This is a genomic window from Actinoplanes lobatus, assembly GCF_014205215.1.
Lineage (GTDB): Bacteria > Actinomycetota > Actinomycetes > Mycobacteriales > Micromonosporaceae > Actinoplanes > Actinoplanes lobatus.
Genome location: NZ_JACHNC010000001.1, coordinates 4,843,192 through 4,899,530 on the forward strand (window position 1 = coordinate 4,843,192; position 56,339 = coordinate 4,899,530).

Below are 56,339 nucleotides of genomic sequence, written 5' to 3' on the forward strand. Positions count from 1 at the left end.
CCGCGGCCCGGGAACCGCGCGGCCTGGTTCTTCAGCGACGGGCGGGTGGCGTCCGAGGCCACGTACCGCTGGGTCTCGTAGTAGAGACCGAACGGGTGCCCGTCCGGGTCGGTGAAGTGGAAGACCGGCCCGTACCCCGGCTCGTCCTTGCTCCACCCCTCGCCGAGCCCGGCGGTCTCGATGTCGCGCACCCGCCGCTCCAGCGCCTCCGGGCTGCGGGCCCGCAACCAGGTGCGGCCGATCCCGGAGGCGCCCGCGCCGGTCACCTTCACGGTGAAGCTCTCGTAGTCGTCCCAGGCGTGCAGGTAGGCGCTGTTCCCGCGCCGCTCGACGACCTCCATCGCCATCGTGTCGGTGAAGAACCGGACCGTGTCGTCGAGGACCGGGGTCAGCAGCTCCACCGCGGAGACGTGGGCGATGTCGCGGATCTTCTCAGCCATGGATGATGGCCCCTTCCGTGTTGCGACGGGGATGGACCCGCCCCTCCATGATCAGGCGGGCGGTGCTGACGATCGCGGACCGGCCGGCTTCGGCGTCGATGACCACGTCGGAGAAACCGGTCGGATGCTCCAGCCGGATGGTGTCGCCGGCCTCGGTGTGCGCCACGCTGCCGGGCATCGCCACGGCGGTCCCGACGGTGACGGCGGCGAGCACCCCGATCGACGCGTGCACGCGATGCGGGATGAACATGCGCGTGCTCAGCGTGCCACCCTCGGTCGGCGGCGAGATCAGACACATCTTCGGTACGGTCGTCGCGCTCACGTCACCGAGGCCCATCATCTTGCCGGCGAGCAGGCGCAACTCCTCGACCCGGCGGCGCAGACGACCGTCCGCCTCCAGTTCGGCCGGAGTCTCCTCGCCGGTGACACCCAGTGACGCGGCGGCCATCAGGACCACCGGCATCCCGTTGTCGATCAGGGTCGCCGGGACGCCGTCCAGATCGTCGACGATCCGGCCGGTGGGCAGCAGCCCCGGGGCGACCGAGCCGGCCGTGTCCCGGAACTCCACCTCGATGCGGGCCGCCGTGCCGGGCACGCCGCTGAGCGCGGTGTCCCCGGCGTACTCGACCCGGCCGCCGGGAGTGGGGACCGAGACCACGGCCAGGGCGCCGGTGTTGACCATGCGGACGCGTACCGGGGTGACGTCGCCGGAGGCCGCCACCAGGCCGCGCTCGACGGCGAACGGGCCGACCCCGGCCAGGATGTTGCCGCACGGCTGCTCCGCGCTGACCCGCGGCTGATCCACCTGCACCTGGAGGAACAGGTAGTCGACGTCGGCCTCCGGATCGTCCGAGGCGCTGACCACGGCGACCTTGCTGGTCAGCGGGTGGCCGCCGCCGATGCCGTCGATCTGCCGCGGATCCGGTGAGCCCATCACCGACAGCAGCAGGGCGTCCCGCTCGGTCTCGTCCGCGGGCAGATCCTCCCGGAGGAAGTACGCCCCCTTGGACGTGCCCCCACGCATGATCACCACGGGGACGCTCATGACTGTTCCCCCACTCGGGAGCTCATGGCTCGTCCACGTACACGACGCCGAGCTCTTCCAGCAGCGGCCGCAGGTGGTACATGTCCAGGCCCAGCTCACCCGCGGCGAGCCGGGCCCGCTTGGCGTCCTCGTTCGCGGTACGCGCCCGCGCCGCCGCCAGGACCGCGGCCGCCCGCTCGTGCGGGATCACCACGACACCGTCGTCGTCGGCGACGATCGCGTCACCGGGACTGACGACCTGACCGCCCACCACGACCGGCACGTTCACCGACCCCGGGCTGGCCTTCACCGTGCCCTGCGTGCTGACCGCCCGCGACCACACCGGGAAACCCATCTCCCGCAGCTCGGCCACGTCGCGAACCCCGGCGTCCAGGACCACGCCGATCGCGCCCCGGGCCCGCAGCGAGGTGGCCAGCAGGTCGCCCAGCATCCCGTCGGTCGACGGCGAGGTGGTCGTGACGACCACGACGTCACCGGGCCGCACCTGCTCCACGGCCGCGTGGATCATCAGATTGTCGCCGGGATGGCAGGAGACGGTCACCGCGCTGCCGGCGATCCGGGCGCCCGCCTGGATCGGCCGCAGATCGGGGGAGACCGCGCCGCGCCGGCCGTCCGCCTCGTGCGCCGTGGACGCGCCGGCCTCCGCCAGGCCTTTCAAGACCTCTTCGGACACCCTTTTCCCGGTACGGACGACGACGTGCCGGGTCATCAGGACAACTCCTGGGTGACCTGCGGGTAGAGCCGCATGTAGGCCTCGGCGTAGGTGTCGTTCGGCAGCCCCAGGTTCGGCCCGGAGTTGCGCGACGCCTGGAGGCCGCGGCGGCTGCCCAGCTCGGTGTAGTAGGTGTGCAGGTGCTTCTGCGCGGCCAGAATCCGCATGGCCTCGCGCTTGGTCTCCCACACCGCGGTGATGTCGAGCAGCACGTTCGGGAGGAAACCGCACTGCTCCGGCTGGTGCGGCTCGAAGCTGAACACCGGCGGCGCCCCGATGACCTCGCCCGGTCCCTCGACGCCCGGCGCCTGCGCCAGGATCCGGGCCTTGAGCGCGATGGCGTGCGCGAACGCGTGGTCGCCGTTGTACGGGTCGGCCGCCGCGTGGGTCAGCACGACCGACGGCTGCACCTCCCGGTACAGGTCGATCAGCCCTTGGAGCAGCCGCGGCGTCTCGACGAGCGGGTAGTCGTCGGCGTCGAAGAACCGGATCTCCGCGCCCAGCACCTTCGCGGCCTGTTCGGCCTCGGCCCGGCGGTGGTCCTTGACCTGCTGCAACGTGTACCCCTTGCGCCAGAGCGAGGCCGACTCGCCGCGTTCGCCGAAGCTCATGCAGCCGATCACCACACGCTGACCGCGGGACGCCGCCAGGGCGATCGCCCCGCCGGCACGCCAGACGAAATCGCCGGGGTGGGCGGTGAGTACCAGGGTCGAATCGGTCATCGCGTCTTCCCATCCGATTACCAACAACATTGTCAACAATCCGCGCGGCAGAGCTGCCTCGGAGGCGCGGTTACTCGACCGAGCCTAGGCCAACGATCTCGGCGAAACAATTGTTGACAATCCTGTCGCCGGGTTGGAACACTCGCCGTCAATCAGTTCCGCCGGTCCTTGAGGAGGCGCGTGTGCCCGCAGCCCCGGTCGTCGCCGCCGTGCGGGACGCGGTGCGTGAGGGCATCCTCCAGGGCGAGTTCACCCCGGGGGAGCGCCTCGTGGAAACCGACCTGATGAGCCGCTTCGGCGCCACCCGGTTCGCGGTCCGCGCCGCACTGGCCGAACTCTGCGCCGAAGGACTGATCGAGGTGCCACCCCGCCGCGGCGCCCGGGTCCGCAAGGTCTCCACCCACGAGGCCGTCGAGGTCACCGAGATCCGCATGGTGGTGGACGGCCTCGTCGCGGCCCGCGCCGCCGAACGGATCACCGATCAGCAGGCCGCCGAACTGGCCGAGACCGTCGCCCTGCTGCGGCGGGCCGCCGAGACCGGCGCCCAGCGGCGCTACCGTGACCTGGAACAGCACCTGCACGACCTGATCCGCCGGATCGCCGCCCACCGCACCGCCGACACGGTCACCGAGACCCTGCGCGGCCGGCTCCTGCGGCACCAGTTCATCCTGTCCCTGCTACCCGCCCGCCCCGAGGTGTCCCTGGACCGGCACGAGCGCATCGTCACCGCGATCCTCGACCGCGACCCGGAGGCGGCCGAGGCCGCCATGCGGGCCCAGATCGCCGCCACGATCACGGCCCTACGGGCCATGCAGCACCTGGAGTCCCTCCCATGACGAAGACTGTTGACTCGGAGGTCCTTTCATGACGGGAACCGTCATCGCCGTCCTCGGCCTGGGTGAGGCGGGTGGTCTCATCGCGGCCGGCCTGGTCGCCGCGGGCGCCACCGTCCAGGGCTACGACCCGAAGGTCCCGCCCCCGGCCGGGGTGCGGGCCGCCGGCAGCGACGCCGAGGCGTGCGCCGGCGCGTCGATCGTGCTCAGCGTCAACAGCGCCGCCGACGCGGCGGACGCCCTACGCGACTCACTGCCGTCGCTGGCCCCCGGCACGATCTGGGCCGATCTCAACACCGCGACACCCGGCCTCAAGGAGACGCTCGCGGCGCTCGGCGGCCAGACGGTACGGGTGGTCGACGTCGCCCTGATGTCCCCGGTGCCCGGCCGTGGGCTGCACACCCCGATGACCGCCAGCGGCCCGGCCGCCGCCGAGTTCGCCACCGTGCTCGGCGAGTACGGCGCGACGGTCACCGTGCTGGACGGCCCGGTCGGTGCGGCCGCCACCCGCAAACTGCTGCGCAGCGTCTTCTACAAGGGCATGGCCGCCGCCGTCACCGAGGCCCTGACCGCCGCCCGGGCCGCCGGTCTGGAGGAGTGGCTGCGCGGCAACATCCGCGAGGAGCTGATCCGCAGCGACGCCGGCACCCTGGACCGCCTGATCGACGGCTCCGTCAAGCACGCGGTTCGCCGCCGCGAGGAGATGGCCGCCGCCACCGAGCTGCTCGAGGACCTGGGCGTGCCGCCCCGCATCGCCCCCGCCGCCCGCGACATCCTCGCCGACCTGGCCGAACACCGGCAACCCACCTGACCGCCCACCAGCGCCGCACCCTCGACCACCCGGCAGGGCAGGCCCGCCTGCCCCGCCCTGCCGGGCCGACCTCACTCGGCTTGTTGTGGGGCCTGCCATTGAGGCAGGCCCCACAACCGGCTGGACCACCCGCTCAAGCCCGGCGGGCGCGGCACGGTCCGTGCCACGCACGGGCGTCGCGGTGCGCCACGGGACGGCCGGAATGTGTCCGGGAGCGCTCCACCCCGTACCGGAAGGGGGGTTATTGATCTTGAACTAGGGTTGCCGCGGCCATCTCCAGGAGCGCGTCGGGGGTCGCCGGGCCCGAGGGGATCGGGGTCGGGTCGAGGCAGCGGTCGAGCAGGAGCTCGACCAGGGCGGCGCGGTGCACGATCTCGTCCGCGTCGATGGCGCCGGGGAGGATCCGGATCTCCACGGTGTCGCGCAGGGGAGGGGCGTCGGTCAGCACCTGCGTCAGATTCACATCATAAAATTTCGTGATCTGTCCGGTTTGGGCTGCCTGGCGTAGCTCGGCGGTCGTGGGCGCTCCGGCGACGACATCCACCAGCGGCTCCGGCAGCGGGGCCAGACGGCGGCAGGCCGGATTGGTGGCCAGCAGCGTCCGCAACGGCTCCCGCCAGTGCGCGAACAGCCGGATCAGATTGGCCAGCGCCGCCGGTGAGCGGAACGGGCCGCCGTCGACGTGCAGGTGCACGGCCGCCTCGTGCGGGACCGTGAAACCGAGCCCCCGGGCGGCCCCGAGCAGGAACGACAGCTCCGCGTGATGGTCCGCCGACAGCGGTGGGGTGATGATCTCGCAGGGGCGTTCCCGTTCGCCGCCGGCGGGGGAGGCCAGGGCGATCGTGGCGCCGGCCGCGTCGTTCAGGCGGTAGATGTCGCCGTGCCGTTCGACCGTGGTGCCCCACAGGTCGGCCGCCGGCTCCAGCACCCGGGGCAGGGTGGTCCCGGGATCGCAGCGGGCGGAGAGCAGGCGCAGCAGCCGGGTGTCGTCGGTCAGCACCCGGAACCAGCCGGGGAGGGCCGGCGCCCGGGGGTCGAGCCCGTGCGTCAGGGTGATGTCGTCGACCAGCGTGCACAGCGGCGAACCGTCCGGCCGGCGCACCTCGAAACCCTGGGTGAGGTGCAGGAACCGTCCCAGGCCGGGAACCAGGGACGGCTCGCTGTCGTGGTGCCACACCGGCCGGACACTGCCTCCGCAGCGTCCGGCCAGGTCCAGCGCGAGCGTGCGCCGGCTGACCCCGGGTGGGGCCATCAGCTCGATCTCGAAGCCGATGCGCCGGCGCAGCCCGGGAATCACGGCTTGATCGGGAGGGTCTCGCCGGCTTCCAGGCGACGGCCCGCTTCGACCTTCACGGCGTACGTGTCGTTGCTGTCCATCTTCCACAGCTTGGCCAGTTTCGCGGCGTCCTCGCCGTCGTAACCGGCCTCCCAGAAGATCGTCGCCAGCTTCGACTTACGGGCTTCCTCGAGCTGCTTCGGGTCCGGCTTGATCGGCAGGGTCTCGCCGGCCAGCAGCCGCTTGCCACCCTCGATCTTGGCCTGGTACGGGTCGTCGAGCTTCCACAGCTTGGCGAGCTTGACGGCGTCGTCCCAGTCGTAGCCCCCGTTGAAGAACGCCTCCGAGTTGCGACCGTCCTCGGTCTGCCCCGGAACGCCCTCGGTGTTCGGCTTCGGCTGGACCGGCAGGGTCTCCCCGGCCAGCAGTTTCCGCCCGGCGAGCAGCTTGATGTCGCCCGCCTGGGTGTCGGTCATGTTCCAGAGCTTGGCCAGCTCCAGAGCGTTGGTGTAACCGAACCCGGCCCCGAAGTAGGCGTCGAAGGCCTGGTCGTCGGTGTACGACGGCGCGGCACTCGGTGCGGCGACCTCGATGACAGGGCCGGACGGCGCCGCCTCGCCGGGCAGGAACCCCGGCATCTGGGTGATGCCCGCGATCAGGCCGGCGCTGAGCGCCACCCCGCCCGCGGCCTGCACCGAGCGGCGGCGCCACTTGTGCTTACGGGCCAGCTCTTCGACGCGGGCGTAGACCGCGGCGGGATCCGGCGTCTGGTTCTCGTGGGTGATGAAGGCTTCCCGCAGCCGGTCTCCGTGCTCGGTCACGACCTCTCCTCGGCAGGTACTCGCAAGTCCGACTCCTGGTCGAGCCGGAGGGTTCTCAGTGCCCTCGACGCGTGGCTGCGCACCGTGGCGGCCGTGCATCCGAGCAGGTCGGCGATCGCGTCGTCGTCCAGCTGCTCGTAGTAGCGCAGCACCAGCACGGCCCGTTGCTTGCGGCCGAGCGCGGCGAGCCGGTGCCACAGCGCGTCGGCCTCGACCACGCCGTCCGCGTGGTCGCGCACACCGCCGCGCGCGTCGTCCAGCTCGATCAGGCGCTCGCCGGCCGCGTGCACGTGCCGGACCGCCCAGCTGCGCCGCCAGGACAGGTACTCGTTGAGCACCATGCGCCGGACATACGCCTCCGGGGAGTCGGCGTCGCTGATGCGCCGCCATCGGGTCTGGGCCCGCGCCAGCACCTCCTGAACGACGTCCTGCGCGAGATCACGGTCGCCGGTGAGGACGACCGCGTAGCGCAGCAGGCTGGGCAGGCGGGCCAACGCGAACTGCTCGAAGGTCACACCCTCATCGACGCACCCCGGGGCCGATCTGTGCAGTCGAATCCCGAACTATTTTTCCGGCCCCGGTAGATAGGTAATCTGCTAAGCAGCTAGCCTGCCTACATGACCCCCCGGCCGTGGCTGCACGGTTTCCTCGATCTCTGCCTGCTCGCGATGCTGCGTGACCAGCCCGATTACGGGTACGGGCTGGCCCAGCGGCTGGCCGCGGCAGGCGTCGCCGACATTCCCGGCGGCACCCTCTACCCGGCGCTGCTGCGCCTGGAACAGCAGGGGCTGGCCTCACCGAGCTGGGCGCCGTCCGGCTCCGGGCCGCGCCGGAAGTACTACGCGATCACCCCGGCCGGGCTCGACACGCTCAACGCGCAGGCCGAGGAGTGGCGCGGCTTCCGCGACGGCGTCGACTCCCTGATCGGGGAGCGCGTTCGATGAGTGATTGGCCATCACGGTTCGAGGCGGAGCTGGTCCGGCTCGGCGTGCAACCGGAGCGGGCCCGGCAACTGGGCGCGGAGACCGCCGCCCAGGCCGGTGAGCACGCCGCCGACCCGGACCGGTTCTTCGGCCCGGCACACCTGTACGCCCGTCATCTCGTCACCGAGCTCCAGGCGCCGACCGCGGCGGTCCCCTCGCTGCCCGGGCCGGTGCTGCTGCGGCTGACCGGGGTGAGCAAGCGGTACCGCAGGCGCGAGGTCTTCTCCGGCGTCGACCTCACCGTCCGCGGTGGCGAGGTGGCCGCCGTCGTCGGCGCCAACGGCTGCGGCAAGTCCACCCTGCTGCGCATCTGCGCCGGGCTCACCCGCCCCACCGGCGGCGACGTCCGGCGGACCCGCCGGGTGGGTTTCGTCCCGCAGGACGGCGGCACCGCGGGCTGGCTCACGGCCGAGGAGCATTTCACCCTCTTCGGGGCCGCCGCCGGCATGGCGCCACGCAAGGCCCGGTCCACCGGTACGCATCTCGCGTCCCGCCTCGCCTGGCGTCCCGGCCGCCACCAGCCGGTGCAGGAGCTGTCCGGCGGCACCCGGCAGAAGCTGAACCTGGTCCTGGGCGAGCTGCACGGCCCGGACCTGCTGCTGCTCGACGAGCCGTACCAGGGGTTCGACCAGGGGTCGTACCTGGATTTCTGGCGTCAGGTGCGGGAGTGGCGCGACGCCGGCCGGGCCGTGGTCGTGGTCACCCACCTGCTGCACGAGCTGGCGAACGTCGATCACGTGCTGGACCTGGGCGCACACAGCGGAGGAGACCGATGACCGCGTTGACGGTGGCCGGGCTGTCGGCCCGCGAGGTGGGCCGGCGGCGGACCGCGCTGCTGCTGGTGATCTCCCTGCCGCTCTGGTTCTACCTGGTGCGGCGGGACCTGACCGGCCAGTCCACCCGCATGCTCACCCTCGGCATCGCCTGGGCCGTCTCCACCCTCACCCTCTTCGTGGTGAACTCGGCCCGCGGCGTCGACCCCCGGCTGCGCCTCTCCGGCGCCTCGGTGGCCGGCATCATCGGCGGCCGCCTGATCGCAATGAGCGGCTTCGGCCTGCTGCTGGCCGGCGGATACCTGGTCCTGGTCGGCATCGACCAGGACATCGACCGGTCCTGGGCGATCGCCCTCATGATGGGGATCACCGCCCTGATCGCGGCGCCGTTCGGCAGCCTGGTCGGCGCGCTGCTGCCCCGCGAGCTGGAGGGCGCCCTGGCCCTGCTCTCGGTCTGTGCCGTGCAGATGCTCGCCGACCCGGCCGGCACGATCGCGAAGTTCATGCCGTTCTGGTCGGCCCGGGAGATCGGCACCTACGCCGTCGACGGCGGTGGCGCCGACCTGCTGTGGCGTGGTCTCGCTCACGCGGCGGTGGTCTGGCTGCTCTGCTCCGGCCTCACTCTGGCGCTGTTCGCGCGCCGTCTCCGGCTGGCCCGCTACCCCGAACCGGCGCCGGAGCGAACATGATCCGGCCGGGTTGGTTCACATTCGGGTGCGGCCCGCCGATGGGAGGGCGTCCGAACTGCCGGTAACGGCGTCTTTCGTGAGGTGGCAGGTAGCAAATGAGTAACGGTGTAGCCGGTTCGATGTCCGTCCCCGCGGTGGAGGGCGCGCCGCCGATCGAGTTGCCGGAGATCGGCGGCACGGTCTTTCTCGCCATGGGTGAGGGCCTGAATCTCCGGTCGAAACTCCTGGCGATCGACGGCGGCGCGCTCCTGCTCAGCGCACCGCTGGAGACCACCGGCCTGACCGTGTTCGAGCCGGGCCGCGAGATCGAGATCTTCTGGGCCCCGCCGCGGACCCGGGTCGTGCTGCCCTGCCGCCTGACCGAGATCTCCGACTCGCCGCCGCGGTGGACGCTCGTGCCGGCCGGCGGCGCCCGCCACGACAACCGGCGCGAGTTCGTCCGGGGCGGGGCGGGCGCGGTGGTCCAGCTGGAGACCGGGGTCAACGGCCAGTCGGCCGAGGGCGCGCTGCTCGACATCAGCGAGGGCGGCCTGCGCTGCTGGATCGACCAGCCGACCACCCTGTCCCAGGGGGACCGGGTGGAGGCGACGGTGTGGTTGGGCGACGCCGAGGCCCGGCTGAGCGGTGTCGTCCACACGATCCGCCAGGCGCCGCACGGCGATCCGGGCGAGCACCTGATTCTCCGGTTCGGCGCCAAGGAGGACGTGGCCAAGGTGATCCGGCAGTACATCCTCGCCTGGGAGATCGGTGAGCGCCGCCTGGCCGGGGACTCCGGCTCCTGAGGGCCGCCGTCAGCGGCGGCGGCAAGTGACGCGAGACCGGCTGGGCGACCAACAGGGCCGCCGTCAGCGGCGGCGGCGGTAGTGGCGCAGGACCGACCGGGCGACCAGCAGGGCCACGACAGCGATCACCTGACCGCCGATGACGATCTTGTTGACGTCGACGGCGGGCCGCCAGTGGGCGTCGCCGTCGCGGATGACGTAGATGCCGGCCGGGCGGGCGGTGAAGCCGAACCCGCCGCCGGAGCCCTCGCCCTGCGGGGTGTCGCCGGCCTCGGGGTCGTCGCCCGGGGCCGTCCCGCTGCCGGTGCCCCCGCCGCCGCCCCCGCTGACGACGGCGACCGGGACGATGGTGACGCCGTCACGCTCGATCGGCGGGCCGAAGACCCGGCCGGCCGCGGCCGTCTCGGCACCGGCGCGGGCCCGTTCCAGGATCTCGCCGGCACTGAGTCTCGATGGCATGCGCTTCTCCTCCGGGTAGACGTTCTTCCCCCTGAAGCATCCACTCGGCCGGCGGCGCGCGCAGTCCCTGATCAGACTTCGGGAGCGGCGGTGCTGGCCCGGATCACCAGGCGGGTGGCGACCAGGTCGGTGCCCGGCCCGGTCGGCTCGTCGTGGATCTGGCGCAGCAGGGCGTCCACGCAGCGCCGTCCCACCTCGGCGAAGTCCTGGTGCACGGTGGTCAGCGGGGGCAGGTAGGAACCGGCGTCGGCGATGTCGTCGAACCCGACCACGCTGACCTCCTCCGGCACCCGGCGGCCGCGCTCGTGCAGGGCCCGGAGCACGCCGAGGGCCATCTGGTCGTTGGCCGCGAAGATGGCGGTGCAGGACGGGTCGCCGGCCAGCCGCAGCCCGGCCCGGTAACCGGAGTCGGCGGACCAGTCGCCGCGTTCGAGCGCGGGCACCGGCCGGCCGGCCTCCTCGAGGACCTGGCGCCAGGCCGAGGCGCGGCGTTCGGCGGAGAACGACCCGGCCGGCCCGGCCAGGTGCCAGACGGTGCGGTGTCCCAGGTCGAGCAGATGCCGGACGGCCTGCCGGGCGCCGTCGGCCTGGTCGGTGTCGACGACCGGGTAGCGGTCGCCGGCGTCGGAGTCGACGACCACCACGTGCGCGCCCGGCGGAAGGGTCACCGCGGCCGCGTCGAGAAGGTGCACCTCGATGATGAGAATGACGCCGTCGACCGCGAGCTCGCCCATTCTTGTGAACGCTCCCAGGACGTTGTCCTGGGTGGGCGCGCCGACCGGGATGAGCGTTATCGCGTACCCCTCGGCGGCCGCGTGGGTGGCGATCGCCTCCACCGTCCGGCTGTTGCCGATGGAGGACAGCCCGAACAGGATCACCCCGATCGTGTTGAACCGCCCGTAGCGCAGCGAGCGGGCCGCGCTGTTGGGCCGGTAGCCGAGCTCGCTCATCGCGGCGAGCACCTGCTCACGGGTGGTCTCCACGACACCGGGCGAGCCGTTGGCGACGCGCGAGACGGTCTGTGAGGAGACCCCGGCGAGGCGGGCCACGTCGGCCATGGACACGCGCTGTTTGCGACGGCCGCCGGGGACGTCCGAGGAGGCGCGCAGCCGTGGTGGTTCGATCTTGATCACTCCTTGACCGTGATTTGTGGCCCGTGCCACTATACGGCAGTCATGTTTACGTAAACATGACGCTGATGTTTACGTAAACATCCTCGGAAGGGGGCAGGTTTGACCCGGCGTTCATGGATCGGGTGGCAGTTCACCGCTCCGTTCCTCGCGCTCTTCACGCTGGTCTTCCTGGCGCCGATCGCGTACTCGGCGTACCTCAGCGTGTTCCGCACCCGGCTGGTCGGCGGCACCACCTTCGTCGGCCTGGAGAACTACACCAAGGCGCTCAGCGACCCGCAGTTCTGGGAGTCGATCACCCGGGTCGTGCTCTTCCTGCTGATCCAGGTGCCGATCATGCTCGGGCTGGCCCTGCTGGTGGCGCTCGCCATCGACAGCGGGCGGCTCTACGGCGCCGGGTTCTTCCGGGTCGCGATCTTCCTGCCGTACGCGGTGCCGTCGGTCGTCGCCACCCTGATGGCCGGCTTCCTCTACGGCATCCGGTTCGGCCTGGTCGGCAGCATCAACGAGGCGCTGGGCCTGAACCTGCCCGACCCGCTGGCGCCGGGCTGGATCCTCGCCACCATCGGCAACATCGTGACCTGGGAATACGTCGGCTACAACATGCTCATCCTGTACTCCGGCCTGAAGGTGATCGACGCCTCGCTCTACGAGGCGGCCGCGATCGACGGGGCCGGCGAGCTGCGGATCATCCGGGCGATCAAGCTGCCGGCGCTGCGCGGGCCGCTGGTCGTCGCCACGATCTTCTCGATCGTCGGCAGTTTCCAGCTCTTCAACGAGCCGCAGGTGCTGGACAGCCTGGCGCCGAACTCGATCACCACCTACTTCACCCCGAACATCTACGCCTACCAGCTGTCGTTCGCCGGGCAGCAGATCAACTACTCGGCCACTGTCGCGCTGCTGATGGGTGTGGCGACGATGGTCGTGGCCTACCTCTTCCAGCTTCGCGCCATGCGGGGGGAGGCCCGATGACCGCCACGCCCACCGTCCGGGCGGCGGCGCGCCGTCCGGGCCGCCCCCCGCTGAAACCCGCGGCCCGCAAGCCGCGCCGGCGCAGCGCCGTTCTCACCGTGGTCACCGGCGTGATGCTGGCGTACGCGATCCTGCCGCTGGCCTGGCTGTTCATCAGCGCCTCGAAGACCCAGGAGGACCTGCTCGCCACGTTCGGGCTCTGGTTCGGTGGGGAGTTCGCCCTCTTCGACAACATCGCCGACACGTTCACCTATCAGGACGGCATCTTCGGCCGCTGGGTGCTCAACACGGTGATCTACGTGGTGGTCGGCGCCGGGGGAGCGACCCTGCTGGCCGCGCTCGCCGGGTACGGCCTGGCCAAGTTCGACTTCCGCGGCCGCCGCGCGGTGTTCGCCGTGGTGCTCGGCGGGATCGCGGTCCCGCCCACCGCGCTGGCCGTGCCGACGTTCCTGCTGTTCGCGAAGATGGGGCTCACCGACACCCCGTGGGCGGTGATCATCCCGTCGCTGGTGTCGCCGTTCGGCCTCTACCTGATGTGGACCTACTCCACGGAGGCGGTGCCGAACGAGATCCTGGAGTCGGCCCGGTGCGACGGGGCCGGTGAGTTCCGGATCTTCTTCAAGCTCGCGCTGCCGCTGCTGGCGCCCGGTCTCGTCACGGTGCTGCTGTTCAACCTGGTGGCGGCCTGGAACAACTTCTTCATGCCGCTGATCATGCTGAAGAACGCCGACCTCTACCCGCTCACGCTGGGCCTCTACTCCTGGAACAGGCAGGCCAACACGGTCGGCGGCGACGTCGTCTTCGACCTCGTGATCACCGGCTCCCTGCTCACCATCATCCCCCTCACCGTCGCCTTCCTGATGCTCCAGCGCTACTGGCAGCAGGGCCTGGCCGCGGGGAGCGTAAAGCAATAGATCCCCCATCACCGAAGGGATTCATATGTCGATCACCCGACGGCGTGCGCTACTCGGCGCGGCCCTGTCGATAACCCTCATGGCCACCGGCTGCTCCGGTTCGGACGACACCGAGGACGGCGCCGCGGCCCCGACCACGGTCACCGAGGCGGACATCGCGGCCGCCCTGGAGGCGGGCGGCAACCTGACCGTCTGGGCGTGGGACACCACGATCACCAAGGTCGCCGCCGACTTCCAGACCAAATACCCCAAGGTCAAGATCAACCTCACCAACGCGGGTACGGGCAACGACCAGTACACCGCCCTCCAGAACGCGATCACGGCCGGCACCGGGATCCCCGACGTGGCGCAGATCGAGTACTACGCGCTGCCGCAGTTCGCGCTGGCCAAGTCGGTGGCGGACCTGAACACGTACGGGGCCGCGTCGCTGGACGGCACGTTCACCCCGGGCACCTGGAACGCGGTGCACGCCGGCGACAAGATCTACGGCTTCCCGATCGACTCCGGCCCGATGGCGCTCTTCTACAACAAGGAGGTCTTCGACAAGCACGGCATCGCCGTCCCGACGACCTGGGAGGAGTACGCGGCCGCCGCCGAGAAACTGCACAAGGCCGACCCGAAGGCGTACATCACCAGCGACAGCGGCGACGCCGGGTTCACCACCAGCCTGATCTGGCAGGCGGGCGGCAAGCCGTACACGGTCAGCGGCACCGACGTCGGGGTCAACTTCGCCGACCCGGGCAGCACGAAGTTCGCCACCCAGTGGCAGAAGCTGCTCGACGCCAAGCTGCTCTCACCGGTCGTCGGCTGGACCGACGAGTGGTACAAGGGCCTCGGCGACGGCACCATCGCCACCCTGGTCACCGGCGCCTGGATGCCGAGCAACCTGGAGAAGGGCGCGGCGGCCGCCAACGGCAAGTGGCGGGTCGCCCCGATGCCGCAGTGGGAGGCCGGCGGCAAGGCCACCGCGGAGAACGGCGGCAGCTCGCTGGCCATCCCGGAGAAGAGCGCCAACAAGACCCTCGCGTACGCGTTCCTGAAGTACGCGGCCGTCGACGAGGGCGCGCAGACCCGTATCGACGACGGCGCCTTCCCGGCGACCACCAAGCACCTCGCCGCGCCGGAGTTCAAGAACAAGGAGTTCCCGTACTTCGGTGGCCAGAAGGTCAACGAGGTGCTCGCCGAGTCCGCCGGGCAGGTCGTCACCGGATGGTCCTACCTGCCCTTCCAGGTCTACGCCAACAGCATCTACGGCGACACGGTGGGCAAGGCGTACCTCGGGCAGGGAACGCTCACGGACGGGCTGAAGGCATGGCAGGACGCTTCGGTCAAGTACGGCCAGGAACAGGGTTTCACGGTTAAATGACACAGAGCAACGAGACGACCCGGCGCTGGCTTCGCCGCGCCGGGTCGGCGCGTCTGGAATTCGGCGCCGACTACAACCCCGACCAGTGGCCCCGCGAGGTCTGGGACGACGACGTACGCGCGATGCGCGAGGCCGGCGTCACCATCGTCAGCCTCGCCATCTTCTCCTGGGCACGGCTGGAGCCCCGCGACGGCGAGTACGACTTCGCGTGGCTGGACGAGGTGATGGACCTGCTGCACGCCGGGGGCATCACCGTCGACCTGGCCACCGCCACCGCCTCGCCGCCGCCCTGGCTGACCCGTGAGCACCCGGAGATCCTGCCGGTCACCCGGACCGGGGAGATCCTCTGGCCGGGCGCCCGTCAGCACTGGCGGCCCACCTCGCCGGTCTTCCGGGAGCACGCGCTGCGCCTGGTGAGCGAGCTGGCCACCCGGTACGCCGACCATCCGGCGCTGGTCGCCTGGCACGTCAACAACGAGCTGGGCTGCCACAACGTGTACGACTACTCGGACGACGCGGCGCGCGCCTTCCGGGTCTGGCTGCGGGAGCGCTACGGCGATGTCGAAGCGCTCAACCACGCCTGGGGCACCGCCTTCTGGTCCCAGCGGTACGACGACTTCGAGGAGATCCTGCCGCCCCGCCTGGCCGCCTCGCACCCGAACCCGACCCAGCAGCTCGACTTCAAGCGGTTCTCCTCGGACGCCCTCAAGGACCATCTGCGGGCCGAGCGGGACCTGCTCCGGCGGATCACCCCGGAGGTGCCGGTCACCACGAACTTCATGGTGATGGGCGAGATGAAGCCGATGAACTACGCCGACTGGGCGGCCGAGGTCGACTTCGTCTCCAACGACCACTACGTGCTGCCCGGCCCGCAGGCCCGTGACGAGCTGTCCTTCTCGGCCAACCTGACCGGCAACATCGCCGGCGGCGAGCCGTGGTTCCTGATGGAGCACTCCACCAGCGCGGTCAACTGGCAGCCGGTCAACGTGGCGAAGAAGCCGGGCGAACTGGCCCGCGACTCGCTGACCCACGTGGCGCACGGCGCCGACGCGGTCTGCTTCTTCCAGTGGCGGCAGTCGCGGGCCGGCGCGGAGAAGTACCACTCGGCGATGCTGCCGCACGCCGGGACCGGCAGCGACCTCTTCCGGAGTGTGGTCCGGCTGGGGGAGCGGCTGCGTGAGCTGGCGCCCATCGCCGGCTCACGCCGCCGCCGCGCCGCGGTCGGCATCGTCTTCGACTGGGAGTCGTGGTGGACGGCCGAGCAGGACTCCCACCCGACCGACCGGCTGCGGTACCGGCAGGAGGCGCTGGACTGGTACACCGCGCTGCTGGATGCCGGGATCCGTGCCGACGTGGTGCCGGCCGGCGGGCCGCTGGAGGAGTACCGGCTGCTCATCGCCCCGGTCCTGCACGTGGTCCCGGCCGCCCTCGCGGACCGGCTGGACGGCTGGGTCGCCGCGGGCGGGCACCTGGTCACCACGTACTTCTCCGGGATCGTGGACGAGAACGACCACGTCTGGCTGGGCGGCTACCCGGGCGCGCTGCGTGACCTGCTCGGCATCCGGATCGAGGAGTTCGGGCCGCTGCTCGACGGCGAGAGCGTCACGCTGGACGACGGCGCCACCGGCACACTGTGGACCGACCGGATCGACGTGACCGGCCCGGACGTCGAGGTGCTGGCCCGTTACAAGACCGGCGAGCAGGCGGACCGGGCGGCGGTCACCCGGCGGCGGGTGGGTGCCGGCTCCGCGGCGTACGTCTCCACGCGCCTCGGCCCGGACGGGCTCGCCGGGCTGTTGCCGCGGCTGCTCGGCCCCGCCGGGGTGACCGGCGAGTTGCCGGCCGAGCTGGCCGGGCGGGTGGAGCTGGCGATCCGCGGCGACCACTGGTTCCTGATCAACCGCACCGACCAGCCGGTGGACCTGCGCGTCCTCCCCGGCGCCCCCGAGGTGCTGGAGGCGCGGGGAGTCGCGGTCTTCCGCAACTGAGCGGAGCCTGACCGCTCCCCGGCCGGATGGGCCGGCCGGGGAGCGGTCAGAGCGCGGCCCGCGGCACGAACGCGGTGGCCCGCTCCGCGGAGGTCTCCACGATCCGCAACCACTGGTCGTCGGAGACGACATAGTGCCCCGGATAATTGTTGGAACGCAACACGAGCGCGGCACCTGAGCGAATCGTCAGTGGACAGAAAGTGGCGTCCTGACGGAAAAGCTCACTGCCGTCGATCCGGTCCAGCCGGATTTCGAAGTTCCGGTGCCGCAAATAATATCCGGGAAAGTTAACAGATTCGAGCGAGACGCAGCCGCTGTTCGCGAGTCCGCTACGGATCCGGAAGTTGGCGTCGTCCCGTTCGCGGCTGCCGATCCGGTCCAGGCGGCCCCGGTAATTGCGGTGCCGGACACGCAGTGTGGTCTCGTCGGCCGCCGCCAGGCCGGCTGTCGAGCCCACGGAGAGTGACACCGGCGCGGGTTTCGTGGTGGTGGCCGTGCGGGTCGGCTTCTTGGTCGCGGTACGGGTCGACACCGCCGTGGTGGCCGGCGCCGTGGTGTGCCGGCCGGGCGGTGTCGCGGAGAGTGAACTCGCTGGTGGGGATGGCTGGACGCTGACCGGCACGTCGGACGCGCCGGGATCGAGCGGCCAGGCGGGCCAGTCCGGTGGCGCCGCGGCCGGGAAGGTGAACTCGGCGGCCACCGGTTCGGGACCGCGGGCGGCGTCCAGGGCGACGGCGACCGCGGCGGTGGCCGCGCAGGCGAGACAGAGGGCGGCGGCCAGAACGAGGCGGGGGCGCGTCGTCACGGAGCCGCGGAGTCGGGGGAAATGGTCACGGGGGCGGGCCCCGCCGGGTAGGGCGGGCTGGACGGTCGGCCGGATCGGCCCGGTGGGTGCCCCGCCGGGTGAATAGGGCGGAATCCAGCCGCCGACCCGCAGTCCGTCGCGGGTGTCGTCTTCCGGCATCAATTCGCTTCCTGGAGAACGCTCACATTGGCACTTAATGTTCCGTTAAGGATCTACACGGTCTATGTGTCGCGGGGCAAGAGGTAGTGCCCCATCAATTCTTTGGGAGCGGTCCCAGTTGATCCGTTCGGCCCGCGCGCCCGTATCCCCGGCTGGATCCATCCGTGCGCTTCGAGGAGAGAGCAGCGTGGACAGTCCCGTCGTGCCTACGACCGGCGACCCGGCCGAGCCGGTTGAGTTGCCCGATATATCGGAATATTGGCCGGATGCCCCGCACCGATCCGGGCCGGCCGCCGACCACTACGAACTGGACGGTGCCGAAGCCGTCCGGACCGACCCGGCCTGGAACTCGCTGGCCACCCACCGGCCCACCCTGGAGCTGACCAACATCGGCCCGCCGCCGCCCCGGCCGCTCTGGCGCCCGGTCCTGCCGCTGCTGGCCGGCATGCTGGTCATCGCCGGCACCTTCTGGGTGGTCTTCGGGCCGGACCGGGAGGCGGAGCGGTCACAGGCGCCGGTCCTCGTCAACCCGCCGGCCGCTGTCCCGGCCAGCCCGCCGGTGTCCATCGGGACGTCCCCGCCGGCCGCCGAGCAGACCACCGAGCCGCCCGTGCCCGCCCCGGGCGCCGCCACCTTCGAACTGGCCGAGGGGACCACCGAACTCGACGTGCGGATCGGTGACCCGGGTGAGGGCTGGTTCGCGGTGTCGACCCCGCAGGACAGCGGGATCACGGTACGGACCGTGGTCGAGGGCACGTCCGTACGGGTCTTCGTCGACGAGACCGGCCGCGACGGCTCCGCCCGGATCGACGTGGTGCTCAGCCCCGAGGTGGTCTGGTCGGTGCTGATGCGCGGCGGCGTACGGGTCGGCGACTTCGACCTCACCGGCGGCCGGGTGGGCCGGGTGGACCTGCTCGGCGGCGCCCGTCGGATCGAGCTCACGCTGCCCCGCCAGGACACGGTCGTACCGATCTCGATGGGTGGCGGCGTCCGGGACTGGAAGATCATCACGGACGGTAAGACCCGGGTCCGGGCGGTGCTCCAGCGGGGCGCCGGCGAGGTGGACCTCTACGGCGACCGGGACCGCGGCGTCGACAATCGCACCGTGTTCACCGTCGGTGACGGTGACGGCGGCATCGACCTGGTCGCGGCCGAGGGCGTCGGCACCCTGACGGTCGAGGCCGGGTGAGCGCGGGGCAGAATTTCGCTGTGACACGAGCAGAGGGCGACGCGGCGCCACCCGAGACCACCGTCTCCCTGGACTACTTCACCGGGCTCTACCTGGCGAAGGACGACCCGTGGGACATCGCCAGCAAGTGGCACGACCGGCGCAAGTTCGCGGTGACCATGGCGAGCCTGCCCCGCGAGCGGTACGAACGCTGCTACGAGCCGGGCGCCTCGGTCGGCACCCTCACCCGGATGCTGGCCGGCCGCTGCGGCGAGGTGCTGGCGGTGGACAGCGTCCCCGAGGCCGTCGAGCTGCTCCGGCAGAACACCGCCGACCTGCCGAACGTCCGGGCCGAACGCGCCGAGCTGCCGGCCGACCTGCCGGACGGCACGTTCGACCTGGCCGTCGTCGGGGACCTGCTCTACTACCTGTCCGCGGCCGACCTGACCGCCCTGCTCGACGGCCTGGTCCAGCGGCTGGAGCCGGGCGGCGACCTGGTGTCGGTGCACTTCCGGGACCGGGAGAACGGCGGCAACTACGACGGCTTCAACGCGCACGCCGCGCTGTTCGCCACCGCCGGCCTCACCCCGGTCGTGCACCACGAGGACGAGTGGTTCCTGCTCGACGTGCTGCGACGGTCCGACGACGGGTAGCGACATCCGGGCCCTCGACGGCAACTTCGTCGCTATGAGTGACAGAAATCGTCGAACCGACACGCCCTGTGATCCGTTCTCTCTGTCAGGCGGGACACGACGTCCCGCGTGATCGACAAGGCGGTGGCGATGCTGATCCTGTCCCTTCTCATCCTGGTCCTGGCCGCCGCCTGCGTGCTCGCGGTGCGTGGGGTGCGGGCGGACGCGTCAGCCGAGGCTGAGCCGCTGAGCATCCCGGAGGCGCTCTTCGCGCCGGAGAGCCTGGAGGGCGTGCTCTGCGCGCAGCTCCTGGACGGGGAGATCACCCGGCGGCAGTACCTGCGGTCGATGGCCGGCATCGCCGCGCGTGACGAGTACCGCCACCCCCTCGTGGTTCCCCGTTACGAGGACTGACGCCCGGCCGGGGTACAGCCCGGTGCCCGCTGACGCGGGTGCCGGGCTTTTTGCGTCCTTGACAGCCTCCCATCGATAGCAGCTAATGGAAACCCTGTTTCGGAGAGTGTTACGGCTGACCACTTGGAGGTCCCGTGTCCCTGTCCCCACGCCGCATCGTGGCGATGCTCGTCATGTCCGCCGGCATCCTGGCCGCCACCACCGCGCCGGCTCAGGCCGCGGCGGTCGAGGTCGACGGTGACATCACCGTCCCCTGCGGCAGTTCGACCCTCACTCAGGACGCCGACTGGTTCTTCCCCGAGACCACCAGCCCGAAGGCCCTGGTCCTCCTCCAGCACGGCTTCTCCCGCTCGAACAGCAACGTCGCCGCGCTGGCCCGGAAATACCAGGCCGCCGGATTCCTGGTCTTCACCCCGACCCTGCCGTCGACCAACTCCAGCGGCTGCACGGTCAGCAACCAGGGAGACAACACCGCCTTCCTGAACAGCGTCGCCGCCTGGATCGGTGAGGCCACCACCCCGGCCAAGGCGCTCGCCACCAGCTACGCGAAGGCGGCGACCACGGCCGGGCGCTCCGGCAGCACACTGCCCACGAAGTACGTGCTGGCCGGGCACTCGGCCGGCGGCGACGCGGTCACCTACATCGCCAACCGGCTGCGCACCACGTTCCCGGCCGCGTTCGCGAACCTGGCCTACCTGCAACTGCTCGACCCGGTGAAGTCGCCGTCCGGCACCAACATGGCGGACGCCCTGACCGGCCTGAACGGAACCTCGCTGCCGATCACGGCGATCTCCTCGCCGCCCTACCTCTCCAACAGCAACGCCAGCGGCACCGTGGAACTGCTCGCCCGGGTCGACCGGCCGTTCCTCGGGGTCCGGCTCACCACCGGCTCACACTGTGACGCCGAGGGCGCCACCACCAACTGGCTCTGCACCCTGACCGGCGGCAGTTCGAAGGCGCAGAACGTCACCGCCCTGCAGACCTTCGCGGTCAACTGGGCCTCGGACGCGGTGGCCGGCACCACCACCGCGACCTACTACCCGGGCGGCTCGTACTACCAGGGCCTGCTCACCAGCAACGTCATCCAGACGCTCAGCTGATCCGCTCCACCGGAGCCGGCGGCCCCACGGTCGCCGGCTCCGGCCCGCGAAAGCCCGGCCCTCGATCTCCGGCCGTACGGCCGGAGGATGTGGGCCGCCGTCCACTGTGCTTGGCTGGGCCGGTGAGTCTGGACGACGTCTTCGAGCCGGGCTGGTCGGCGGTGGACCTGTTCACCGACCGGGTGCCGGAGAGCGAGGCCTTCGCGGCCGCCACCCTCATCCACCTGGCCAACGTGCTGGAGGGCCGCGCCGTCCTGGAGCGCCCGGCCCGGGACAACGTGCTCACCTACTACGGCGTCGGCGGCATCGGCAAGACCGAGCTGTCGCAGCGCCTGGAGCGCTGGCTGCACGGTGAGGTCCCGGCCGGCACCGGCTGGCCCGAACCGCCCCGCCTCGACCACGCGGTCCGCACGGCACGCCTGGACTTCCACGGGTCGCAGACGGTCGACGCGATCGGGGCGGTGCTCGCCCTGCGCGGGGCGGTCGCCGGGCCCGGCCGCCCGTTCCCCGCGTTCGATCTGGGCCTCACCGTCTGGTGGTCGCACGCCCGGCCCGGCCAGCCGCTGCCGGAGTTCCGCAACCCGGCCCGGTTCGACGTCCGCGGCCAGCTCATCGACACAGTCGGCGACGCGGTCAAGGACGCCGGCAAGGACCTCGCGCTCGGCCAGCTCACCGTCCGGGCCGGGCTGGCCGTCTACGACGCGATCCGCACCAGGCGGCTGAACGACCGGGCCCTGCGCGACTGCCCACAGCTGGAGAGGGTGGCCGAGGCGGCCGCCCGCAACGCCGGCCAGGGCGTGGCCGCCGCCCTCGCCGGACTGCTCTCCTGGGACCTGGAACGCCTCGTCGCCCCGGAACGGTCGCTGATCGTCGCGTTCGCCGACGCCGCCGAGTACGTGCAGGGCGGCGACCGCACCCAGGAGGCGCTGCTCAACCGGATCGTCTATCTGACACCCGGTGTGTTGTGGGTGCTGACCAGCCGCGGCTCGCTCGACTGGGCCACACCGGACGTCCCCGGCCTGCCCCGGACCGGGCCGGACCGCTGGCCCGGACTGGTGCTGCCGGCCACCGGCGAGCCCCGCCAGCATCTGGTCGGCCGGCTCGCCGACGAGGACGTCACCCGGTTCCTGGAGCGTGCCTCCGGCAGCAGGGGCAACCCGGAGCTGGGCCGCGAGGCGGTCGGCCGGATCCGTGACGGCGCGCACGGCCTGCCGCTCTACCTCGACCTGTCGCTGTCCATCGCCCGGCAGAGCGGCACCGATCCGGACCACTTCGGCGGGTCCATGCCGGCCCTGGTCACCCGGATCCTCGCCGACCTGCCGGAGGCGGAGCGCGACATCGCCCGGACCGCGAGCCTGCTCCTGCAGTTCGACCCCGCGCTGCTGGCCGCCGGATCCGGGCGCAGCGAGGGCGACGCCGTCCGGTTCTGCCGTCGCACCCTCGTCAACCGGCAGGATCACCCGTGGTTCCCGTACCGGCTGCACGACGTCGTCCGGGAGGCGCTGATCGACGAATCGGTGGCCGAGCCGGGCGCCTGGACGGCCGCCGACCGCCGCGCCCGGGCCGGGACGCTGCTGGACGCGCTGCGGGCCCGGCACGACGAGACCCTCGACGACGTGGAACGCCGCCTCGCCGTCCTGGAGGAGGCGGCCCGGCTCTGCGCCGGCCACGATCTGCGCGCCGACTGGCTGCGCAGGTCGCTGCTCGAGATGCCCAGCATGCCCCGGACCGCCGAGCGGATGCCGCCGCTGGACGACCGCACCTGGATCGGCAACCTGGCCCGCTTCTTCGACGGCTACCGCCACGACCGCGGCCGGACGGAACGGGTCGCCTACTTCCGGGACCTGCTCGGCGAGCCGCTACCACCCGACATCGCCCGCGCCACCCGGATGTTCCTGTGCTACGGGCTGCGCGACCTGGCCCGCGCCGACGAAGCCCTGACCGAACTGCGGGCCATGCACCGGCAGGAGCCGGACTCGTCGCTGATCCGCTACCAGATCTGCCGGACGCTGCTGTCCGCGCGCCGCTTCGACGAACTCGACATGCAGTTGCGCCGCTGGCCGCCGGCCGAGGAGACCGAGGCCCGGCGGCTGCGCAGCGACCTCGCCTGGGAGCGCGGCGACCTCGACGAAGCGATCGTCGGACCCCGGCTGCGGGCCGGGCATCTGCGCCGGCTGGGCCGGCACCGGGTCGCGCAGGAGAACGAGATCGCCGCCCTGTGGCGGCGGGCGGTCGCCGGGCAGGCCACGCCCGCCGACTGCGACGAGCAGGCGGAGACCGCCGACCGGTACGGGATGCCGCTGCGGCTCACCACCGCGCTGGCCTCGAAAGCGGTGCTGCTGCTCGGCGACGACCACGCGGTGACCGCTCTGGCCGCCGACATCGAGCGGCTCCGGCCGGCCACCGAATCGGTCGGCTGGCGGGAATGGACCGTCGCCGCCCTGCTCGCACTGCGCCGTGACGACCGCGCCACCCTGGAACGGGTCGCCCTCGCGGCCGTGCCCACCGGGGGCAGCCGGGGCGCGTACTGGGTGGTGCTCGACCGGGCATTCCGGTACGCCGGGCTGCCGTCGATCTTCCCCGGGGACCGGGAGCAGCCGCTCGGCGAACCGTGGCGGAAGGCGATCGCCGCGATCGTCCACCCCTGACGGATGTCATGGGGGGACCGTGACGGACGGCGGGGGAGCGGATGCGGTCCGCGGTCGAGGATCGGGGCATGACACTCACCGCAACCGATATCACGGCCGCCGGCACGGGGCGGACGGCCGTGGATCTGGACGGCGTGGTCAAACGTTTCGGCCCGGTCACCGCCGTGGACGGAATAGACCTGCGCATCCGCCCCGGAGAGGTGGTCGCCCTGCTCGGCCCGAACGGCGCCGGCAAGACGACCACCGTGGACATGCTGCTCGGACTGTCCCAGCCCACCGAGGGGACGGTCCGGGTCTACGGGCGCTCCCCGCGGGAGGCCGTCGAACTGGGCCTGGTCTCCGCGGTCATGCAGACCGGCGGCCTGCTCAAGGACTTCACCGTCGAGGAGACGGTCCGCCTCACCGCCGTCCTGTTCGGCCGTTCCCGGTCGGAGGTGACCGCCGTGCTGGAGCGGGCCGGGATCGCCGACATCGCGGACCGCCTGGTCGGGAAGTGCTCGGGCGGCCAGCAGCAGCGGCTCCGGTTCGCCATGGCGCTGCTGCCCGACCCGCGGCTGCTCATCCTCGACGAGCCGACCACCGGAATGGACGTCGGCGGGCGGCGCGACTTCTGGGACGCCATCCGGGAGGACGCCGAGGGCGGCCGGACGGTCATCTTCGCCACCCACTACCTGGAGGAGGCGGACGCCTACGCCGACCGGATCGTGCTGGTGCGCCGCGGCCGGATCGTCGCCGACGGCACCGCGGCCGAGGTGAAGGCGCTGGCCGCGGGGCGTACCGTCCGGGCCACCCTGCCCGGCGCCGAGCAGGACGGCCTGGACGCGATGCCCGGCGTGGAGAGCGCGGAGATCCGGGGCGACACCGTCTACCTGCGCGGGCGTGACAGCGACGAGATCGCCCGGCACCTGCTCACCAATACCGCGGCCCGGGACCTGGAGATCACCTCCCGGAACCTGGAGGACGCCTTCCTCACCCTCACCGCCGACCAGGAGGACCCGGCATGACCACGGCGATCGAACGGCGCCGGCCCGCGCTCGGCGGCTTCACCCCCGGCATGATCGGCCTGGAGCTGCGCCGGCTGCTGCGCAACAAGCGCACGGTGGTGTTCACCGTGGTCATGCCGCCGGTGTTCTTCCTGATCTTCGGCACCGGGTCGGAGTACAAGACCGAGCCGGCCGGCGTCGGCAACGTCACCGCGTACGTGATGGTCAGCATGGCGGTGTACGGGGCGATGCTGGCCACCACCTCGGGCGGCGCGATGGTGGCGATCGAGCGGGCCGCCGGATGGAGCCGGCAACTGCGGCTGACCCCGCTGCGCCCGCTCGCGTACGTCGCCGTGAAGATGGTCATCGCCATGCTCATCGGGGCGGTGCCGGTCGTCGTGGTGTTCGCGATCGGTGCTTTCTCCGGGGCCGAGATGCCCGCGGCGGCCTGGCTCGGCTGCGGCCTGCTGGCCTGGGTGAGCGCGCTGGTGTTCGCCGCGTTCGGCCTGTTCATGGGCTACCTGCTGCCCAGTGAGAACGTGATGCAGCTGCTCGGCCCGCTGCTGGCCGTGCTGTCCTTCGCGGGCGGCCTGTTCGTGCCGCTCGACCAGCTGGGCGACGTCTTCGGCACGATCGCGAAGTTCACCCCGGTGTACGGCGTCGGCGAACTGGCCCGGTACCCGCTCACCCGGTCCGGCGACCTGGTGCCCGCGATCGTCAACGTGGTGCTCTGGACCGGCCTGTTCGCGGCCGGTGCGATGTGGCGGTTCCGCCGCGACACCGCCCGGGTCTGACCCCGCCGGTACGGTGTCCGGCATGGCCCTGCCGACCTCCGTCGCACCCGGCCGTGGGGTTCCCTACGGCTGGGTGTTCTCCGGCATCTGGCTGTTCTACCTCGGGGAGAACCTGACCGCCCTGGCCGGGCGGCCGGACGGGGTGTGGCGTGACGTCGGCCTGGTGGCGGTGGCCCTGTTCGCGGTCACCTACGTGGTCGCGGCGCGACTGCTGATGCGCCGCAACGGGCCGCGTGTCGTGCTCACCTGGACCCTCCTGCTGACCATGGTCGCGCTCACGCTGCTCCAGGCGCCGGCGGCCGGCCGGCACTCGCTGACCTGCGCCGTCTACATCGCCGGGATCGCGATGACGGGCCTGCCGTGGCGGCAGGGCGCCGCGGTGGCCGTGGTGGTGACCGCCGCGGTCGAGTCCTCGATCCGGTTGGCGCCGGGCTGGCAGACCATCGGCCACGGGTACGCGCTGGCCGTGATCCTGGCCGCGGCCGCCGCCGGGGGCATCCGGCTCGCCCTGGAACGGCAGGCCCGGCTGCTCCAGGCGCAGCACGAGCTGGCCCAGCTCGCGGTCGCCGACGAGCGGGCCCGGATCGCCGACAACCTGCACGACCTGCTCGGCCATTCGCTGACCGTGGTGGCGGTCAAGGCCGAGCTGGCCCAGCGGCTGCTCGACGTCGACCTGGACCGGGCCCGGACCGAGTTGCGCGACCTGGAGTCGCTGGCCCGGGACGCGCTGGCCGACGTGCGCGCCACCGCGCTGGGCGTGCGCGGCATCTCGCTGCCCGGTGAGATCGCCGCCGCCCGGGCCGCGCTGGCCGCCGCCGACGTGCAGGCCGACCTGCCGACCACCGCGGACGAGGTGCCGACGCTGAACCGGGAGCTGTTCGCCTGGACCATCCGGGAGGCGGTCACCAACATCGTCCGGCACAGCGGGGCCCGGCACGCCGCGGTGCGGCTGCGACCGGACAGTGTGGAGATCGTCGACGACGGCCGGGGCCACGGGGACGGCCCGGCCGCCGGACAGGGCCTGCCCGGGCTGCGCCGGCGGGCCGCCGAGCTGGGCGCGCACCTGACCGCCGGGCGGCGGCAGGACGGACCGGGATTCCGGGTACGAGTGGAGGTCCCCTCATGATCAGACTGCTGCTCGCCGACGACCAGGCGCTGGTCCGCGGGGCGATGGCCGCCCTGCTCGACCTGGAACCCGACCTGACCGTGGTGGCCGAGGTGGGCCGCGGCGACGAGGTCGTCGGCGCGGCCCGGGCGCACGCCGCCGACGTGGCCCTGCTCGACGTGCAGATGCCCGGCCTGGACGGGATCTCCGCGGCCCGGCTGCTGGCCGAGGCGGTGCCGGACTGCCGGGTGCTGATGGTCACCACCTTCGGCCGGGCCGGCTACCTGCGTCAGGCGATGGCCGCCGGCGCCGGTGGTTTCGTCGTCAAGGACACCCCGGCCCGGCAGCTCGCCGACGCGGTCCGCCGCGTCCACCAGGGCCTGCGCGTGGTCGACCCGGCGCTGGCCGCGCAGAGCCTGGCCTACGGCGACTCGCCGCTGACCGAACGGGAGACCGATGTGCTGCGCGCCGCCCGGGACGGCGGCACGGTGGCCGACATCGCCGGTGAGCTGCGGCTCTCCGACGGCACGGTCCGCAACCACCTGTCCGCGGCGATCGGCAAGACCGGCGCCCGCACCCGGGCCGAGGCGGTGCGGCTGGCGCTCGACAACGGCTGGTTGATCTGAGCCCGGGTGGCAGCCCCGCCCGGAACGGGCGGCACCGGCCCGGCCGGCACCCGGGCCGCCGTGCGCCACGGGACGAGGTGTCCTATTCGGAACGCTCCGCCGCGTACCAGATCAGGGTTTGCAGGGTTTCGGGAAGGGTGACCACGTCGGCGTATTTGGCGTCGAGGTCGAAGAGGTTGTGGTCGTGCGGGCCGCCGTCGCGGTCGGCGCAGGCGTCGCGGACGACGATCGGCCGGAAGCCGTGCTGGAGCGCGTCGAGCGCCGAGGCGCGGACGCAGCCGGAGGTGGAGTAACCGCCGATGACCACGGTGTCGATCGAGTGCGAGGCCAGCCAGGCGGCCAGCGACGTGCCGGCGAAGGCGCTCGCGTAGTGCTTGACCACCACCTGCTCGCCGGGCGCCGGGCGCAGCGGCGGCGCGAAGTCACCCAGCGGGTTGCCGTCGGCGAAGACCTTGAGCGCCGGGACCTTGGCGGCGAACAGCGGCGCCTCCGCGCACGACTCGTCGGCGAAGTGGACCCGGGTCCAGAGGACCGGGATATCGGCGGCGCGGGCGGCGTCGGCCAGCTCGGCCATCGCCTCGGCGGCCGCCTGGCCGGTGGTGAGGAAGAGCGGCGAATCCGGGTCGGTGTACGCCAGCGCCGGGTCCACGAGCAGCACCGCGGGCCGGGCGCCCCAGCCCAGTCGCCGCGCGAACCCGGCCCTCGCGTAGTCCTCGCCGAGCTCGGCCATCAGACGATCCCGCGGGTTCTCAGGTCGGCCAGCTCGTCGCCGGTGAGGCCGAGCAGGCCCTGGTAGACCTCCTCGTTGTGGGAGCCGAGCGCCGGACCGGCCCATTTCACCCCGCCGGGGGTGCCGGACAGCTTCGGCGCCACGTTCTGCATCGGGAGCTTGCCGAACTCGGGGTGGTCCACCTCGATGACCGCCTGCCGGGCCTGGACGTGCGGGTCGGCGATGATGTCCTCGGCCGTGTAGATGCCGCCGGCCGGGACGCCGGCCTCGTGCAGCAGCGACAGCAGTTTCGCCGACGGGATGGTCCGGGTCCAGGCGGAGATGATGTCGTCGAGTTCGGCCTGGTTCTCGCCGCGGGCGCCGTGCGTCGCGTACCGGGCGTCGGCCGGCAGGTCGGGGCGCTCCATGACGTCGGCCAGCCGGCGGAACACGGTGTCCTGGTTGGCGGCGATCAGCACGTCGGAGCCGTCGGCGCTGGGGTAGACGTTGCTGGGAGCGACGTTCGGCAGGATCGGGCCGGTGCGCTCGCGGCGGTAGCCGGCCACGCTCCACTCCGGGATCAGCGACTCCATCATGGCGAGCACCGCCTCGTAGATCGCCGAGTCGACGACCTGGCCGCGGCCGGTGCGCTCGCGGGCGTGCAGGGCGGCCAGCGTGCCGAACGCTGCGTAGGTGGCGGCCAGCGAGTCGCCGATCGAGATGCCGGAGCGGGACGGGGACCGGTCGGCCTCGCCGGTCACATACCGCAGCCCGCCCATCGCCTCGCCGATCGAGCCGAACCCGGCGCGCGGCGAATACGGTCCGGTCTGTCCGTAACCGGTCACCCGGACCAGGATGAGCCGGGGGTTGATCCTCGACAGCTCCTCGTAGGAGAGGCCCCAGCGCTCCAGGGTGCCCGGCCGGAAGTTCTCCAGCAGGACGTCGGCCTTCTCGACCAGGCGCCGGACCAGGCTCTGGCCCTCTTCGGTGCGCAGGTTGCAGGTGACCGACTTCTTGTTGCGGGCCACCACCGGCCACCACAGGGACTGGCCGTGCGGCTTCTCCCGGCCCCACTGGCGCATCGGATCGCCCTTGCCCGGGTCCTCCAGCTTGATCACCTCGGCCCCGAAGTCGCCGAGGAGCTGCCCGCAGAACGGGCCGGCGAGCAGGGTTCCGGTTTCCAATACGCGAATGTCAGACAGTGGCGCGGTCACGCCGTCACCCTATACTTGCGAAACGACGTTTCGCTAGATGAAACAGGGGGTGTCGGACGTGGAGATCGTCGAGGTCGGGCCGCGGGACGGGCTGCAGAACGAGAAGCGGGTGCTGCCGGCTTCCGTCAAGGTCGGCTACGTGTCGCGGGCCATCGCGGCGGGGTTGCGGCGGATCGAGGTGGCCGCCTTCGCCCGCCCGGACCGGGTGCCGCAGATGGCCGACGCCGAGGAGGTCCTGCGGTCGGTGCCCCGCCGGCCCGACGTCCGGTATGTCGCGCTGGTCCTCAACGGCCGCGGGCTCGACCGGGCACTCGCCTTGGAGGCCGCGCGGCCTGACGAGATCAACTATGTAGTTGTCGCGAGTGATGAGTTTTCCCGCCGCAACCAGGGGATGTCTACGGCCGCTTCGCTTTCGGCGTTCCGTGAAGTTGCTTCGCGGGCGCGTGACGCCGGATTTTTCGTGACTTTGACGGTGGCCGCGGCGTTCGGATGCCCCTTTACCGGGTCGGTGCCCGTTTCCCGGGTGCGCGACATCGTGGCCGATGCGGGTCCGCTGGATGAGATCTGCCTGGCCGACACCATCGGCGTGGGCGTGCCGGGGCAGGTCACCGAGCTGGCGGCCGCGGTGCGTGAGGTCGCTCCGGGCGCGCCGCTGCGCGCTCACTTCCACAACACCAGGAACACGGGGTACGCCAACGCGATCGCCGCGGTGGCGAGTGGATTCGTGGCGCTGGACGCCAGTCTCGGTGGGATCGGCGGGTGCCCGTTCGCGCCGGCCGCCACCGGGAACATCGCCACCGAGGATCTGGCCTACCTGCTGAACCGGTCGGCGCTGAAGACCGGGGTGGACGTGACCGCGGCCGCTGCCGCCGGGACCTGGATCGGGTCGGAGCTCGGGCTCGCCCCGGTTCCCGCGCAACTCGGCCGGGCCGGCGACTTCCCTCTTGCGCCATGAATGGAAACGGTGTTTCCATTCTCGCATGCTGCGGCCGGGTGGTGCTGATCTGACGATCGCCGGCGGCGTGCGCGAGTTCGGCCGGGCCACCCCGGACGTGATCGCGGTACGCGACGGTGACCGGGAACTCAAGTACGGGGCGCTCGACGAGCGCTCCTCACGAATCGCGTGTGCGCTGCTCGCCCACGGGCTGTCGTACGGCGACCGGGTGGCGCTGCTCTGCGGCAACCGCCTCGAATATCCGGAGATCGCGGCCGGCATCGCCAAGGCCGGCCTGGTGCTGGTCCCGGTCAACCCACGGCTCACCGCGCCGGAGGTGGACTTCATCCTCGGCCACTCCGGGTCGCGGGCGCTGATCGTGGACCCGGCGCTGGCCGGGGCGGTGCCGGACGGCTTCCCGGGGCGGGTCGTGCACATCGGGCCGGAGTACGAGGCGTGGCTCGGCGACGCCCGTGCCGTCGACCCGTGGATCGCGGTGGACGAGCGGGACCCGTTCTGCATCGCCTACACGGCCGGCACCACCGGCGACCCGAAGGGCGTGCTCGTCTCGCACCGGTCCCGGGCGCTGACCTTCTACGCCACCGCGCTGGAGTGGGGGATCGGGCCGGGGCGGCGGACCATCGCGGTCGCCCCGATGTACCACGGCGCCGGGTTCGCCTTCGCCTACGCGGCCGTCTACTGCGGGGCGACGGTCAGCATGCTGCGCTCGTTCCAGCCGGACGGGCTGCTCGACATGATCCAGCGGGACGGCGCCCAGTCGGTGTTCCTGGTCCCGACCCACGCGCAACTGATCCGCTCCTTTTTTGAGAAGGTCCCGGCCGCACCGACGCTGGACACCCTCTACTTCAACGCGGCGGCCCTGCCGAAGGTGCTCAAGGAGTGGGTGTTCGAGGCGTTCCCCGGGGTCGGTGTCCACGAGTTGTACGGCTCCACCGAGGCCGGCGTGATCACCAACCTGCGGCCGCCGGACGCGCGCCGCAAGGCCGGGACCGTCGGGCATCCGTGGTTCGGCACCCAGGTCCGGATCGTCGACTCCGCGGGAAACCCGGTCGGGCCCGGTCAGCCCGGCGAGTTGTACAGCCGCTCGCCGTACCTGATGAACGGCTACCACGAGAACCCGGCCGCGACCGCCGCCTGCACCACCGAGGACGGCTTCCTCACCTCCGGCGACATCGTGATCCGCGACGAGGAGGGCTTCATCTCCATCGTGGACCGGGTCAAGGACGTGATCATCACGGGCGGCGTGAACGTCTACCCGCGCGACGTCGAGGAGGTCCTGCTCACCCACCCGGCGGTGGCCGAGTGCGCGGTCGTCGGCGAACCGGACGAGCGGTGGGGTGAGCGGGTCGTCGCCTACTACGTCGGCCGGTCGCCCGTCGACGACGGCGACCTGGAGGGCTTCCTGCGGTCGCGGCTGGCCGGATTCAAGGTCCCCAAACAGTACCGAACCGTCGCGGCGCTGCCCCGCAACGCCGCCGGCAAGATCCTGAAACGCGAGCTGAGGAGTACGCCGTGAGGGCACATGTGGAGCTGATCCACGAGGACGACTACATCTTCCACGCCGGCGAACTGCCGTACGGCGAGGGGAAGATCCTCGAGCGCCGTCTGTCCACCGACGAGGAGGACGGCTCGTCGTCGCTGTCGCTGCACGCCACCGCGGACTGGGGTCGCAGTGCCGGGATCGTGCACGCCGACACCGAGTTCTACGTGGTCGAGGGTTCCATGCTCTACGGCGGTCAGGAACTGGGCGCCGGCGGTTACGTCCAGGTCCCCAAGGGCACCGCGATGGACTGGCTGAAGATCCGGGAGGGTTCCCGGGTGCTGCACTGGCGTGAGTACGGCGACTGCGGCTTCGACCCGTTCACCAATCTCGGTGAGGCCTCGGCGGCGGCGTCGCCGGAGTCCGGCGAGGGCGTGACCGTCATGGACGCCGAGAAGATGGAGTGGACCGAGGCGCAGTCGGTCGGCCCGCTCACCCCGCTCTACATCAAGCTGCTGCACCGCGACCCCAAGACCGGCTTCTACACCCGGCTCATCCGCGCGCCGAAGGGCTGGACCGACCACCGGCTCGCCCACCACCCGTGCTACGAGGAGTTCTACACCCTGGCCGGGAAGATGGCGTACAACTTCGGCGACATCGACGAGGGCACCTACTGCTTCCGCCCGGCCCGGGTCAAGCACGGCCACTTCGTCGCGGAGACCGAGATCGACTGGATCCTGCGGTCCGACGGTGAGCTGACCAACTGGTACACCACCGACGAGTGGGTCAAGTACGGCGGCCACGCGGAGAACTACGACGAGCACGACGGCCACGTCCACCCGATCCTGTCGTCGCTGCCGGTGCGGTCCCGTTCCCGCGGCGAGTGGTCCGGCGACGGCATGTGAGGTAGCTCCCCGGCTGGGCGCCGGCCCAGCCGGTTCAAAAAGGTTACTCGCGGGTAATATCTCGGCATGAGAGATCGTGTCACCGTTGCGCTGACCGAGGTGCTCGACGGCCGGTGGGCGCACATCCGCCGGGCGGTCCGGGAACGGCTCGGGCCCGAATTCGTCACGGTTCCCGGCGAGACCGGCGACCAGGCCCGGGAACGGGTCAGCCGGCTGATCCGCGAACTGCCCACCGACGTGGGCGTGGCCTCCGCCTTCCCGGTCGAGTACGGCGGCTCCGGCGACCCGGGCGGTTCCACCGTCGCCGCCGAGATGCTCGCCCAGGTCGACCTGTCGCTCATGGTCAAGGCCGGGGTGCAGTGGGGGCTCTTCGGTGGGGCGGTCGTCGCGCTCGGCACCGCCCGGCACCACGACGCCCACCTGCGCGACATCATCTCGGCCGATCTCATGGGCTGCTTCGCGATGACCGAGACCGGTCACGGGTCCGATGTGCAGCAGCTGCGCACGACCTGTACCTACGACGTTTCCTCTGGAAATTTCGTGCTTCATACCCCGCATGAGGCCGCCCGCAAGGACTACATCGGCAACGCGGCCCGCGACGGGCGGATGGCCGTGGTCTTCGCCCAGCTGATCACCGGCGGCCGGTCCTACGGTGTGCACGCCTGGCTCGTGCCGATCCGCGACGAGCACGGCAACCCGATGCCCGGCGTCACCCTCGGCGACGCCGGGCCCAAGGCCGGGCTGCTCGGCGTCGACAACGGGCGGATCTCCTTCGACCACGTCACCGTCCCGCGGGACATGCTGCTCGACCGGTACGGGCAGGTCGCCGCCGACGGCACCTACACCAGCTCGATCGAGAACGACACCCGGCGCTTCTTCACCATGCTCGGCACCCTGGTCCGCGGCCGGGTCACCGTCGGCGCCGCCGCCTCCGCGGCCACCCGCAGCGCGCTGACCATCGCGGTCCGGTACGGCGAGACCCGCCGCCAGTTCACCAGCCCCGGCGCCGACCGGGAGATCGCCCTCAACGACTACCTGGCCCACCAGCGCAAACTCCTGCCGGCGCTGGCACGCTCGTACGCGTACGCCTTCGCCCAGGAGGAACTCGCGGTCACCATGGCCGAGGTCTTCTCCCTCGCCGAGCCCGACGAGCACCGGCAGCGGGAACTCGAATCCCGGGCGGCCGGGCTCAAGGCCGCACAGACGTGGCACGCCACCAGGACCATCCAGATGTGCCGGGAGGCGTGCGGCGGCGCCGGCTACCTCGCCGAGAACCGGCTGCCCGGGCTCAAGGCCGACACCGACGTGTTCACCACCTTCGAGGGCGACAACACCGTCCTGCTCCAGCTGGTCGCGAAAGGCCTGCTCACCGGCTATCGCGACGCCTTCGGCTCGCTCGACGGCTGGGGGCGCGCCACGTTCGTCGCCGAACAGGTGCGGGAGATGATGCTTGAGCGTACGGCGGCGCGCTCGCTCATCCAGCGGCTCGTCAGCGCGGTCCCCGGCCGCGACGAGGAGGTCGCCGTCACCGACCGGGGCTGGCATCTGGCCCTCTTCGAGGACCGGGAGAAGCACCTGCTGGACTCCGCGATCCGCCGGCTCCGCAAGGGCGCCGCCACCAAGAAGGACCGGCCGTTCGACATCTTCAACGACGTACAGGACCACATCCTGTCGGTGGCGGGCGCCCACATCGACCGGATCACCCTGGAGGCGTTCGTCGCCGCCATCGAGCGGACCACCGACGAATCCGCCCGCGAGCTGCTCGGCAAGGTCTGCGACCTGTACGCGCTGACCACCATCGAGGAGCACAAGGCCTGGCTCATGGAACACGGCCGCCTCACCCCGGCCCGCTCCCGGGCGGTCACCGCGGTCACCAACGACCTGCTGCGCGAGCTGCGGCCGCACATGCGCACGCTGGTGGACGCGTTCGCCGTACCGGAGGAGTGGCTGAACGCCGCCATCCTCCGCGAGGAGCCGGCCCGCCAGGACGCCATGTCCAAGGAGGACGACGCCCTCCGCGCCGGCTGACCGTCGCGTGCGGTGACCTGCTACACACGAAACGTGAGGAGCGCGCGTTTCGGGACGGCGGTGACCTGCCTACTGGCGGTCATGGCCATGGCGGCCGCGCCCGGCACTCTCATCCCGGTGGCCGGGACGGGAGAGACCGGCTTCGGCGGTGACGGGGGACAGGCGACGGCGGCGCGGTTCGCGGCGCCGTCCGGGGTCGCGGTGAGCGGCGACGGCATCCTCTACATCGCGGACACCGGCAACCACCGGGTCCGGGCGGTGGCGCCGGGCGGCCTGGTCAGTACCGTCGCCGGCGACGGCGGCGCCGAGGCACACCGCGGTCCCGTGCCACCCGGGACCGCCGGGACGTCGATCGCGCTCGGCACGCCGACGGCGCTCGCGGCCGGACCCGACGGAACCGTCTACATCGCCGACAACGCGGCCGCCCGGGTGTACGCGCTGGGCCGGGACCGCACGATCACGATCCGGGCCGACCTGGGCGGCCGCGACATCAGCGCCCTGGCCGCGACCGCCGACGGCGGCCTGTACGTCGCCGACCGCCGAGGCGACGAGATCCTGTTCTGCGCCGCCGACGGCACGGTCCGCCCGGTGCTCGGACCCTCGGACCGGATCCGCGCCCCGGTCGGCCTGGCCGTCGATGTCCTCGACGACCTGTGGATCGCCGCCGACCGGCTGTACCGGCTCCGGAGCGGCACGCTGTACGTGGTGACCGAGTCCTCACCCGGCCGGTGGGAGGATGCCGAAGCGGTCCTGTCGCCATCGGCCGGCGAACCCCCGTCGGCGGTCGCGGCCCGCGGCGGCTTCGTCTACGCCGGCTTCGGCGGCCGGGTGCTCCGGCTCGGCCCCACCCGCCTGGCCGAAACCCTGCCCGGCCCACCCGGTGACGGCCCGGCGCCACTCGCCGTGGCCCCGGACCGCACCCTCTACCTGGCCGACACCGCCGGTGCCCGCGTCCTCGCCGTCGAGTCCCCCGAGCCGCCCGCCGACCAGGACGAACCGACGCCGGTGTGGGTCTGGCCCTTCCTGCTCCTGACCGGAATGGCCATGATGGCGGTCATCGTCGGCGCGATCCGCCACCGCGACGCCCCACCGCTCTGACCGGCCGTCGGCCGCCGCTGACACTCGCATTCAGGAGAGGAGGGCCAGGCCGGGGAAGTTCTCGAAGTGCCGCCGGTTGAGCGTGAGTAGCGGCGCGTTGTGGTAGATGGCGGTTGTGCAGACCCACAGGTCATTGGTTTCGCTGCTCTGGCCGAGTGGATGTGCCGCCTGTTGCGCCTGGCTCTTGAGCCGTCCCCACAGGCGGGCCAGATCATCGTGGTACGGCGCGACGACGTATCGGCGGATCGCCTCGTCGAGCTGATCGACGCGGCGCTGCCCCCAGCCCTTCTTGGCCGCCCCGAAGTGCACCTCGGCGACCGTGGTGAAGCTGATCACCGGAACCGCGCCGGTCAGGTGGGAGGAGAGCGCGGTTGCCCTGGCGGTGTTCTGCCACAGGTGAGAGAACGCGTCCGTATCGACGATCACGTACTTCATTCGTCATCCGTTCGGGCGGAGCGGATCGCGGTGAGGAACTCGTCGAAATCCTCGATCGGAGGGCCGCTCAACTCGTCGGCCGAGGTGAGCGGGCGGATCCCCTGTTCACGTGCCAGAGAGTCCAGAGAACGGGGGCGAGCACTGTCCAGCACCTCCAGCCTCGCCAGATGGAGCACATGAACAGAGGTGCCGTTGGGATCGAACTCGCCGGTTCCCTCGGCCATGACCATCTGATCCATGGCGTCCAGCACCGAGTCCCGAAGATTCCGGGTGAAGTCGCAGAGGACGCTCCCTGCGTAGGTGTCGATGCGGCAGCGGAGCCCGGCGGGGGAGAAGTCACCCATGTGCAAGCGGCCGACGACGGTCACCGCCTGCTGAACCGACTCCGTCTGGATCGACCGGACCGCTTGCTGGAGCGTTTCGTCGATGGTGAAACGTACGGTGCCACTCCGGCGAAACTCGATGCGGGTCACATTGCTTGCGCTGATGCCGCCGGTCAGATCACGGATGCCGTTCACCACCTGCGGTGTGAAATGCGGTGGAAGGGTCAGCGGGTCGCGTTGAAGACTGTTGACCCCCGCCTCCAGCGCGTCCAGTGAGCTGCCCAGCAGATCATCGAGGGCGAGTTGCCCGGTCCTTGCGACGTGGAGGACGGCGGATCCTTCGTGGAAGCCGACGAAGTCCAGCCGGACGGCGTCGACGATCTCCCTCGGCCGGCGACCGGGTCTGGTGGTATTGCCGCTGATGCTCAGCGCGATCCGTTCGAGGGAGGCCTGCAATCCTCCGGCCAGGCGGGCCAGCTCGGACAACGGGAGGCGCCCGCCTTCCGTCACCGGTCCGGTGGCTTTGATGACCAGGTCGCCGTCATCATCGGAACGATGCTCGGTCCAGCTCATCACGCCACCTCCACTCCTGCCGGTGGAGACCATCATGCCTGAACAGGCCGGTTCGAGCTGTCCGGAAACGGTCTCGCGCCCCGGAAGCGGGGCCCGTGGCGGGCCCCGCCGTGGGGTCAGCGGGCTACGAAGGCGCCGCGGGGAGTGCCCAGGACCTCGCCGTCGCGGTAGGCGATGCGGCCCCGGAGGACGGTGGCCACCGGCCAGCCGCGGACCTTGCGGCCCTCGAAGGGGCAGTGGTCCTGGCCGGAGAGCAGCAGGCCGGTGGTGACCTCCTGTTCCAGGTCGGGGTCGATGATCGCCAGGTCGGCGTCGAAGCCGGGGAGCAGGTTGCCCTTGCGGCCGTCCAGGCCGTACGCGCGGGCCGGGTTCGCGGAGACCAGTTCGGCGACGCGGGCCGGGGAGAGGCCGCGCTTGTGCATGCCCTCGCTGATCAGGATGGGGTAGAGCAGTGCGGTGCCGCCGAAGCCGGGCAGTGCCGGCCACAGTTCGTCGCCCTTCTCCTCCTCGAGGCAGCAGGCGTGGTCGGAGGCGACCCAGCCGACGGTGCCGTCCAGGACGCCGGCCCACAGGGCCTCGGTGTCGTTCTTCGAACGGATCGGGGGGTTGACCTTGCCGCCGAGGCCGCCCTGCGCGTCGAGCTCCTCGTGGGTGAGGCACAGGTGGTGCAGGGTCACCTCGAAGCGCATGTCGACCTCGGGCATCGCCGCCCGGGCCTCGCGTGCGGCGGCCAGGGCCTCGCCGGAGGACAGGTGCAGGAGGTTGATGGCACAGTCGGTGGCCCGGGCCAGGGTGGTGGCCTCGCCGATCGCCACCCGTTCGGTCAGCGGCGGGCGGGCGTCCGAGTAGGCCTTCAGCGTCTGGGGGTCGCCGTTCGCTCGTACCCTCTCGATGAAGAGCCGCATGAGTTCGGCCTGCTCGCAGTGCAGTGACAGCGAGACGCGTCGATCAGTTGAAGAGTTGGCCGCGGCCACCGCCTCCATGAGCTGGTAGAGGTGGCCGAGGTCGTACTCGTCGCTCATCGTGAAGGACTTGGCGTCGCGCGAGTTCGCCGACAGATTGAAGCCCTTGTAGAACATGTAGTACTTGAACGAGCTGACGCCGCTGCCGTCGACCAGCGAGGACACCTCGCCGACCTGGGCGGTGTCCATCGGCGCCAGGTGGAAGCCGTAGTCGGTCCAGGCGTGGCCGGCGACCGCGTCGAGCACCTCGGGGAAGATGTCGGCGTAGGCGCCGGTCCGGTTCAGGTAGTGCTGCCCGGTCCGGAAGTAGGACAGCACCGTGGTCGCGCCGCCGACCAGCGAGGACCGGGTCTCCTCGGCCGCGTCGACCGCGAGCGGACGGTAGATGCCCAGGTGGAAGTGGGCGTCGACGGCGCCGGGGAAGACCAGTTTTCCGGTCGCGTCCAGGACCTCGTCGGCGTCCTCGGCCGGGATCGAGTCGGCGATCGCGGCGACCTTGCCGTCCCTGGTGGCCAGGTCGGCCCGGATCGTTCCCAGGTAGGGCACGACCAGGGTGCCTCCGCGTACCAGCAGTTCGTAACGGCTCATCCGGCCCAACCTCCCACAGGTGTTTCGCACACAGTAACGAGGTTTCCCTTAATGGAACAGAGCGGTTAGGGTGTGGCATGCACAGCCCTCTCGAAGGGGTCCGCGTCGTCGACGCGTCCACCCTGTTCGCCGGACCTCTGGCCGCGACGATCCTCGGCGACTACGGCGCCGACGTGACCAAGATCGAGCATCCGGTCAAGGGCGACCCGGCCCGGGGGCACGGGCCGGCGAAGGACGGGGTGCCGCTCTGGTGGACCATGCTGGGCCGCAACAAGCGGACGGTCACCCTCAATCTGGGTAACGAAAAAGGCGCTGAGGTAGCAAAAAATCTCTTTAAAGACGCTGATGTCCTGATCGAGAACTTCCGTCCAGGGACCCTGGAGCGCTGGGGCCTGGGTCCTGATGTCCTGCACGAGATCAACCCAAAGTTGGTCATCGCGCGCGTCACCACGTACGGACAATTCGGACCGTACTCGCACCGGCCGGGGTTCGGCACGCTGGCCGAGGCCATGAGCGGGTTCGCGGCCATCACCGGTGAGCCGGACGGCCCGCCCACCCTGCCGCCCTTCGGTCTCGCCGACGGCATCGCCGCGCTGACCACCGCCCAGGCGATCATGACCGCCCTGTACCACCGCGACGCGCGGGGAGGCACGGGCCAGGTCATCGACCTGGCCATCGTCGAGCCGATGCTCACCGTCCTCGGCATGCAGGCGATGGTGTACGACCAGCTGGGCCAGGTGCAACAGCGGACCGGCAACCGATCGGTCAACAATGCGCCGCGCAACACCTACCGGACCGCCGACGGCCGCTGGGTCGCCGTCTCCACGAGCGCGCAGGCCATCGCCGAGCGGGTGATGCGCCTGGTCGGCCGTCCCGAGCTGATCGACGAGCCGTGGTTCGCCACCGGCGTCGGCCGGGCCGCGCACGCCGACGTGCTGGACGAGGCGCTGAGCGGGTGGATCGGGGCCCGCGACCTGGCGACGGTCACCGGGGCGTTCGAACGGGCGCAGGCCGCGATCGCCCCGGTCTACGACATCGCGGACGTCTTCGCCGACCCGCAGTTCATCGCGCGCGACTCGGTGACGACCGCGCACGATCCGACGCTCGGGCCGGTGCGCATGCCCGGCCCGCTGTACCGCCTCTCGCGGACGCCCGGCTCGATCCGCTGGACCGGCCGGCCGCGCGGCGCGGACACCGACGACGTGCTCGCCGGCCTCGGCTACGACGAGGGGGAACGGGCGAAGCTGAGGGCCGAAGGAGTCATCTAGTGAAAGTTTTCGACCTTGCGCAGCCGATGCGGAAGGGGATGCCACAGTCGCCGAACCATCCGGCCTACACCCATTCCCTGGTGCGCCGGCACGGTGACATGGTGCGGGCCGGCGGCGGGTCGGCCGCCAACGACATCCTGGTCATGGGTACGCACGTCGGCACGCACGTGGACGCGCTGGCGCACGTCTCGCAGGACGGGCTGCTGCACGGCGGTGTGGTCGCGGCCGACGTGCAGTCCGACGCCGGTTTCGCACGGCTCGGCATCGACGAGTTCCCGCCGTTCGTCGGCCGCGGTGTCCTCCTGGACGTGGCGCGGGTGCACGGCGTCGAGGTGCTGCCGCCCGGCTACGAGGTGACGGCCGAGGACCTCTCGGCCGCCTGCGGCGACCTCACCGTCAACCCGGGCGACGCGGTCCTCATCGGCACCGGCTGGTCACGCCATTTTCAGGACGGGCAAACCTTTCTCGGTACGCGTGACGGCGTGCCCGGCCCGGGAGTGGACGCCGCGCGCTGGCTGGCCGAGCGGGAGATCGCGGTGACCGGGGCGGAGACGATCGCCTACGAGCACATCGCCCCCGGCGCCGGGCACGCCAGCCTGCCGGTGCACCGGATCCTGCTGGTCGAGGCCGGCATCAACATCGTGGAGACGATGCTGCTCAGTGAACTGGCCGACGCCGGGGTGGCCGAGTTCCAGTTCATCCTGGCCCCGCTCAAGCTGGTCGGCGCCACGGGTTCGCCGGTGCGGCCGCTGGCGGTGGTCCCAGCATGACTGACTGCACCGAGCGGCACTTGGCCGCGCTGACGACGGCGTCGCAGGCGAGGGCCGGGAAGGCATGCCAATGAATCTGCCACTCGCACAGGAACTGGGGGAGTTCGCGGCCAAGGTGGACCCGCCCGAGCGGGTGCGCGCGGACGTGCCGACGCGGATCCTCGATGTGCTCGGGAACAGTCTGGCCGCGTACGCCGAAAAGGACGCGGACGCAGGCCCCGCCGCACTCCGCGCGATGCGACGCTGGGGTGGCGTGCCCGAATCGACCGTCCTCGGCTCCGGGGACCGGCTGCCCGCGCCCTCCGCGGCGTTCGTGAACGGGGTGCTCGCCCACTCGCTCGACTTCGACGACACACACCTGCCGTCGGTGCTGCACCCGAGCGCATCGGTGGTCCCGGCAGCCCTGGCCGCGGCCGAGGCGGGCGCGCCCGGCGACCTGATCGCCGCGATCGCCGCCGGCATCGAGGTGACCAACCGGCTCGGCATGGCCGGATGCGATCCGGAGACCGGCGCGAACCTGTACTTCGAACGCGGCCAGCACGCCACCTCGATCTGCGGGACGATCGGCGCCGCGGTGGCCGTGGCCCGCCTGTACGAACTGGACGCCGGGAAGATCGCCGATGCCATCGGGATCGCCGTGTCGATGGGCGCCGGGGTGCTGGAGGCGAACCGTACCGGCGGCTCGGTGAAACGCTCGCACTGCGGCTGGGCGGCGCACGGCGGCGTGGTCGCGGCGACGCTGGCCACCGAGGGGCTGACCGGCCCGCCGACCGTGCTGGAGGGACGCTTCGGGTTCTTCACGGCACACACCGGCCGGTTCACGCCGGAGGCCGTCACGGACGGGCTGGGCGAGCGCTGGGAATTGCTGCGGACGGTGTTCAAGCCGTACCCGTCGAATCATTTCACCCACGCCGGGATCGACTGCGCGCTGGCGTTGCGCGCGGCCGGACTGGATCCGGACGACGTGGAGAGCGCCGAGCTGGGGGTGGCCGAGCCGGTGCTGCGGACCATCGCCGAGCCGGCCGCCGAGAAGGCGCGGCCGCGCAGCGGATACCACGCCAAGTTCTCCGGGCCGTACACCCTCGCGGTGGCCCTGACCGGGGGCGGCGGGCTGGGCGTGGGCCTGGACGACTTCGCGGCGCTGGACCCGCGGCGGTTGGAGCTGGCGTCCCGGGTGCGGATGTACGCCGACGAGGCCGCCACGGCCGCGTTCCCGCGCGCGTTCGCCGGCGTGCTGCGGGTGCGCACCCGCTCCGGGGCGGTGATGGAGCACCGGGTGGACAGCTCACGCGGCGGGCCCGGGCACCCGCTGAGCGCCGCCGAGGTGACCGCGAAGTTCACCGGCAACGCCCGGCGTGCGATATCGGTCGATGCGGTGGCGGCGCTGTCCGATGCGGTCTGGCGGCTCGGGTCCGGTGGGCCGGTTTCCGACGTGTTTCCGGTCTGACGCGTTCGCCCGCGAACTTCGGAAACGGCGTATCGCAGGGCGGGATAGAGCTGGTCGGTGGGTTGACATGAGTGTTGCGGACTGCGTTCATTGATCCCACGCAGAAAGAAAACGCCGTTTCCCTCAGGGAAACGGGAAGGAGACTGGATGCGTACCGCGCGCTAGAGCGCCACCGCCGGAGACGGAGGCGGCGCACCCACTGTCAGAGAGGGGACGCGGCACCACCATGAAACCCACCGCAACAAAGGCCCTGATCGCGGCTCTGGCCCTGGCCGGCGTCGTCGCCGTCCAGGCGCCGGCATCCGCGTACGGGCCGACCGCGAGTTCCCTTGGGTGCCGGATCTATTTCAGCGACGCCGGCACCGGCTCCTCCCCGAGCACGTGGGCGGACACGTTCACCCTGACCCAGACTCCGGCGTCGCCGAAGCCCGGCCAGACCGTGACCGTGTCGTTCACCGCGGCGGAGGGGTCCACCAACGGCCCGGTTCCGCTCACCGCCGGCTCCGTGCCGGTGGCCGTCACGGTCGGGATCTCCGGATCCCAGACCGGAACGGTCACGCTGAACCAGGCCAGTTACCCGGCCGGCGCCGTCGCCGCCTACGCCAAGCTCGGTGGCTTCACCGCCACCGGCGCCTTCACCGCCGGCGCGGCGGGTTCCCTCGACCTCACCGTCCAGCAGGTCAAGTTCGCCAACACCACGGCGTCCACCTACTGCTCGGCGGAGGGCGACCGGGACCACAAGGCGAGCCCGGTGGCCACCACGATCGTCCAGCCGGTCACCGTCTTCGACGGCGGGGCGACCATCACCTCGATCACCGGGCAGACCGGCACGGCCGCCGCCCGCTCCGGCAACACCATCAACTACTCGGTCACCGGCCTGGCCGCGAACGCGACGCTCACCGCGTCGCTCAAGGACAGCGCCGGCGGCGGTACGGGTGAGGGCAGCGGCACCGGCAGCACCGGGGCCACCGGCGCCGGCACCGGCACGCTGGCCGTCCCGGCGAACGCCACCGCGGGCGACCGCACCGTGGCGATCACCGACGGCACCAACACCGTCCTCGTATCCATCACGATCCTCGGCACGCCGGCGATCACCATCACGCCCCCGGGCGGCGGCGCCGGCACCGTCGTCACCGTCAAGGGCACCGGCTTCAACCCGGCCAGCACGGTCACGGTCGGCGGCTACAAGGCGCTCGCGGGCGCACCGCCGCCCCCGGCCACCTCCGACGCGGCGGTCACCACCACCGCGACGGCGACCGGCGGCATCACCGCCACGTTCACCGTCAACGACCCCGCGACCGCCTGGATCGGCGCATCGTCGGGTCAGCTGTTCGCCCTGGCCGCATGGACCGCCTCGGCGGACTCCTGCACCGCGGCGACCGGCAACGTCGACGGGGAGTGCGACCTCACCTACGAGCTCTCGCAGACCGTGAACGGCGGCGCGCTCGCGATGTCACGGGGCACCGGCTCCAGCACCATCGCGTTCGACGGCATCACCCTGAACGGGACCGCGCAGACCGCCAAGGGCACCCTCCCGGCGATCAACGTGACCGACTACCGCGGCAGCACCCTCGGGTGGGACCTGACGGCAGAGGTCACCGACTTCAAGGGTGTGCCCGGCGGCACCATCCCGGCGAGCGCCCTCACCTGGACGCCCGCCTGCGTGGCCCACCCCGGCGCCACCAACGCCGTCACGGCCGAGGCCGGCACCGCGGGTCAGGCGGTCAACGCCGCCACCCTCTGCAAGGGGCCGGTCAACACCACGACCGGCACCGGCGGCTCGTTCGACGCCTCGGCCGCACTGGCCCTGGCGGTGCCCGTGAACCAGCTCGCGGGCACCTACACGGCGACGCTCACGATCACCCTGAGCTGACCCGGACCCCCGGGTGGGGGCGGCCGCCACCGCCCCCACCCACCCCTTTCTCCGACTTTCCGGCCGCCATGCCGTTGGAGGGACAATCATGCGGATCACCCGGATCGCCGCGGCGGCTCTGGCGCTGGCCGCCCTCACGGCCGTCCCGGCCACCCCGGCCCTGGCCACCGGCAACGGCGAGTGGGCGGTGACACCCACCCCGGCCAAGAACGCCGGGCCCACCCCGCGCCTCTACTTCTTCCTGGACGCGGCCGCCGGCCAGACCGTCAAGGAATCGGTACGCGTCACCAACCTCGGCAAGGACCCGAAGGCGTTCGAGATCTACGGCGCCGACGCCTACAACACCGTCAAGGACGGCGGGTTCGCGCTGCGCACCAAGGACCGGCAGCAGACCGACCTCGGCGCCTGGGTGACCTCCGGCGCCGGGAAGGTGACCATCCCCGGCGGCGCCAGCGCGGACATCCCGTTCACCATCGCCGTCCCGCAGAGCGCCACCCCCGGCGACCACGTCGGCGGCGTCGTGGCCCTGGAGGCCGAGCCGAGCGCCGTCACCCAGGCCGGCGGCGCCACCGTGAAGATCCAGCGCGCCGTCGCGGCCCGCGTCTACCTGCGGGTGGCCGGCACCATCGTGCCCGGCCTCGGGGTGCCCAGCCTGCGGATGGACATCGGATCGCCGCTGCTGCCGGTGCCGGTGAAGGGCGACCTGGAGTACGCCGTCACGAACGTCGGCAACGTGCACCTCATGCCGCAGGCCACGGTCCGGGTGACCGGCCTGTTCGGGCATCCGGTGAAGGTGAGCGGGTCCACGCCGTCCAGCGACATGGTCCCCGGCTCCGAAGGCCGGTTCGCCATGACCGCCGACGGCATCTGGCCGTTCGACATCGTCACCACCTCGGTCGTGGTCAAAGCCGACGGCGGTGTCTACGCCCGCCGCACCGACCGGGCCTTCGTCTACTCGTACAGCGGCGCCATGATCCTCGCCGTCGGAATCGGATCGCTCATCTGGGCCACCCGCCGCCGCATCCGCAGCCGTGAGGTCCGGCCCCGTGGGCTGGTGGCGTCTCGATGAGACGGTTCCTCACGTCCCTGCTCGTCCTGCTGGCGCTCGTCATGCCGGCGGCCGAGGCCCGGGCCAGCGGGCTCGTGGCCCGGCTCTCGGTCACCGAGGCGTCGCCCGGCGAGAAGATCCGGGTCACCGGCGAGGGCTGGGAACCGTCCCAGCTGCTCCAGTTCGTCACCTGCGGCGAAGGCGGCGTGACCGGCTCGGCCGCCTGCGACACCCGCGCCTCGATGGCCACCCCGGTACGCCCGGACGGCACCTTCATCGTCGACCTGCTCGTCGGCGAACCCCCCAAAGCCTGCCCCTGCGTCATCCACGTCGCCGCCGTACAGGGCGACGCCGACGCCACCGTCAACCTGCCGCTCACCATCACCGGCCACGCCAGCGGGCAGATCCCGCGCACCGCCGACCCGGTCCGGGACCTGGTCGTCCAGGACGCCCGGCTGACCGGCGGCACGGCGGCCGCCTGGTTCGGCGCCCCCGACCGGCTGCTGCTCGTCTACACGATCCGCAACCCGAGCACGTCGACACTGGTCAACGCCACGGCACAGGTACGCCTCGGCGGAGGCGGCGACGACAACGTCTTCCACCAGGCGCAGATCACCGACCTGGGGCCGGGCCAGAGCCGTACCCTCACCGTGCCGGTCGAGCTGCCCCTCGCCGCGTTCGGCCGCTACGTCGTGACGGTCGACGTCAGCGGACTCGCCCAGGCCCGGCTCACGCACCAGGCGTACCCCTGGGGTCTGTTCGCGATCAACGCGGCCGGCCTGCTGCTGATCGCCTGGGGCGTGCTGCGCCGGGCCCGCCGGCGCGGCACCGAACTGGCCTGGGCCGACCCGTCACAGACCATGCTGCCGTCCGTCGTCCGCCTCGGCAGCCTCGGCGCCTACCTGGTCTTCGACGACGCGCCCGGCGCCCGGCGGCTGCGCCGGATGGCCGGCGCCCAGCTCAGCCTGGAGACACTGCGCGCCCTGGTCGGCCAGGAACGCCCGGCCGGCGGCGGCGACTCCGTGCTCGACCTGGACGCGCTCGATCACGTGATGGCCCGGCGCTACCCCCGGGATCTCACCCTCTTCGAGGAGGACGAGGAATGACATCGCCATCGCCGCGCCGCCCGGTCGACTGGCCGCTGCTGGCCCGCGCCGGCGCCGTGCTGGTGGCCGCGGTGCTCGCCTACACGAGCTGCGGCACCCTGATGCCGGGCGCGGACTCGGCCGGCGGGGCGTCGGCGGACGGCACCGGACCGGGCGTCACCGACGACACGGTGAAGGTCGTGTTCATCGGCACCGACCTCACCAAGACCGCCTCCATGACCGGCTTCAAGAACGCCGACGTCGGCAAGCCGTCCGAGCAGGTCAAGGCCATCGAGGCGTACGTCAACGCGCACGGTGGCGTGGCCGGGCGCAAACTGGAGGCCGTCTACCGCGAGTACGAGGCCAGCAAGGACTCCCCGGCCGCCGAGACCACCCTGTGCAGCCAGATCACCCAGGACGACAAGGCGTTCGCGGTGATCCTCACCGGACAGCTCCAGTCCAACGCCCGGCCCTGCTACGCGCAGCGGCGCACCCTGATGCTGGACGCCACCCTGATCGCCGACGACCGGGCCACGTTCACCCAGCTCGACCCCTACCTGTGGACCGCCTCCTACCCGGAGTACGACGCCTTCGCCACGTCGTTCCTGTCCGTTCTGGTCCAGCAGAAATTCTTCGACGGCCGCAAGGAGGCCGGTCTGGTCGCGGCCGACACGCCGGCCAACAAATCGGTGTACGACAAACTGGTCGTCCCGTTGCTCTCCAAATCGGGCGTCACGGTCGCCGTCAACTGGATCGACACCACCAGCCTCGGCACGCTGAACAGCGGACTGTCCCAGGCGGCCGTCAACTTCCGCGGCAAGAAGATCGACCGGGTGTTCTTCCTCGGCGGGGCCCGGCTCGCGCCGTTCTTCATGACCAGCGCCAAAGCACAGAGCTTCACCGCCCGGTACGGCATCTCCACCTTCGACAGCCCGATCTTCATGGTGAACAACCCGGGAACCGTGCCGCCGGAGTCACTGGCCGGGATGGTCGGCATCGGGTTCGCCCCGGCCAACGACGTACCGGACTCCCAGCTCGCCTTCCCGGACACCGACGCCGAGAAGAAGTGCCTGGACATCTACCAGCAGGCCGGGATCACCTTCGCCAAACGGGAGAACGCCCGGGTCGCCTTCACCTACTGCGACGCCGCGCTGCTGCTCCAGGGCGCCGCCGCCAACCTCGGGCCCAACCTCAACGCCGCCGCCTGGGGCACGGCCGCCCGGGCACTGGGACCAGCGTTCAGCACCGCCGGCGGCTTCGGCGGCGAACTCGGCCCCGACGGGTACGCCGCCGGCACCGGATACCGGATCCTCAAGTACGACACCGGCTGCGGCTGCTTCACCTACGACGGGCCGGTGACCCCCCTTGGCCAGTGACATCGTCCTCCAGACGACCGGGCTCTCCGGGGGCTACGGCTCGATCCAGGTGCTGTTCGGCATCGACCTGACCGTCCGGCGCGGCGAGACCGTGGCACTGTGCGGGCCCAACGGCGTCGGCAAGTCCACCCTCGTCCGGATGATCTCCGGGCTCAGCCGGCCCAGCGCCGGCACCGTCCTCCTCAACGGGCTCGACGTCACCGGCGTGCCCGGTGCCAAACGGCCCCGGCTCGGTATGTCCACCGTCATCGGCCAGCAGGCGTTCGGCTCCCTCTCGGTGCGCGACAACCTGCGCATGCACACCTACCCGGTGAACCGGGGCGACGAGAAACCCACCACCTCGGTCGACGGGGCGCTCGCCGTCTTCCCCCGGCTGCGGGCCCGCGCCGACCAGCCCGCCTCCACCCTGTCCGGCGGGGAACGGCAGATGCTGGTGCTCGCCAAGACGCTCATCCAGCGGCCCGACGTGCTGCTGATCGACGAGTTCTCCCTCGGCCTCGCCCCGGTCGTGGTGGGCGGCCTGCTCGAACTCATCCGGCGGCTGGCCACGGCCGGGGTCGGCACACTGCTCATCGAACAGTCGGTGAACGTCGCCATGTCGGTCGCCGACCGGCTGCTCTTCATGGAACACGGCACGATCATCGCCGAACACACCCCGGCCGAGCTGCGCGAATCCCCGGATCTGGCCCGCCGCCTGGTACTCGGAGGGCACGCCGCATGAGCTTCTTCTGGCATCGCCTCCGCAACGTTTCCGTGGCGGCGGCATGACACTCCTCGGATTCGACCTCGGGCTCGACCGGCTCACCGTCGGGCTGTTCACCGGGCTCACCTACGGCCTGCTCGCCGTCGGCCTGGTGCTGGTCTACCGGTCCAGCCGGTTCGTCAACTTCGCGCACGGCGCCATCGGCGTCTTCGGGGCCGCCGTGCTCGCCCGGTTCGCCACCGGGATGCCCTACTGGCTGGCCTTCCCGGTCGCCATCGTGGTCGCCGGCGGACTCGCCGCGCTCACCGAGATCGTGATCGTCCGGCGCCTCTACCGGCGGCCCCGCGTCATCGGCATGATCGCCACCCTCGGCCTGTCCCAGTTCATCCTGGTCATCGCACTGCTGGTGTCCCGGGACAGCTTCTCCGGCACCACCTACCCGAAACCGCCCGGCCTGCCCGCCTTCAGCATCGGCACCACCGCGGTCGGCTCGTCGCTCACCGCCATGCTGCTGCTCACCCCGGTGCTGCTGGCCGCGCTCGCGTTCTTCCTCCGGCGTACGAAATACGGCATCGGCATCCGCGCCGCCGCCGACAACCCGGACGCCGCCACCGTCGACGGCGTCCCCGCCCCGCGGATGGCGACCCTGGCCTGGGCGGTCGCCGGAGGCATCGCCGCCTTCTCGGCCATCCTGCTCACCCCCACCCAGGGCGTGCAGTCGATCGAATCGCTCGGCCCCCAACTGCTGCTGCGCGGCCTGGCCGGCGCGGTCATCGCCAGGATGACGTCACTGCCGATCGCGTTCAGCGCCTCCCTCGGCGTCGGCGTCCTGGAACAGGTCCTGCTCTCCAAAGAGGGCAGCGGCTTCGTCGACGTGGTCCTCGGACTCGCCATCCTGGTCTCGCTGCTGCGCCAACGGCAGGGCGGCCGCCGCGACGACCAGAGCGCGCCCTGGCCCCGCCAGGAACGTAAGGCAGCCTCCGTTCTCTCCCGGGCCGGGCTGGCACTGCTCGCGCTGTTCGGGGTCGGGCTCGCCTACGTGGTCAGCAACGCCACCGCCTCCATCCTCACCACCATCTGCGGATACACGCTGGTCGCGCTGTCGGTGATCCTGGTGACCGGCATCGCCGGCGAACTGTCGCTCGGCCAGTTCGGCTTCGCCGGCATCGGCGCCGCCGTCGCCGTCCAGGTCGCCACGCTCACCGGCAACATGTTCCTCGGCACCGTCGCCGGCTGCGCGGCCGGCGGGCTCGCCGCGACCCTCGTCGGCATCCCGGCCATGCGGCTGCGCGGCGTCGCCCTCGGCGTCACCACCCTCGCCTTCGCGCTCGCCACCAGCGGCTGGCTGCTGCGCCAGACGTTCCTGCTCGGCGACGGGCTGGACACGCCCTACCCGGTATGGCACGACTACGTCGTCGGCGTCGCCACCGACTACTACCTGTTCGCCCTGCTGCTCCTGGGACTCGGCTGGTGGGTCACGGCCCGCCTCAGCGGCGGCGGCTTCGGCCGCCTCCTGCTCGCGCTGCGCGACAACGAGGAAGCGGGACGCGCGCTCACGGTGACGGCCCCGCTGCGCAAACTTCAGGCGTACGCCGTGGGCGGCGCCCTCGCGGGCCTCGGTGGCGTGGTGATCGGCTTCGGACAGTCGCAGCTGAGTATCAACAACTTCCCGGCCGGAGCGAGCATCGACGTCGTCGCCATCGCCGTCGTCGGTGGGCTGGCCCGCACCGGGGGAGCGCTGCTCGGCTCGGTGATCATCGTGGGGTTGCCGCTGCTGTACCCCCTCGGCATCCCCGGGCAGGCGGCACTCACCCTCGGCTGGCTGCTCGTGGTCATCCTCATGCCGGACGGCCTGGGCGGCTTCCTCGCCGGCAGCGTCCCCCGCCTGGGGCGCCGCGTGGCCGCATGGGGCTCGCGCCGAGGCCTCGACAGCAGGCTCCGCGACCTGGCGGCCGCCATCACCCGCCTACGAGAAAGCCCCCCGGCCAGCACGAACCCCGTCAATGTGGGCGCTACCAGCGCGGACGCCATCGATATGGGCGTCGCCAACGGGGGCGGTGTCAATGCGGACGGCCTTAACGCGGGTGGCGTCAATACGGACGGCGTCAATGTGGGCAGTCTCAACCCGGATCGCGTCAACACGGATGACGTCAACGCGGACGGCGTCAACGTGGATGGCGTCAACGTGGATGGCCTTAATGCGGACGGTGTCAACGCGGACGGCGTCAACGCGGATGGCGTCAACGCGGATGGCGTCTACGTGGACGGCGTCAACGTGGATGGCCTTAATGCGGACGGCGTCAACGTGGACGGCGTCAACGTGGATGGCGTCTACGTGGGCGGCCGTATTGCGGGCGGCGTTGACGCGGGCGGTCTCAACTCGGGCGGCGTCGATGCGGACGGCCTTAGCGCGGGCGGCATCAGCGTGAGTGCTGTCGATGCCGGCGGCGTCAGTGTGGGTGCTGTTGATGCGGAAGAGACGCGGCCGATCTTTGTGGGGGAGAGGCCTCGACTCTGGAACATTGCGCGGCTGCCCGCTGAGCCTCTGGAGCGGGCGGGGCCGGGTGCGCCGGGGGAGGGGAGCGGGCCGCTGCTGGAGGTAGCCGGGATCCGGCGGTCGTTCGGTGGGGTGCGGGCTGTGCAGGACGCCACGTTCACCGTCACCGAGGGTGAGATCGTCGGGATCATCGGGCCCAACGGCGCCGGGAAGACGACGCTCTTCGAGATTCTCGCCGGGTTCACCGCGGCCGACGGGGGTGTGGTCCGGTATCAGGGGCGCGCCGTCACCGGCTGGACCCCGGAGCGGCGGGCCCGGGCCGGGCTGGTGCGATCGTTCCAGGACGCGCGGCTCTTTCCGGCGATGACCGTCCGGGAGAACGTGATGGTCGCCGCCGAACGGATCGCGCCGGTTCGGCTGGCCGCCGACCTGATCGGTGATGAGCGATCAGAAACGGTCAAGGCGGCTCAGGCTGATGCCGCGCTGGAGGCCATGGGGCTGGACTGGCTGGCCGGACGGCCGGTCGGGGAGCTCTCCACCGGCACCCGCCGCGTCGTCGAGCTCTGCTGTCTGCTCACCCTGCGGCCCCGGCTGCTGCTGCTCGACGAACCGTCGTCCGGGCTCACCCAGGCCGACGGCAAGGCCCTCGGCGACCTGATGCTGCGCGTGCGCGCCGAACTCGGCACCACGATTCTCGTCATCGAACACGACCTGCCGCTGCTGTCCCGCGTCGCCGACCGGCTGATCGCCATGGACGCCGGCACGGTCATCGCCCAGGGGACGCCGGACGAGGTCCGTAACCACCCCGCGGTCGTCCTGTCCTACCTCGGCACCGACCAGGCTGCCGTGGCCCGCTCCGGAGAGCCGGCCGGATGACCGGCCCGGTCTGGAGAGCTGTCCGGATGACCGGCCCGGTCTGGAGAGCTGACCGGCCCGGTCTGGAGAGCTGGCCGGATGACCGGCCCGGTCTGGAGAGCTGGCCGGCTGACCGGCCCGGAGATCCTGCCGGCTGATTGACCCAATCCGGAGAACCGGCCGGCTGACCGGCCCGCACCCATGATGGAGGTTTTAACGATGGTCCTTCCCCGCCACCTGCGCCGGCTGGCCGCCGCGGTCGCCGCCGGCCTGATCTGCGCCGTCGCGGTCGTGCTCGTCGACACGTCGCCGGCCCTGGCCGCGCCCGAACTGCACGTCTCCAAGACGAGCGGCATCGCCGACGGTGAGAAGATCACCGTTTACGGGACGGGGTTCAAGGCCGGGCTCACCGACCTGGCGCTCGGGCAGTGCATCGCCGACCCGGCCACCGCCACCGACTGCAATCTCACCGGTGGCGCCGAGTTCGTCTCCACCGACGGCTCCGGCAAGACCAAGACGCTCACCCTCACCATCGCCAAATCGTGGAGCGACGGGGCCAAGACCTGCGACGACGGTTGTGTGATCGCGGCGCAGCTGCTTCCGTCCGGCCACAGCGAGGAGGACGTGGCGGCCAACAAGGTCCAGGTGGAGATCGCGTTCGGCACCGGCGGTGGGACCAGCACCTCACCGACGGCGACGTCCACCAAGTCGGCGACGTCCACCAAGTCGGCTACCGCGACCTCGTCGAAGAGTTCCAGCGCGGCCGCGGGCGCCCTGCCCAAGACCGGGCCCGGCATGGAGTGGGCCACCGTCGTCCTGATCGGCAGCGCTCTGCTCCTGCCCGGAGTCGGCCTGCTCGTCCTGCTGCCGGCCCGCCGGCGCCGGATGGCCGGCTTCCAGTAGGACGTTCTCTCCCGCGTACTCCCTCTCCGCGCGGGAGAGGACGGTTCAGGGGTGTGGGGCAGGCTGTGCGCGGGGCCGGTCCCACACCCCCGATCCGGCAGGACCTACTTGCCCAGGCTCTCCTGGGCGATGAACTCGCCCGCGGCCGGCGCCTTGATGTCGGCGAAGGTCGCGCCGAACTCGCTGAACAGGACGCCTTCGCCCGCCGCGTCCGCGCCGATCTTGACCGGGTACGCGTCGCCGGTCGTCGCCACGAACAGCTTCGAGGTCGCGTCACCGGCGTCGGTCAGGGTGATCACCGCGGTGTCGCCGACCTTCGTGGCCTCGCCCTTGGCCAGCTTGCCGGTCGGCTTCAGGAGCTCGTCGACGTTCGCGGCGGCGAACAGGCCGTTCGCGGTCTCGTCCTTGGCCGGCACCAGCACCCACTTGCCGCCGGTGGCCGCCGCCATCTTCTTCGCCTGCTCGGGGCCGGCGAACATGGCCCAGAAGCCCTCGGTCGGCTTCATGTAGTGCTTGCCGTCGACCGACAGCAGCTCCACGTCGACGCCGTCGCCCATCGACAGCGAGCCCGCGAAGTCGTCGCCGGAGATCCGGAATGCGATGGTCGTCGTGGTGCCGTCGGCCGTCTCGCTGCCCTTGAACTGGAACGAGCCGGCCTTCTTCACCGCTTCCTTGGCCTTGGCCAGGATCTCGTCGGCCGTGAGAGCGGCCACCCCGTTGTCGGTGGCCTGGGTGGCGGCCGGCGCGCCCTTGGACCCCGTGTCGCTCGAGTCGGAGCTGCCGCATCCGGCGAGCAGCATGGCGGCGGCGGCCAGGGCGGCGGCACCGGCCTGGAGCGTAGTCTTCTTCATTGATCTTCTTTCCTATCCCGGCTCACCGGAAACCTGGTTGAGCTGGGCGAATCTATCCGGCCCCGGCAACGATTAGATCAACTTGACGGCCCGGAAACTGAGGTGAATCGCACATACCTCGGGTGACCACCGATCTGCGCCCGGCGGGCGCGGCACAGGCCGGAGCGGGCAGCGAGATCGCGTGGCAGGGCGGAACGGCCCTGAAAAGGACGGGGCGAGGTCGCGCGTACCGGAAAGGAAAACCGGAAGGAAACGCGGACCTCGACCCCGGGAACTGAGCGTGCGGTGCGGTCAGTGGTCGCGGAGAAGGGAGCCCGCGCCGTAGACCTTGTCGTTGATGCCGTTCTCGCGGAGGGCCATCCACCAGGTGGCCGCGTTGATGGCGATCACCGGCTTGCCCAGCCAGCGTTCGGCCTCGTCGGCCAGGCGGACCATGGAGAGGTTGGTGCCGCACTGGACGATGGCGTCGACGTCGGGGGTGTTGACCGTGTGGATGGCGGCGCGCAGTTCGTCCTCGGTCACGTGGGCGATGGAGACCGCGGTGGGGCACTTCAAACCCTCGATGGCGGTCACCTCGAAGCCGATCTCGCCGAAGAAGCGGACCACGTTGGAGTCGCCGACCGGCTGGTAGGGGGTGACCACGCCGATCCTGCGGGCGCCGTAGAGCTTGAGGGCACGTTCGCACGCCTCGGCGCCGGTGGCCACGTCCAGTCCGGTGATCTCCTTGATCTGGGCCACGAACTCGCGGTTGCCCTCGACGCCGCCCCAGAACGTCTCGGCGGACATGCCCATCACCATGTAGTCGGGCTCGCACGTGAGCACCCGCTCGCAGGCGAAGCCGATCTCGCCGCGGATCTGGACCAGCAGGTTCTCGAACTCGGCGTCGTCGGACAGGTTCTGATTGCGGATGTGGATGCGGGAGAAGTGCGAGGTCACACCGGGTACGGCCATCGAGTAGAAGTCCGGCTCGACGATCGTGTTGGTGGACGGGGCGATGACGCCGAACTTGCGGCGCCAGCCGAGGGCGTCGGTCATCGGGAGGCTCCGATCAGTGCGGGACGACTAGCGCGGAGGGTGAGCCACGCGGCCACCAGGAGGCAGAGTTGCGCGGCGGTGTTGATCGACTGTTCGAGCCATTGGAAGGCGACCGTGTGATGCTCGTCGGACGACCGCAGCGGCACCAGTCCCATCACCAGGACCAGGCCGAGCACGTAGAGGGACACCGCCCACCACTGTTTGTACCGGCCCGCGACGACCGCGCCGAGCACGCTGACCGCGGTCACGCCCAGCGTGGCGGCGACGAAGAGCGGGTTGAGGCTGCCGGACAGCACCGACCCGGCCACGCACAACCCGAAGGCCAGCCCGAACGGCCAGAACCGGGTCGGCTTCCCCCGGCGGACGGTGACCGCCAGCGACCAGGACAGCAGCGCGGCACCGGCCGCCATCAGCGGGAACAGCGACTGTTCGAGCAGCGTCCAGTCGCCGGCGCCGGCGGAGTACCCGAGTTTCCAGGCGCATTTGGCGATGCCGCCGGCGCCGATGAGGACGGCACCGGCGAGGCCGGCCTTCCGCGCGGACTCCACCGGCGCGGTCCGGGCGAGCAGGGCGAACCCCACGGTCCCGAAGATCACCGGTACGAAGTCCTCGATCGCGAGGATGATCGGGTAGTCCATCAGGTGTCCCCGAAGAGGTCACGCTTGCGGAATCCGGCGGTGGCGAACCGGTAGGCGGCCTTCGGTCCGGTCAGCCAGGCGACCCGGCCGCCGTTCCTCGTGCCGGCCAGCACCTTCGCGGCGAGCCAGGGGGTGACCGTCTCGACCCGGTCGGCCAGGATGTTGAAGATCTTCTTCGCCTTCTCCAGTTCGGCCGGGTCGTAGTCCTGGATGAGCAGGTCGGTGACGACCATGCCGGGGGAGAGCAGGCCCACCTTGACCGGGGTGTCCTTCAGCTCCTTCGCCATCGCCAGGGTGGCGTAGGTGAGGGCCCGCTTGGTCGCGCCGTACGGCGTCAGGCCGGGCACGATCTGCCCGTTCGAGCCGAGCCCCTCCATGTTCCACAGCGCGCCGTGGCCCTGGGCGAGCATGGCTTCGAGGACGACCGCGCTGGCGTGCAGGGTGCCCCGCAGGTTGAGCCCGACGACCGCGTCGATCTCGTCGGCGGGCAGTTCCCACAGCGGTCTGCGTGAGTTCGACATGCCGGCGTTGTTGACCCAGATATCGACTTTTCCGAACTTGTCGGTGGTGGCGTCCCAGAGTTTGCGGACGTCTGCCCGGTTCGTCACGTCGGCCGCTACGGCCAGGGCGTTCTCGGGAGTGTCGGCGGGAATGGTCCGCCCGCAGTAGGCCACCGAAGCGCCCTGGTCGAGGAACGCACGGACGAGCCCCTGCCCGATCCCGCGCGTCCCACCCGTGACGACCACGACCGTCATGAGCGCCACTCCAGAAGACCGTGCAGCACCGAGTCCAGGTTGCCGCCGTGGAAGAGCTCGTAGACGACGGCCAGCTGCCTACCGGCCGACATGCCCGGCGCGGCGTCGATCGAGAACTCCCGCGCCTTGACCTTCCACACGTCGGTGAAGTGCAGCGACTGGAACGACGCCCGCCCGAACCCGATCGCGTTGCCCCACGCCTGCGGCCCCTCGAAGAACAGCCGGTTGCCGTCCCGCCGGGTCTCGGCGGTGAACACGCGGTCCAGGCCGGCGCCCTGCCAGGACACCGTCCGCCGGGTGCGGAGCAGGTCGATCGGCTCCAGCGCGATGGACGCCGACACGGTGCCGCGCAGCTTCTGATCGGCGCCCCACAGCTCCAGCTCGCCGGTGAACGCGCCGGCCTGCTTGGTCGGCAGGATGTACGGCACCGGGCCGTTCCGGGTCTCCGCCTCGATCAGCTCGTCCACTCGCGACGGCGTGCGCGTGTAGAGGCCGTTGAAGCAGCCCACCACGGCCCACCCCTGGTACAGCACCGACGAGTAGACCTGCGTCTCGCCGTCCGGCAGCACCTGGTTCCAGGTGTTGAGATCGACCTGCCAGCCGGGCCCGTAGTAGTGCGAGTCGACGAACGACCCGTACGGCTGCCCGGTCCCGAAGAAGTCCGGCCCGGTGTAGACCCGGTTGGCGTCCGAGTCGACGACACCGAACGAGAACGGCGCGCCCAGCCGGAACTGCCCGGCCAGCGGGCCGCCACCGATCAGACCACCATCCATCTTGTACGTGGTGACGCCGTCCACGAAATCCGACGACCGCCG

The 56,339-nt window shown here is 71.5% G+C and carries 54 protein-coding genes (2 of these 54 only partly in view); 34 read left to right on the top strand and 20 right to left on the bottom strand.

The features are described from left to right. The 4 genes in view from BJ964_RS22345 to BJ964_RS22360 are tightly spaced (at most 22 nt apart) and all read right to left on the bottom strand, a layout consistent with a single transcriptional unit that may run on beyond the window. On the bottom strand, nucleotides 1–440 hold the 5' end (the start) of the coding sequence (locus BJ964_RS22345; protein WP_188122490.1) for a VOC family protein. The gene continues 526 nt to the left of window position 1, outside the view; only the first 440 of its 966 coding nucleotides appear in the window; it begins with the start codon at nucleotides 438–440; its stop codon lies off the left edge, out of view. Then, nucleotides 433–1,485, bottom strand: a complete 1,053-nt coding sequence (locus tag BJ964_RS22350; RefSeq protein WP_188122491.1) for a 4-oxalomesaconate tautomerase — start codon at nucleotides 1,483–1,485, stop codon at nucleotides 433–435. The genes BJ964_RS22345 and BJ964_RS22350 overlap by 8 nt, the downstream gene beginning before the upstream one ends. Nucleotides 1,486–1,507: 22 nt before the next feature. After that, nucleotides 1,508–2,194: a 4-carboxy-4-hydroxy-2-oxoadipate aldolase/oxaloacetate decarboxylase gene (locus BJ964_RS22355; RefSeq protein WP_188122492.1), complete on the bottom strand. Its 687-nt coding sequence runs from the start codon at nucleotides 2,192–2,194 to the stop codon at nucleotides 1,508–1,510. Next, nucleotides 2,194–2,919, bottom strand: a complete 726-nt coding sequence (locus BJ964_RS22360) for a PIG-L deacetylase family protein (protein ID WP_229806923.1) — start codon at nucleotides 2,917–2,919, stop codon at nucleotides 2,194–2,196. The genes BJ964_RS22355 and BJ964_RS22360 overlap by 1 nt, the downstream gene beginning before the upstream one ends. Before the next feature lie 182 nt (nucleotides 2,920–3,101). Here BJ964_RS22360 and BJ964_RS22365 point away from each other — a divergent pair, with 182 nt between their 5' ends. Next, nucleotides 3,102–3,755, top strand: a complete 654-nt coding sequence (locus tag BJ964_RS22365) for a GntR family transcriptional regulator (RefSeq protein WP_229806924.1) — start codon at nucleotides 3,102–3,104, stop codon at nucleotides 3,753–3,755. A 28-nt stretch (nucleotides 3,756–3,783) separates the two neighbouring features. After that, entirely contained in the window at nucleotides 3,784–4,563 is a 780-nt protein-coding gene (locus BJ964_RS22370) for a DUF1932 domain-containing protein (protein ID WP_188122494.1), read from the top strand. A 241-nt stretch (nucleotides 4,564–4,804) separates the two neighbouring features. On the opposite strand, the gene BJ964_RS22375 is transcribed toward BJ964_RS22370, so the two are convergent. Genes BJ964_RS22375 through BJ964_RS22385 form a run of 3 tightly spaced genes read right to left on the bottom strand, consistent with a single transcriptional unit; the run spans nucleotide 4,805 to nucleotide 7,175 of the window. Beyond that, nucleotides 4,805–5,860 (bottom strand): amidoligase family protein, encoded by a 1,056-nt coding sequence (locus BJ964_RS22375; RefSeq protein WP_188122495.1) that lies wholly within the window; start codon nucleotides 5,858–5,860, stop codon nucleotides 4,805–4,807. Continuing rightward, nucleotides 5,857–6,660 (bottom strand): hypothetical protein, encoded by an 804-nt coding sequence (locus BJ964_RS22380; protein WP_188122496.1) that lies wholly within the window; start codon nucleotides 6,658–6,660, stop codon nucleotides 5,857–5,859. The genes BJ964_RS22375 and BJ964_RS22380 overlap by 4 nt, the downstream gene beginning before the upstream one ends. Beyond that, the gene (locus tag BJ964_RS22385) at nucleotides 6,657–7,175 is read right to left on the bottom strand and encodes a SigE family RNA polymerase sigma factor (RefSeq protein WP_188122497.1); all 519 of its coding nucleotides are present in this window, start codon (nucleotides 7,173–7,175) and stop codon (nucleotides 6,657–6,659) included. Before BJ964_RS22385 ends, BJ964_RS22380 begins: the two co-directional genes overlap by 4 nt. A gap of 102 nt (nucleotides 7,176–7,277) precedes the next feature. Between BJ964_RS22385 and BJ964_RS22390 the strand changes: the two genes are divergently transcribed. From BJ964_RS22390 to BJ964_RS22405, 4 genes are all read left to right on the top strand, one after another. Continuing rightward, on the top strand, nucleotides 7,278–7,604 hold the full coding sequence (locus BJ964_RS22390; RefSeq protein WP_188122498.1) for a PadR family transcriptional regulator: 327 nt from the start codon (nucleotides 7,278–7,280) through the stop codon (nucleotides 7,602–7,604). After that, on the top strand, nucleotides 7,601–8,419 hold the full coding sequence (locus tag BJ964_RS22395; RefSeq protein WP_188122499.1) for an ATP-binding cassette domain-containing protein: 819 nt from the start codon (nucleotides 7,601–7,603) through the stop codon (nucleotides 8,417–8,419). The genes BJ964_RS22390 and BJ964_RS22395 overlap by 4 nt, the downstream gene beginning before the upstream one ends. Further along, nucleotides 8,416–9,105, top strand: a complete 690-nt coding sequence (locus tag BJ964_RS22400) for an ABC transporter permease (RefSeq protein ID WP_188122500.1) — start codon at nucleotides 8,416–8,418, stop codon at nucleotides 9,103–9,105. The genes BJ964_RS22395 and BJ964_RS22400 overlap by 4 nt, the downstream gene beginning before the upstream one ends. Nucleotides 9,106–9,200: 95 nt before the next feature. Continuing rightward, nucleotides 9,201–9,887, top strand: a complete 687-nt coding sequence (locus BJ964_RS22405; protein WP_229806925.1) for a PilZ domain-containing protein — start codon at nucleotides 9,201–9,203, stop codon at nucleotides 9,885–9,887. Between the two features lie 63 nt (nucleotides 9,888–9,950). Here the strand turns inward: BJ964_RS22405 and BJ964_RS22410 are convergent, their stop codons facing one another. Beyond that, nucleotides 9,951–10,346, bottom strand: a complete 396-nt coding sequence (locus BJ964_RS22410) for a spore germination protein GerW family protein (protein ID WP_203832635.1) — start codon at nucleotides 10,344–10,346, stop codon at nucleotides 9,951–9,953. Between the two features lie 71 nt (nucleotides 10,347–10,417). Continuing rightward, the gene (locus BJ964_RS22415) at nucleotides 10,418–11,479 is read right to left on the bottom strand and encodes a LacI family DNA-binding transcriptional regulator (protein WP_229806926.1); all 1,062 of its coding nucleotides are present in this window, start codon (nucleotides 11,477–11,479) and stop codon (nucleotides 10,418–10,420) included. Between the two features lie 99 nt (nucleotides 11,480–11,578). On the opposite strand from BJ964_RS22415, the gene BJ964_RS22420 reads away from it, so the two are divergent. From BJ964_RS22420 to BJ964_RS22435, 4 genes are read left to right on the top strand one after another with little or no spacing between them, the layout of a single operon-like run. Then, a complete protein-coding gene (locus tag BJ964_RS22420; RefSeq protein WP_188122501.1) occupies nucleotides 11,579–12,448 on the top strand; it encodes a carbohydrate ABC transporter permease in 870 nt (289 codons plus the stop codon). Continuing rightward, nucleotides 12,445–13,362 (top strand): carbohydrate ABC transporter permease, encoded by a 918-nt coding sequence (locus BJ964_RS22425; RefSeq protein ID WP_188122502.1) that lies wholly within the window; start codon nucleotides 12,445–12,447, stop codon nucleotides 13,360–13,362. The genes BJ964_RS22420 and BJ964_RS22425 overlap by 4 nt, the downstream gene beginning before the upstream one ends. A gap of 25 nt (nucleotides 13,363–13,387) precedes the next feature. Next, on the top strand, nucleotides 13,388–14,728 hold the full coding sequence (locus tag BJ964_RS22430; RefSeq protein ID WP_188122503.1) for an ABC transporter substrate-binding protein: 1,341 nt from the start codon (nucleotides 13,388–13,390) through the stop codon (nucleotides 14,726–14,728). Further along, a complete protein-coding gene (locus BJ964_RS22435) occupies nucleotides 14,725–16,716 on the top strand; it encodes a beta-galactosidase (protein WP_188122504.1) in 1,992 nt (663 codons plus the stop codon). The genes BJ964_RS22430 and BJ964_RS22435 overlap by 4 nt, the downstream gene beginning before the upstream one ends. 46 nt (nucleotides 16,717–16,762) lie before the next feature. On the opposite strand, the gene BJ964_RS48085 is transcribed toward BJ964_RS22435, so the two are convergent. After that, nucleotides 16,763–17,680, bottom strand: coding sequence for an AbfB domain-containing protein (locus tag BJ964_RS48085; protein ID WP_188122505.1), 918 nt, complete (start codon nucleotides 17,678–17,680; stop codon nucleotides 16,763–16,765). Nucleotides 17,681–17,867: 187 nt separating this feature from the next. Between BJ964_RS48085 and BJ964_RS22445 the strand changes: the two genes are divergently transcribed. The 9 genes from BJ964_RS22445 to BJ964_RS22485 all read left to right on the top strand — a co-directional run bounded on the left by BJ964_RS22445 (nucleotide 17,868) and on the right by BJ964_RS22485 (nucleotide 27,150). Beyond that, a complete protein-coding gene (locus BJ964_RS22445; protein ID WP_188122506.1) occupies nucleotides 17,868–18,869 on the top strand; it encodes a hypothetical protein in 1,002 nt (333 codons plus the stop codon). Nucleotides 18,870–18,889: 20 nt separating this feature from the next. Next, nucleotides 18,890–19,501 (top strand): class I SAM-dependent methyltransferase, encoded by a 612-nt coding sequence (locus BJ964_RS22450; RefSeq protein ID WP_188122507.1) that lies wholly within the window; start codon nucleotides 18,890–18,892, stop codon nucleotides 19,499–19,501. A 108-nt stretch (nucleotides 19,502–19,609) separates the two neighbouring features. Continuing rightward, on the top strand, nucleotides 19,610–19,894 hold the full coding sequence (locus BJ964_RS22455; RefSeq protein ID WP_229806927.1) for a hypothetical protein: 285 nt from the start codon (nucleotides 19,610–19,612) through the stop codon (nucleotides 19,892–19,894). Between the two features lie 134 nt (nucleotides 19,895–20,028). After that, nucleotides 20,029–20,994, top strand: coding sequence for an alpha/beta fold hydrolase (locus tag BJ964_RS22460; protein WP_188122508.1), 966 nt, complete (start codon nucleotides 20,029–20,031; stop codon nucleotides 20,992–20,994). A 122-nt stretch (nucleotides 20,995–21,116) separates the two neighbouring features. Beyond that, a complete protein-coding gene (locus BJ964_RS22465) occupies nucleotides 21,117–23,642 on the top strand; it encodes a hypothetical protein (RefSeq protein WP_188122509.1) in 2,526 nt (841 codons plus the stop codon). A 68-nt stretch (nucleotides 23,643–23,710) separates the two neighbouring features. Further along, a complete protein-coding gene (locus tag BJ964_RS22470; protein WP_188122510.1) occupies nucleotides 23,711–24,646 on the top strand; it encodes an ABC transporter ATP-binding protein in 936 nt (311 codons plus the stop codon). Further along, nucleotides 24,643–25,419, top strand: coding sequence for an ABC transporter permease (locus tag BJ964_RS22475; protein ID WP_188122511.1), 777 nt, complete (start codon nucleotides 24,643–24,645; stop codon nucleotides 25,417–25,419). The genes BJ964_RS22470 and BJ964_RS22475 overlap by 4 nt, the downstream gene beginning before the upstream one ends. Before the next feature lie 22 nt (nucleotides 25,420–25,441). Then, a complete protein-coding gene (locus tag BJ964_RS22480; protein WP_188122512.1) occupies nucleotides 25,442–26,545 on the top strand; it encodes a sensor histidine kinase in 1,104 nt (367 codons plus the stop codon). Next, entirely contained in the window at nucleotides 26,542–27,150 is a 609-nt protein-coding gene (locus tag BJ964_RS22485) for a response regulator transcription factor (RefSeq protein WP_188122513.1), read from the top strand. Before BJ964_RS22480 ends, BJ964_RS22485 begins: the two co-directional genes overlap by 4 nt. Before the next feature lie 82 nt (nucleotides 27,151–27,232). Here the strand turns inward: BJ964_RS22485 and BJ964_RS22490 are convergent, their stop codons facing one another. Further along, nucleotides 27,233–27,880: an isochorismatase family protein gene (locus BJ964_RS22490; protein ID WP_188122514.1), complete on the bottom strand. Its 648-nt coding sequence runs from the start codon at nucleotides 27,878–27,880 to the stop codon at nucleotides 27,233–27,235. Further along, a complete protein-coding gene (locus BJ964_RS22495) occupies nucleotides 27,880–29,073 on the bottom strand; it encodes a CaiB/BaiF CoA transferase family protein (protein ID WP_188122515.1) in 1,194 nt (397 codons plus the stop codon). Before BJ964_RS22495 ends, BJ964_RS22490 begins: the two co-directional genes overlap by 1 nt. Before the next feature lie 37 nt (nucleotides 29,074–29,110). Between BJ964_RS22495 and BJ964_RS22500 the strand changes: the two genes are divergently transcribed. The 5 genes from BJ964_RS22500 to BJ964_RS22520 all read left to right on the top strand — a co-directional run bounded on the left by BJ964_RS22500 (nucleotide 29,111) and on the right by BJ964_RS22520 (nucleotide 35,539). Next, nucleotides 29,111–30,028 (top strand): hydroxymethylglutaryl-CoA lyase, encoded by a 918-nt coding sequence (locus tag BJ964_RS22500; protein WP_188122516.1) that lies wholly within the window; start codon nucleotides 29,111–29,113, stop codon nucleotides 30,026–30,028. Nucleotides 30,029–30,053: 25 nt separating this feature from the next. Further along, nucleotides 30,054–31,544, top strand: a complete 1,491-nt coding sequence (locus tag BJ964_RS22505; protein WP_188122517.1) for a class I adenylate-forming enzyme family protein — start codon at nucleotides 30,054–30,056, stop codon at nucleotides 31,542–31,544. Further along, nucleotides 31,541–32,413 (top strand): DUF4437 domain-containing protein, encoded by an 873-nt coding sequence (locus BJ964_RS22510; protein WP_188122518.1) that lies wholly within the window; start codon nucleotides 31,541–31,543, stop codon nucleotides 32,411–32,413. Before BJ964_RS22505 ends, BJ964_RS22510 begins: the two co-directional genes overlap by 4 nt. A gap of 66 nt (nucleotides 32,414–32,479) precedes the next feature. Next, entirely contained in the window at nucleotides 32,480–34,441 is a 1,962-nt protein-coding gene (locus tag BJ964_RS22515) for an acyl-CoA dehydrogenase family protein (RefSeq protein ID WP_188122519.1), read from the top strand. Nucleotides 34,442–34,474: 33 nt separating this feature from the next. Then, a complete protein-coding gene (locus BJ964_RS22520) occupies nucleotides 34,475–35,539 on the top strand; it encodes an NHL domain-containing protein (RefSeq protein ID WP_188122520.1) in 1,065 nt (354 codons plus the stop codon). Between the two features lie 30 nt (nucleotides 35,540–35,569). Here the strand turns inward: BJ964_RS22520 and BJ964_RS22525 are convergent, their stop codons facing one another. The 3 genes from BJ964_RS22525 to BJ964_RS22535 form a co-directional block, all read right to left on the bottom strand. Continuing rightward, nucleotides 35,570–35,974, bottom strand: a complete 405-nt coding sequence (locus BJ964_RS22525; RefSeq protein ID WP_188122521.1) for a type II toxin-antitoxin system VapC family toxin — start codon at nucleotides 35,972–35,974, stop codon at nucleotides 35,570–35,572. Then, nucleotides 35,971–36,870, bottom strand: coding sequence for a hypothetical protein (locus BJ964_RS22530; RefSeq protein ID WP_188122522.1), 900 nt, complete (start codon nucleotides 36,868–36,870; stop codon nucleotides 35,971–35,973). The genes BJ964_RS22525 and BJ964_RS22530 overlap by 4 nt, the downstream gene beginning before the upstream one ends. A gap of 116 nt (nucleotides 36,871–36,986) precedes the next feature. Continuing rightward, complete coding sequence (locus tag BJ964_RS22535) at nucleotides 36,987–38,420, bottom strand: dihydroorotase (RefSeq protein WP_188122523.1); 1,434 nt, start codon at nucleotides 38,418–38,420, stop codon at nucleotides 36,987–36,989. Between the two features lie 77 nt (nucleotides 38,421–38,497). Between BJ964_RS22535 and BJ964_RS22540 the strand changes: the two genes are divergently transcribed. The 10 genes from BJ964_RS22540 to BJ964_RS22585 all read left to right on the top strand — a co-directional run bounded on the left by BJ964_RS22540 (nucleotide 38,498) and on the right by BJ964_RS22585 (nucleotide 52,245). Continuing rightward, entirely contained in the window at nucleotides 38,498–39,688 is a 1,191-nt protein-coding gene (locus tag BJ964_RS22540) for a CaiB/BaiF CoA transferase family protein (RefSeq protein ID WP_188122524.1), read from the top strand. Further along, nucleotides 39,688–40,458: a cyclase family protein gene (locus tag BJ964_RS22545; RefSeq protein WP_203832634.1), complete on the top strand. Its 771-nt coding sequence runs from the start codon at nucleotides 39,688–39,690 to the stop codon at nucleotides 40,456–40,458. The genes BJ964_RS22540 and BJ964_RS22545 overlap by 1 nt, the downstream gene beginning before the upstream one ends. Before the next feature lie 70 nt (nucleotides 40,459–40,528). Then, entirely contained in the window at nucleotides 40,529–41,905 is a 1,377-nt protein-coding gene (locus tag BJ964_RS22550) for an MmgE/PrpD family protein (protein ID WP_188122525.1), read from the top strand. A gap of 226 nt (nucleotides 41,906–42,131) precedes the next feature. Beyond that, the gene (locus tag BJ964_RS22555) at nucleotides 42,132–43,778 is read left to right on the top strand and encodes a WxL domain-containing protein (RefSeq protein ID WP_188122526.1); all 1,647 of its coding nucleotides are present in this window, start codon (nucleotides 42,132–42,134) and stop codon (nucleotides 43,776–43,778) included. Between the two features lie 88 nt (nucleotides 43,779–43,866). Continuing rightward, nucleotides 43,867–44,847, top strand: a complete 981-nt coding sequence (locus BJ964_RS22560) for a WxL protein peptidoglycan domain-containing protein (protein ID WP_188122527.1) — start codon at nucleotides 43,867–43,869, stop codon at nucleotides 44,845–44,847. Beyond that, nucleotides 44,844–45,932, top strand: coding sequence for a hypothetical protein (locus BJ964_RS22565; RefSeq protein WP_188122528.1), 1,089 nt, complete (start codon nucleotides 44,844–44,846; stop codon nucleotides 45,930–45,932). Before BJ964_RS22560 ends, BJ964_RS22565 begins: the two co-directional genes overlap by 4 nt. Further along, entirely contained in the window at nucleotides 45,929–47,287 is a 1,359-nt protein-coding gene (locus BJ964_RS22570) for an ABC transporter substrate-binding protein (RefSeq protein ID WP_188122529.1), read from the top strand. Before BJ964_RS22565 ends, BJ964_RS22570 begins: the two co-directional genes overlap by 4 nt. Beyond that, on the top strand, nucleotides 47,277–48,008 hold the full coding sequence (locus BJ964_RS22575) for an ABC transporter ATP-binding protein (protein ID WP_188122530.1): 732 nt from the start codon (nucleotides 47,277–47,279) through the stop codon (nucleotides 48,006–48,008). The genes BJ964_RS22570 and BJ964_RS22575 overlap by 11 nt, the downstream gene beginning before the upstream one ends. 43 nt (nucleotides 48,009–48,051) lie before the next feature. Further along, complete coding sequence (locus BJ964_RS22580; RefSeq protein WP_188122531.1) at nucleotides 48,052–51,363, top strand: ABC transporter permease subunit; 3,312 nt, start codon at nucleotides 48,052–48,054, stop codon at nucleotides 51,361–51,363. 198 nt (nucleotides 51,364–51,561) lie between these two features. Further along, nucleotides 51,562–52,245, top strand: coding sequence for a neocarzinostatin apoprotein domain-containing protein (locus tag BJ964_RS22585; RefSeq protein ID WP_188122532.1), 684 nt, complete (start codon nucleotides 51,562–51,564; stop codon nucleotides 52,243–52,245). Nucleotides 52,246–52,349: 104 nt separating this feature from the next. Here the strand turns inward: BJ964_RS22585 and BJ964_RS22590 are convergent, their stop codons facing one another. From BJ964_RS22590 to BJ964_RS22610, 5 genes are all read right to left on the bottom strand, one after another. Then, a complete protein-coding gene (locus BJ964_RS22590) occupies nucleotides 52,350–53,096 on the bottom strand; it encodes a hypothetical protein (RefSeq protein ID WP_188122533.1) in 747 nt (248 codons plus the stop codon). Nucleotides 53,097–53,387: 291 nt separating this feature from the next. Beyond that, entirely contained in the window at nucleotides 53,388–54,131 is a 744-nt protein-coding gene (locus BJ964_RS22595) for a maleate cis-trans isomerase family protein (protein ID WP_188122534.1), read from the bottom strand. Beyond that, on the bottom strand, nucleotides 54,128–54,769 hold the full coding sequence (locus BJ964_RS22600; RefSeq protein ID WP_188122535.1) for a hypothetical protein: 642 nt from the start codon (nucleotides 54,767–54,769) through the stop codon (nucleotides 54,128–54,130). The genes BJ964_RS22595 and BJ964_RS22600 overlap by 4 nt, the downstream gene beginning before the upstream one ends. After that, nucleotides 54,769–55,524, bottom strand: coding sequence for an SDR family oxidoreductase (locus tag BJ964_RS22605; protein WP_188122536.1), 756 nt, complete (start codon nucleotides 55,522–55,524; stop codon nucleotides 54,769–54,771). The genes BJ964_RS22600 and BJ964_RS22605 overlap by 1 nt, the downstream gene beginning before the upstream one ends. Then, nucleotides 55,521–56,339 carry the 3' portion of a hypothetical protein gene (locus BJ964_RS22610; RefSeq protein ID WP_188122537.1) on the bottom strand. Its footprint extends 102 nt past the window's final position, so the window shows 819 of its 921 coding nt (coding positions 103–921); its start codon lies beyond the right edge, outside the window; its stop codon occupies nucleotides 55,521–55,523. Before BJ964_RS22610 ends, BJ964_RS22605 begins: the two co-directional genes overlap by 4 nt.

Bases quoted from the DNA above. Each gene is read 5' to 3' on its own strand.
- BJ964_RS22500 (WP_188122516.1), top strand. From the start codon at position 29,111: ATGAAACAGGGGGTGTCGGACGTGGAGATCGTCGAGGTCGGGCCGCGG.
- BJ964_RS22585 (WP_188122532.1), top strand. From the start codon at position 51,562: ATGGTCCTTCCCCGCCACCTGCGCCGGCTGGCCGCCGCGGTCGCCGCC.
- BJ964_RS22550 (WP_188122525.1), top strand. From the start codon at position 40,529: ATGAATCTGCCACTCGCACAGGAACTGGGGGAGTTCGCGGCCAAGGTG.
- BJ964_RS22480 (WP_188122512.1), top strand. From the start codon at position 25,442: ATGGCCCTGCCGACCTCCGTCGCACCCGGCCGTGGGGTTCCCTACGGC.
- BJ964_RS22350 (WP_188122491.1), bottom strand. From the start codon at position 1,485: ATGAGCGTCCCCGTGGTGATCATGCGTGGGGGCACGTCCAAGGGGGCG.
- BJ964_RS22540 (WP_188122524.1), top strand. From the start codon at position 38,498: ATGCACAGCCCTCTCGAAGGGGTCCGCGTCGTCGACGCGTCCACCCTG.
- BJ964_RS22360 (WP_229806923.1), bottom strand. From the start codon at position 2,919: ATGACCGATTCGACCCTGGTACTCACCGCCCACCCCGGCGATTTCGTC.
- BJ964_RS22595 (WP_188122534.1), bottom strand. From the start codon at position 54,131: ATGACCGACGCCCTCGGCTGGCGCCGCAAGTTCGGCGTCATCGCCCCG.
- BJ964_RS22580 (WP_188122531.1), top strand. From the start codon at position 48,052: ATGACACTCCTCGGATTCGACCTCGGGCTCGACCGGCTCACCGTCGGG.
- BJ964_RS22530 (WP_188122522.1), bottom strand. From the start codon at position 36,870: ATGAGCTGGACCGAGCATCGTTCCGATGATGACGGCGACCTGGTCATC.
- BJ964_RS22355 (WP_188122492.1), bottom strand. From the start codon at position 2,194: ATGACCCGGCACGTCGTCGTCCGTACCGGGAAAAGGGTGTCCGAAGAG.
- BJ964_RS22370 (WP_188122494.1), top strand. From the start codon at position 3,784: ATGACGGGAACCGTCATCGCCGTCCTCGGCCTGGGTGAGGCGGGTGGT.
- BJ964_RS22565 (WP_188122528.1), top strand. From the start codon at position 44,844: ATGAGACGGTTCCTCACGTCCCTGCTCGTCCTGCTGGCGCTCGTCATG.
- BJ964_RS22490 (WP_188122514.1), bottom strand. From the start codon at position 27,880: ATGGCCGAGCTCGGCGAGGACTACGCGAGGGCCGGGTTCGCGCGGCGA.
- BJ964_RS48085 (WP_188122505.1), bottom strand. From the start codon at position 17,680: ATGCCGGAAGACGACACCCGCGACGGACTGCGGGTCGGCGGCTGGATT.
- BJ964_RS22395 (WP_188122499.1), top strand. From the start codon at position 7,601: ATGAGTGATTGGCCATCACGGTTCGAGGCGGAGCTGGTCCGGCTCGGC.
- BJ964_RS22485 (WP_188122513.1), top strand. From the start codon at position 26,542: ATGATCAGACTGCTGCTCGCCGACGACCAGGCGCTGGTCCGCGGGGCG.
- BJ964_RS22435 (WP_188122504.1), top strand. From the start codon at position 14,725: ATGACACAGAGCAACGAGACGACCCGGCGCTGGCTTCGCCGCGCCGGG.
- BJ964_RS22600 (WP_188122535.1), bottom strand. From the start codon at position 54,769: ATGGACTACCCGATCATCCTCGCGATCGAGGACTTCGTACCGGTGATC.
- BJ964_RS22430 (WP_188122503.1), top strand. From the start codon at position 13,388: ATGTCGATCACCCGACGGCGTGCGCTACTCGGCGCGGCCCTGTCGATA.
- BJ964_RS22475 (WP_188122511.1), top strand. From the start codon at position 24,643: ATGACCACGGCGATCGAACGGCGCCGGCCCGCGCTCGGCGGCTTCACC.
- BJ964_RS22560 (WP_188122527.1), top strand. From the start codon at position 43,867: ATGCGGATCACCCGGATCGCCGCGGCGGCTCTGGCGCTGGCCGCCCTC.
- BJ964_RS22425 (WP_188122502.1), top strand. From the start codon at position 12,445: ATGACCGCCACGCCCACCGTCCGGGCGGCGGCGCGCCGTCCGGGCCGC.
- BJ964_RS22515 (WP_188122519.1), top strand. From the start codon at position 32,480: ATGAGAGATCGTGTCACCGTTGCGCTGACCGAGGTGCTCGACGGCCGG.
- BJ964_RS22505 (WP_188122517.1), top strand. From the start codon at position 30,054: ATGCTGCGGCCGGGTGGTGCTGATCTGACGATCGCCGGCGGCGTGCGC.
- BJ964_RS22535 (WP_188122523.1), bottom strand. From the start codon at position 38,420: ATGAGCCGTTACGAACTGCTGGTACGCGGAGGCACCCTGGTCGTGCCC.
- BJ964_RS22390 (WP_188122498.1), top strand. From the start codon at position 7,278: ATGACCCCCCGGCCGTGGCTGCACGGTTTCCTCGATCTCTGCCTGCTC.
- BJ964_RS22570 (WP_188122529.1), top strand. From the start codon at position 45,929: ATGACATCGCCATCGCCGCGCCGCCCGGTCGACTGGCCGCTGCTGGCC.
- BJ964_RS22405 (WP_229806925.1), top strand. From the start codon at position 9,201: ATGAGTAACGGTGTAGCCGGTTCGATGTCCGTCCCCGCGGTGGAGGGC.
- BJ964_RS22525 (WP_188122521.1), bottom strand. From the start codon at position 35,974: ATGAAGTACGTGATCGTCGATACGGACGCGTTCTCTCACCTGTGGCAG.
- BJ964_RS22605 (WP_188122536.1), bottom strand. From the start codon at position 55,524: ATGACGGTCGTGGTCGTCACGGGTGGGACGCGCGGGATCGGGCAGGGG.
- BJ964_RS22555 (WP_188122526.1), top strand. From the start codon at position 42,132: ATGAAACCCACCGCAACAAAGGCCCTGATCGCGGCTCTGGCCCTGGCC.
- BJ964_RS22590 (WP_188122533.1), bottom strand. From the start codon at position 53,096: ATGAAGAAGACTACGCTCCAGGCCGGTGCCGCCGCCCTGGCCGCCGCC.
- BJ964_RS22400 (WP_188122500.1), top strand. From the start codon at position 8,416: ATGACCGCGTTGACGGTGGCCGGGCTGTCGGCCCGCGAGGTGGGCCGG.
- BJ964_RS22470 (WP_188122510.1), top strand. From the start codon at position 23,711: ATGACACTCACCGCAACCGATATCACGGCCGCCGGCACGGGGCGGACG.
- BJ964_RS22410 (WP_203832635.1), bottom strand. From the start codon at position 10,346: ATGCCATCGAGACTCAGTGCCGGCGAGATCCTGGAACGGGCCCGCGCC.